This window comes from Natronocella acetinitrilica (assembly GCF_024170285.1).
Taxonomy (GTDB): Bacteria; Pseudomonadota; Gammaproteobacteria; order Nitrococcales; family Aquisalimonadaceae; genus Natronocella; species Natronocella acetinitrilica.
On record NZ_JALJXV010000013.1, the window covers coordinates 1 to 54,457 of the forward strand.

A 54,457-nucleotide genomic window follows, 5' to 3' on the forward strand; every position below is an offset into this window, starting at 1 on the left:
TCCTTGAATTCGGGGGTGTAACGTTGGGTGCTCATGGGCTTCCTCCTATGCTCGAATCATAGCGTCGGAGTGTCCACGACACCCGGGGAAGTCCATCATAGCGTCGGAGTGTCCACGACACCCGGGGAAGTGCACATCGCATGTGTCCGTGTGCGGGCGTGGAGTGCCTTGCACGAGAGTGTACTGCCTTGGTTGATTACGGCGTGTTGAAGTCTTCTCCCGCCAGGAGGTGCTCCCGTGTGGTCTGCCTTATCGATTCACGGGTCGCTTCAAACGTCGACTTGACGCTCCCATTCTCCTCATTGCAGTACAGCCCGCGTCGCACCTCGATCATGATCGACTGCACGTGCCCGTCCTTTCGGTAGTAGTCCGTCGGGATCAGCGTTCCGCTGAATGGCCTGTCAATCTCCACTGAATAGCCCTGCCGCAGAAAGGCAGCCGCGAGGTCTTCGCTCAATGCATCCGGCGTATGGTAAGGATCAGTCCCGATGCAGATGTCCGGCCGGTTCCGTGACTGGTCGGGTTCGCTCGGAAGCGGATCGGTCGCAAAGGAGTGGCAGTCGATGATCAGCGCCTCACCGAATCTTTTCAGAAACCCGGCCACCGTTCGGTTCAGAGCGTGGTGATAGGGTACGTAGAGATCCCTGATACGTTGCTCTCGCTCCGCGTCGGATATGCACGCAAGCGGCTGTCCCTCCGTGGTGTGCGTGTATACCACCCCTTGGCCGACCCTGGACATCGGCTCCCGCGAATCATCCGCGAAGCGCTCCGGGTCCATGACTATCCGCGAGAGGCGATTGACGAACCGGATGGCCCCAAGTTCGGAAAGCGAGGAGAAGAGGGTATCCGTGTGCCAGTCCGTCAGGCGGATGATCTCCCGATCGAGCGTTGCTCCATCAACCAGCAGGTGCCTGCGGTAACGCTCCGGCACATGCGTACTCGAATGGGGAATGTGGGCGAGGACGGGAATCGCGGGATTCCCTGCGCCGATGATCTCGAAAGACTTGTCGCTCATGACTGGTGGCTCCGCATCTCGCGCCGGCCGGTCGCAACGGGCTGGTCGAGGAAGCCCTCAAGACGACTGATCGCCGCATCCAGCAGTGCCAGGTGTTGACTGGCGGCCACTGCGGTTGTCGCCATTGCGTACTGGGCAACCTCTATCTCGATCGTAGTGAGAAGTGCTGCCTCGCTGTCGTCAGCGGTGGGCCAGATGGAGATCGTCCTGCCCGAGGGTGTGAAAAGTGTGGTCGATGCACCATCGCAGAGGGGGAAGCCAAAGGTGTCGCGAAGAAATGCCATGCGTTCCCAGGCGCGGGCAACACGCTGCGCGAACGAGGGCGGAAGTGGGCAGGACCGGTGGGTTGGGCGAAACGCCTTCGTATCGTCGCTCTCCTGCCATGTGCCCTGTTCCCCAAACGCGCCCGACTCGCAGTAGCTGATGCGAAAGAAGGGGCTTCGCTTTTCGCCGTCCACAACAATCTCGTGCGCCGTGTACGAATCGCCACATCGAGTGATCGCGGTTGCGGTCTCGTAGTTTGTCGGTGGGGTGATATGCAAAGCCAGTAGGTAGATCTCTTGCCCCACCGTGCGCTCTATCAGTCTGTACACGCTTGCATGGTACTCATCCATGGAGTTGTCCTCCCGCCGCGGCGATCAGGGCATCGGTGTGCGGATTCGTCTCCCACGGGTGTTCGGCGGGGTCCGTATGCCTGCCGAAATGGCCGAGGGTCGCCGTCTTGCGGTAGTTGGGGCGGTTCAGTCGCAGCTCCTCGATGATGCCGCGGGGGCTGAGGTCGAAGACTCGGGGGATCGCTGCCTCCAATGCCGATTCGGCAACGCGTCCGGTGCCGTGCAGGTCCACCGACACCGAGACCGGCTCCGGGTGCCCGATGGCATAGGCAAGCTGCACGGTGCACCGCTCGGCGAGGCCGGCGGCCACTACATGCCGTGCGATGTAGCGCGCGGCGTAGGCCGCCGAGCGATCAACCTTCGACGGGTCCTTGCCGGAGAACGCTCCGCCACCATGGGGGCAGGCGCCACCGTAGGTATCGACGATGATCTTGCGCCCCGTCAGACCCGTGTCTCCCTTTGGCCCGCCAATGCTCCAGGTGCCGGCGGGATTGAGCCATAGCCGGAAATCTGCCGTTCGCATGTCACGGGGGATGACCTCATCGATGACCTGTTCAAGAAGCAGATCCTGAACCTGGGGCAGCGTAACGTCAGGTTCATGCTGCCAGGACAGCACTACCGACTGTACGCCGGCGGGTTTGCCGTCCCGGTAACGGACGGTGACCTGGCTCTTTGCGTCGGGGCGCAGTCCGCTGTTGCCCCGACGCCGCAAGTCGCCGCCCCTGGCGAGCAGGTCGTGGGCGAGCGAGACGGGCAGGGGCATCAGCGCGTCGGTTTCGTTGGTGGCGTAGCCGAACATCATGCCCTGATCGCCAGCGCCGAGCTGCTGGTCGGCCCGATCGACGCCACGTGCGATCTGCGGGCTCTGGTGATTGAAGTGCACGGCGATCCGGCACGTGTCGGGGTCGATATCAAGCTCGCTGCTGCCATAACCGGCGTCGCGAAGTACGGTGCGGACAATGTCCGGCGCGGCTGCCTCGATTTCTCGGAACAGCTCTTCGCCTGCCGTGCGGAATTCGCCCGTGACGATGATGGTGGAATCGGCGGCCAGCGTCTCGCAGGCCACTCTGGCATCGGGGTCGCCGTTAAGAAACGCATCCAGAATGGCGTCGGAAATCTGGTCGCAGAGCTTGTCAGGATGACCGGCCGAGACTGACTCCGACGTGAATAGACCGTTGCGGAAAAGCATTCGTCTTCTCCTCTTTAGCCACTTTGGCGTTCTGCCGGGGGTGGCAATCCGGAACAAATCCCCCCAGCCCGTGAGGCGGGCCAGTCCATGCATTCCTGTCGACATGTAGAGCGTATGTGGGCTAGTCCTTGTACTGCAGGCGGTCGTAGGGCCGCATGAAGGTTCCCGCCTTCCTAAGGAACAGATATTCGTGCAGCACGCCACCGCGCTTGAACCAGACATAGAGGCGGCCGCCTTCCTCCACCTCGATCTGGAAGATGTCGCCCTTGTTCGTCATGCGGCCGAGGTCCTCTTCCGCTTCCTCGAGGCGAGCCTTCATCTCTAGAAAGGCCTCCTGGTATTCTCTTGGCAGGTAGTGCTGGATGGCGTCACCCAGAGTCCTGCGGGCATAGTCGCGACGGCCGTAATACTCGCGCATCTTATTGGGTGCAGGCATGGGCCTTCCTCCTGGATCCGATTCCTATCTGAGCAGCGCAAGGCGGGCGGGCTTGTAGATCTCAAACTCGACGACGGCGTTCTGGCAGAACTCCGCGCCGAGGCGCCGCCCATCTGCCGGAGCAAGCCCGACGGCAAGTAAGCTCGGCTCCGCCGGCCAGTCGCCGTCCGGGACTTCACCATTAGCGGTGACGACCTTCCGCGAGAGGATGGTGAGGATGTGCGCCAGCCGGCCGTTCTGGAATTCGTTCTGCCCTGGGGAAGCCTGATGGCTGTAGGGGTTGTAGGCAGTAATCAGCGTCGCCCAGCGGGTGCCCGTGGCATCGAATAGCTGATCCATCTCCGGAGAGCGCTCTCCTATACGGATCGTGAATGGGTCGGGGGAGCCGTCCACACGGAAGAGCGTGTTGCGATAGGCGAGTTGCAGGTCGCTGGCAATCTGGCTTTCGGACATAAAAAAACCCTCCAGACAATGGAGGGCCGACACATCCCGCACGTTGCTCCTGAGAGCCACATCCGCTTTCGCGATCCACCTTACCCGGGAGAGGCAGGTTGGCTTGGGTGTCGACCCAACTCTTGATGACAAGTTGAAAGGTATACGCTTGCCGGGATGAAAGCAACCGGTGCCTGTGCGCCTACTGTCAGCCGGCTCGCCTCCTGGGTCTGTGTGCTTCTTGTGCGTTTAATGAGGTGCCATGGCGAGTGGCAACTACGTGACGTAGCACTGATGCGGACGGAGAGGGTATAAATCACGGCGAAAATTATCGGGAAACGGTCTTATGGCCAAGAATTTAGGTGTGCCACAGCTTAGAGAAGACCATTTGCTCAAGTGGTGGTCGAAAAAAAGTTAAGAATAACAGAGTTTTGTGTATTTTTCGCGCTACGCGAGATCTGCGCGCCCATCCCCAACATCCCGCCCCAGATTTCGCGTACAGCGCCAGTCCAGAATTATGCGTCAATAATCCAGCCCTTCTGTCAATAATCCAGTGTTATGCGTCCATGGCCACCAAGCCCCGATGAATCGGACACCTCGTCTGCAAAAATCTTTGACATAGTGTTCGTCATACACTAAGTTCATGCGACTGACATGAACCAACGGTAGCTCCCTTGGCCTTTTCGGCGCACTCCCAAACCGTCTCAACTGACGTGGTGTTGTTCACCATCCGCGATGACCGGCTGATGGTGTTGCTGGTGCGTCGGCCGCGGGAGCCGTTCGGCGGCTACTGGGCCTTGCCTGGCGGTCTCGTGCACGAGCAGGAAGACCTGGACGACTGCGCCGCCCGGGTATTGCAGGCCAAGGCCGCCGTTTCAGGCATCTATCTGGAGCAGTTGTACTCGTTCGGACGGCCTGGTCGTGACCCGCGTGGTCGGGTGATCACGGTTACCTACTACGCGCTGGCGCCGACCAATCGTCTGGGCGAGACGGTGATGAAGGATTCGGACGACCGCTGCTGGGCGCCGGTGGATCAGCTGCCCGCGTTGGCGTTCGACCACAATGAAATCGTTCCTCTGGCGCATCAGCGGCTGGCGGCCAAGCTTGAGTATTCGACCATCGCCCTGCAGTTCATGGGCGAGCGTTTCACGCTGAGCGAGTTGCAGACGGTGTATGAGGTGATTCTGGGCGAGAGCCTGGACAAGCGTAATTTCCGTAGGCGTTTGCAGGGTCTGCGTTGTATCGAGGAAACCGGTGAATGGTTCCGTGGTGGCAGCCATCGACCGGCACGGCTTTACCGGGTGCGTCAGCCCGGTCGAGTCGACATCATCAAGTGACGAGGGCCCATAGGCCAGAGGTTGACCATGAATGAGCGGCAGTCAGTTGGCATGAACAGGCCCGAAGTGGCCCGCAGGGAGGCGTTCGGCACGGACGAAACGCTGCAAGCCGGCGAGCGCGACCTGCTGATGCACCGCATTCGCAAGAACTTGCGAGAGCATGACGCCGTGCTGGTTGCGCATTATTACACCGCATCCGACATTCAGCGTCTGGCTGACGAAACCGGGGGCATCGTGTCCGACTCCCTTGAGATGGCCCGATTCGGTTATGAGCACCCGGCCAGTACCGTGGTGGTGGCCGGTGTGCGCTTCATGGGTGAGACGGCCAAGATACTGAGCCCCGAAAAGCGCGTGATCATGCCGACCCAGGAGGCCACTTGCTCCCTGGATATCGGTTGCCCGGCGGATGAGTTCGCGGCGTTCTGTGATGAGCATCCGGATCGCACCGTGGTGGTCTACGCCAATACCAGTGCGGCGGTGAAGGCACGGGCGGACTGGGTGGTGACGTCCAGTATCGCCCTGGACGTGATTCGTCATTTGCACGCCCAGGGCGAGAAAATCCTCTGGGCGCCGGACAAGCACCTGGGTGATTACGTCCAGCGGCAGACCGGGGCCGACATGCTGATGTGGGACGGCGCCTGCATCGTTCACGAAGAGTTCAAGGCGGTGGAGCTTGAGGCGCTGCGCGGTCAGCTCCCCGATGCCAAGGTGCTCGCCCACCCCGAATCTCCTGCTGGTGTGCTTGATCAGGCTGATGTCATCGGTTCCACCACACAATTGCTGCGGGCAGTCACCGAACTGGACGCCACGACATTCATCGTCGCCACCGACAACGGTTTGTTCCACAAGATGCGCGAGGCGGCACCTGGCAAGCAGCTGATCGAGGCCCCAACCGCGGGGCGCAGTGCAACTTGCAACTCCTGCGCGCACTGTCCCTGGATGGCCATGAATGGCTTGCGCAATCTCGATGCCGCCCTGCGGACCGGGGCCGACGAGATTCATGTGGATCCAGCGGTCGCAAAGCGGGCAATGGTGTCCCTGGGGCGTATGCTCGATTTCGGTCGTGAGCAGAAAAAGCAGATCGCCGGAGCCGGCGACGCCTGAGCATTTAATTGACCCACAGAGAAAAAGCCGCCGACCAGGGGGGGTGGCCGGCGGCTTCCTTTGCTGACGAACTCTGACTAAGTGTCAGATAACGACGGTCTTACCAACCGTCATCATCGTCGTCGTCGTCATCATCGTCGTCATCCCACTGGACGGTATCGACCGAATCAATGGCTGCGCCGTCGCCCGCTTCGCCCTGGTCGACCTGACCGGCTTGGGCAATACCCGCAGCACTCATCAGAAATGCGACGATCATGGCGAGAAGGGCGAAACGAAGCTTGCTGATTGCAGTCATGAAACCTCCTTCAGGTTTGCTTGCAAAGGTGAGTCCGAAGACTCGCTTGAGAGGTTTGCATGCTGCGTGCCAGTCAGTGAATTTCATTGAAAACAGTCACTTGAATTTTCGGCTTCTCCAGGCCAGCCATTGAGCAGGTGTGTCAGGCTGGCGCATGTGCCGCCGCCGCATGACGCCTGATCACGACGCCGGTACCGCCCCTGGCAACAGGCTCCGCCCGCAGTCCCGTAGGTAGGCCGCATAATTCTCCGGATAACGACGGTAATAGTCCTGGTGATAGGGCTCGGCGGGGTAGAACGGCCCGGCGGGTCGCACGCGGGTGACGATGACCTGGTCCGGGTACTTGTCCTTGACCTCATCCAGCATCTCCCGGGCGATTCGGTGCTGGTCTTCGTCGTGGTAGAAAATGCTTGGGCAGAATTGCGGCCCGACGTCGCAGAACTGACGGTTGGAGGTGGTCGGGTCGATGTGTTGCCAGTACAGTGCCAGCAGCGTGCCATAGGTGACTCGCTCGGGCTCGAACAGCACCTGGACCGCCTCGACATGGTCAGTCGTGCCACTTGAGACCAACTCGTAGTTAGGGTTCTCCACATGGCCCCCCGTGTAGCCGACCCGGGTGGCCAGTACACCTGGTACGGGATCGAAAAGGGGTTGCATGCACCAGAAACAGCCGCCTGCCAGCGTGGCCATTGCGTGGATTGCACTCATCAAGACAGATTCCCCGCCTTGCTGTTCTGCGCTCCTGCAGGGTGACTATGGAACCAATTCATTGATAATGACCTCTGCGACTTGGTGTCGCCGCAATCAGCAGTATAGAAAACCCACAGGGGAGGGCGAATGCGACAGCTCATCGGGCTCGTGGAAAAAGGCAAGGTGCCGGACAGCCTGGTGCGTCTGGGTATCCGCCAGTTACTGCAGGAGCGGCTGAAGGAAGAGGGCGGCGATTGCGAGCAGCGCAATGAACGACTCCATGAACTGATCGCGTCGATGAACGCCAGCCCGGTGGCTATGTCCACCGATGCCGCCAATGAGCAGCACTACGAGTTGCCGGCCGGCTTCTTCGAACGCGTGCTGGGTGCACACCTGAAATACTCCTGCTGCCTGTATCCCAAAGGGGACGAGACCCTCGAGCAGGCGGAGGCGGCCATGCTCGCGGTCACGTGCGAGCGGGCGGGCCTGGAGGACGGCCAGGATGTGCTCGAGCTCGGGTGCGGTTGGGGTGCCCTGTCGCTGTGGATGGCGCGGCATTACCCGGCGAGCCGCATCACCGTCGTGTCGAACTCGGCTTCGCAGCGGGAATTCATCGAGCACCAGCGCGATCAGGCCGGTTTGACGAACCTCACTGTCATCACCGCGGACATGAACGAGTTCACCACCGAGCAACGCTTTGATCGCGTTGTCTCGCTGGAGATGTTCGAGCACATGCGTAACTGGCAGGAGTTGATGCGGCGTGTCAGTACCTGGCTGCATCCGGGTGGCCGGTTATTCATACACATCTTCTGTCATCGCGATCTGGCCTATGTGTTCGAGACCGAGGGCGAGAACGACTGGATGGGCCGTCACTTCTTCACCGACGGCCTGATGCCCTCGGATGCCCTGCCGCTGCATTTCCAGGATCACTTGCGTTTGCGCCGGCGCTGGCGGGTCAACGGCCGCCATTACGAGCGCACCTGCAATCAGTGGCTTGAGCGCATGGATGCCGCCGAGGCGGAGATCGAACCCATCTTCTCTCGCGTCTATGGCGCCGATGAGATCAGTCGTTGGGTGAACCGCTGGCGGGTCTTTTTCATGGCCTGCGCCGAGTTGTTCGGCTATCGCAATGGCGACGAATGGTACGTGTCCCACTACCTGTTCGAGCGGCCTGAATGATCGCCGGTCTGCGGCTCTTTTTTGCTGCGGTTCTGGTGGCGATGGTCGCCATTATCCTGTTTGCCAGTGCTGATCGCGGCATTGGTGAAGCGCTGGCTGACCTGGGCCGCGACCCCTGGGTGCAGGCCGCACTCATGGATGCGTACTTCGGCTTTCTAACCATCTGGTTGTGGATGGCCTATAAGGAACCCACCTGGCTGCGCCGGATCGGCTGGCTGATCGCGGTACTCCTGACGGGCAACGTGGCCATCGCGATCTATCTCCTGATTCAGCTGTTTTCCCTGCGTCCGGGCGACGGCATCGAGGCCTTGCTGCTTCGCCGGGACCGGGCCGACGCCGCTTAGGGGGCGACAGCTGTAACACGGCTGTCATGGATGCATGTTGCACTGTGCGCCTCGAGGCGAAAACGAGGTGCAAGCGCAATGTGGTTACGCTGTCTTCCGTTGGCGCTCCTGTTGATCTGCGGGCTGGCCACTGCCACCCCGCCCCAATGGACGGACGCGGCCGACGAGACCTACGCCACGGATGAACGTGCGCGGATCGGTGTGGACCATCTTGAGGCCAATGGTGATTACGAAGCCGCCTATCCGTGGTTTCTATCCGCCGCCGAAGACGGGTCGCCCCTGGCCAGCGCCAACCTGGGCTGGTTCTACGAGGAGGGCCTGGGCGTCGAGCAGGACGGCGACCGCGCTGTTCACTGGTACGGGCGGGCGGCTGAGACCGGAGCCGTCCGCTACAGCCTCCATGTGGCCTGGATCTACCTGGAAGGGCGACTGGTCGGGCGTGACCGGGCGCAGGCCGAGCAGTGGTTTCGTTTCGGCATAGAGCGGGATTTACCACAGGCCAAACTGGCCCTGGGATCGGTGTACTACGCTGATATTCTTGGCGGCCGGGAAGGCCTGGGCCCTGAAGCCGAGGCCTTGCTGCTGGATGCCCTGGAAGACGGAATGGTTTACGCCACGCGATTCCTCGGTCGCATGTATCTGGACGGCATCGGTGTGGAGCGTGACGTTGCCCGGGGCCTGAGCGCGGTGCGGCTGGGTGCGGAGTCGCGGGACCCGGATATGCAATCACTGCTCGCCCTGCTGCTGGCCCGGGGTGACGTCATTGAGGCCGATCCGGTGGAGGCGAACAAGTGGGCCGCCCTGGCAGCGGCAGCGGGTGATGAGCAGGCTGCAGAACTGCAACACACCCTGGAGCAGACCATGCTTTCTGACGACGAGAAGGCGGAATCCCTTGAGCGGGCGCGGGTCTGGGCTGAGGAGCAGTCAGTGCCGGCACCCTGACGGCGGGGTGTTCGGTATGCAGTTTCGATATTTGTTTAGAGATATCGATTCCTTTTTCATCTAAGTGGTCGGCGCTAAGGTGTTGGACCTGTATCCTTCACCGGAGCGAGACCGACACCATGGCGTCCACAGCCCAACAGGCAGTCCGCCCAGCGCCGAACCATGATGACTACCAGTCTCTGCAGGGGGTGAGTCAGGAACTGGAACGACTCTCAGCTGAAGACCGGGTCAGCTGGGGGCTTGAGCGTTTCTGCGGTCGTATCGTGCTGAGTTCCAGCTTCGGTGCCCAGTCGGCTGTGTCGCTGCACTTGGTGACGTCGCAGCGGCCGGATATCCCAGTGGTACTCGTTGATACCGGTTATCTGTTTCCGGAAACCTACCGTTTTATCGATACCCTGACGGAGCGCCTGCGGTTGAATCTGCAGGTATTCCGCCCGGAACTGTCCCCAGCCTGGCAGGAGGCGCGCTATGGCAGACTGTGGGAGGCGGGCACACAGGGAATTGATCGATACAACCGCATCAACAAGGTCGAGCCCATGCGTCGGGCCCTCAGCGACCTGGGTGCCGACGCCTGGTTTGCCGGCTTGCGCCGGCAGCAGGCGGGCAGCCGTGCCACTCGCAGTGTGGTCGAGCAGCAGAACGGCCGCATCAAGATTCATCCCATCATCGACTGGACGGACCGCGACGTTTACCAGTACCTGAAAGGGCACGGGCTTCCCTATCATCCGCTGTGGCACGAGGGTTACGTCTCGATCGGCGACGTTCACACTACCCGTCGCATCACTGCGGACATGAGCGAAGAGGAAACCCGCTTCTTCGGCCTGAAGCGTGAGTGCGGATTGCATGAGTTGGTGTGATCGGGGAGTGATCGGGCGTCGGCTCGGTGCGTTACGCGCTTCGCGCTAACGCACCCTACATTACGCCGTGCCTGTCGTAGGGTGCGTTAGGCCGAAGGCCGTAACGCACCGTCAACAAACAACCATGTTCCCTATAAATCCAGCGTCAGCCGTCCCCGGCGCTCGAATGGCCGTGTCCCGCGGATCAGCGTACCGTAATCGACCTCGCCGCGCAGTTCATAGGCGAGCTGCCGGGTACTTCCGTCCATCTTCTGCATCAACTCGGGCAGGGATTGCAGCAGTCTCGTGCGCACCTCAAGGTGAACGGGCAGCTCGGTATTGGCCGGCAGGGTAAAGCGCTCTTCCGACTTGCCGTCAGCCAGCGGAATGCCCTCCAGATCCACCGAGTAGCGCAGCTCCCGCACCGGCAGCGCGCGGTTGTTGGGGTTGTCCACCAGCAAGGTCAGCCGAAAGCGCTGTTCCGTGAGCCCGAGTTGCAGCAATTCCACGCTGTCCAGCTTGTAGGTCGGTTCCTTGATCTCCGGTTGCAGGGCTGCGCAACCGCCGAGTAGAACAGCGGCAAAGGTGAGAATTGCGAGTGCGCCGCGTAGGATCATGGACGGGAGTCTCCGGTGTCGGGTCTGAGGGCGTGTCCAGTGTAACCCAAGCTAGGGAGAACCACTGCCGGCCATCGTGGTCGTAACCCGCTCCTGCCACTGTTACAGGCAAGCGCATGAATAGCTCAATCAATCTGGTAGACGCCCCCGCTGCGACTGTGTCGGCTGCCGATGCGGCCATTGTCACGGCCCGTGGCCTCACCAAGCGCTATGGCGAGACTGAGGTGGTGAGAGGCATCGATCTGGATGTGCGTCCGGGAGAGTGCTTCGGGCTGCTCGGTCCCAACGGCGCGGGCAAGACCACAACCCTGCGCATGCTGCTCGGGCTCACCCCGCCCACTGACGGCACCCTTGAGGTGCTGGGCGAGCCCGTCCCATCCCGTGCCCGGGAGGCCCGCGTGCGCATCGGCATCGTTCCCCAGGCGGATAACCTGGATCCGGATTTCACCGTTCGCGAGAACCTGGTCACCTATGCCAGCTACTTCGGCTACAAGCCCGCTGAGGTGGCGGACCGTATCGACGATCTGCTGCGTTTCGCCAACCTGGAGGGGCGGGCGGATTCGCCGATTCAGGCACTGTCCGGCGGCATGAAGCGTCGACTGTCCCTGGCGCGGGCGCTGATCAACGATCCGGCCCTGGTGGTGCTCGATGAGCCGAGCACAGGGCTCGATCCCCAGGCGCGTCAGCATATCTGGCAGCGCTTGCTGGCCCTGCTCTCCCGGGGCTGCACGCTCATTCTGACCACGCACTACATGGAAGAGGCCGAGCGGCTTTGTGATCGCCTGGCCATCGTGGACGACGGCCGCATCGTCGCGAGCGGCAGTCCACGCGAACTGGTGGCAGAACACATCGAGCCCCATGTGTTCGAGTTGCGCGGTGCCGATGCAGAGCGCTGGCACCGGGAGGGGGAGCAGCTGGCCGACCGGGCCGAGCGGGTCGGGGATACGCTGCTGTTGTATGCGGTGGATCCCGAGCCGGTGCATGCCGCGCTGAACGCCGATGCCAGCCTGCGCTACTGGCACCGCCCGGCCAATCTGGAAGATGTCTTCCTGCGGCTGACCGGCCGTGATCTGCGGGACTGAAAGAAGAGTCTAATTCATGCTGCCCGAGCTTTCGCTGCGCTTTATCCCTATCTGGAAACGCAACCTGCGCGTCTGGCGCAAGTTGATGGTGCCGTCCATTCTCGGCAACTTCGGGGAACCGCTGCTCTACCTGATCGTGTTGGGATACGGTTTCGGGCGGCTCGTCGGTGATGTGAATGATCTTCCCTACATGGTCTTCCTGGCGTCGGGCATCATCTGCTCCAGCGCCATGTTCACGGCAAGCTTCGAGGCGCTGTATTCCGCCTACACCCGCATGACCATCCAGCAGACCTGGGGCGCCATGCTGGACGCCCCGCTGCGGGTCGATGACGTCGTGCTTGGCGAAATCGTCTGGGCGGCCACCAAGGCGCTCATGGGTGCCACGGCCATGCTGGTGGTAGCCTCTTTGCTCGGCCTGGTCGCCGGGCCCATTGCGGTGCTCGTGCTGCCACTGATCTTTCTCGCCGGTTTATGCTTCGGCGGCTGCGCCATGGTGATTACGGCGATCTCACGGAGCTACGACTTCTTTCTCTACTACTTCACCCTGGTGATGACTCCCATGCTGTTGCTGAGCGGGGTGTTCTTTCCCCTGCAAGAGCTGCCCGCGCTGGTGGCCGCAGCGGCCTACGGTCTGCCGCTGGTGCATGTGGTCTCGGTCGCCAGACCGCTAATGGTGGGAGAGGCGCTTCCCTTACTCTGGCCGCTACACGTTCTTGTAGTTGCAGTTTTCGCTTCTGGGGCGATCGTGCTGTCCACCTGGTTGTTGCGCCGCCGTCTTGCCAGTTGACCGCCGGCGGCGATCACCCCTGCGGCTGTGGCGCCGAACGTCTCGACGTCTACCCTTACCCTAGGCGCGATCTGTCTATCAGCATCCCGCGCTGCGAAGTGGCGGCGGCCTTGCCGCCCGCCACGACATCCAGGCCGCCACAGGCTGCGGATCGAGGCGGGCCAATGGATCACTTGAGCATGACTCCGGGAGAGGCCTGCTGGCTGGCGTGGCTCAACCTGCACTGCCCGGTTTCTGTTCGCTACAACACCAGCCCGGCCAGTCGGGCATCCGTCAAGGAATTGCGGGTTGCCTGGCACACAACGCCGCTGGGCTGCCTGTTCGTGGCAGGAACCTCGCGCGGCATCTCCCAGTTGCTGTTCCGGCGGCCCGGGGTGTCCGATGCGCTGTTGCGCCGGCAACTGTTGCGGCAGTGGCCGGGCCTGAGCATGGTGACTGATCCCGACGGTACGGCGAGAATGCTTGCCCCCTTGCTTGGGGCAGGTCTGTCTGCCGGGGTCGAGCTGGATGTTATCGCCACGCCATTTCAGGCGCGGGTCTGGCAAGCGCTGCTGGAAGTCGGGCCCGGGGCAACGGTGAGCTACGGTGAACTGGCCACGCGTATCGGCCGGCCCACCGCGTTCCGCGCCGTGGGCCGCGCCGTTGGTGCCAATCCGGTGGCCCTGTTGATCCCCTGCCACCGTGTCGTCCCGGCCACCGGCGGCGTCGGCAATTATCGCTGGGGTGTTTCCCGCAAGCGTCGGCTGTTGTCGGTAGAGTCCCGTCTGTCGGCGCTGGCCAGCTAGAACCGGAGCTGCAGCCCCGTTGCCAGAATGTTCAGCCGGCTGTCCGGGTAGCCCCGGTTTCGATCCTGATACTGGTAGCCAACGTACCAGCGCAGGCCGGCGTCGAACTCCCTGATCCAGGCAATGGTGTAGCTCTGCAGAGAGAAATCGTCATCGCGGGCGTTCATGTAGGCACCGGCCAGCCACAGCACGCCCGCGGTGTAGCGCTGATGCAGGGTCAGCATGTGATGGCGGATGTCGGTGTCGATGACTTCGGTGAGCAAGTCGACGCCGTCGTCGGTATCGGCAACTGCGAAGGGGTAGACGGCGCCATCCTCATCGCGGATACGGACGTCCTCGTACTGGTAGCCGATGCCCGCTTCCCCGGCATCGTAGCGAATGCCAAGCTTCAGGTTTCGGTTCTCGCCGGAGCGCGCTGCGTCATTCCAGGCGTAGCCGCCTGCAACCTCCCAGGCGCCGTCGAAGTAGACCAGGCCGACGTTGTAGTCTCCCTCGTCTTCGCTGCGTTCATCCAGGCTGAACTGGCCGATGGCCTGGAAACCGCCGAGCATGGGCGTGCGGTATTCCAGATGCCGGCTACGGAAGCTGTTGTGTCCATACTGCCCGCCGGACATGCCACCATTGCGTCGCTGCTCGAGGAATGTGCCGGTCAGCTCGTCCCAGTTCGGGCCGCCGGCGCGCTGATAGGCGCTTTCCATGCGACCGGCGAGAATGGTGCCGAAGGCAGTCTGCACCCCGGCCCAGCCCTGGCGGATGAACACCGGGTCATCGTCGCGGTCCCAGTCGGTCAGGTCGAAGCCCAGTTCCAGCCGACCGACGCCGGTGAGACCGTCGACAATCTCCCGCTGTGCGGCGGCGCCGAGAAAGCTGCCGTCCCGTTCGTCGCTCAGAGCGCGCAGGCTCTCGTCGGAGCCGTCGATGCTGGCCACGCCGGCGTGAAACTGGCCGTACAGGCTGACCTCGGCAGCGGCGGGCATGGCAGCCAGTGTGGTGAGAAGCAGGCAACCGCATACGGTGGCGATGGGCGAAGTGGGGAGACGAGGCGGGCAGGTCCGGTCTGCAGTCACTGGCTACTCCTGGCTGATCGATGATTGCCGCATTCTTGCCCACCGATTGGCGGGCATCAAGCGATCGATGCCCGGGACGGTCCCGTCAATGCATCAAATCAAGGAGTGTTACCGGCCCCATGCAACAGCGTTCAGGGTTCATCGCAGTGGTCGTGTTGTTGGCGGGTTTGGGTTTTGGCGGTGCCACTGCGCAGGCCAATCCGCCGGAGCGGGGAGGGTGGTCTGCCGGCATGGGTGTGGTGGCCAGCAGCCGCCCCTATCCCGGCAGCAGCAGCGACGTGACCGGGATACCGTTCATCGGCTATGAGGGGCGTCGCGCCTATTTGCGCGGTCTTGTTGCCGGCGTGCGTCAACCGGGGCCGGGCTCAGCGGAGTTCGACCTGTTCCTGCGGGCGCGAATGCAGCGCTACAACCAGTCTGATGCGCCGGTTGTGGAGGGGATGGACAGCCGGCGGCGCACCGCCGAGGCCGGGGTCGGAGTCTCCGTCGGGCCGCCCTGGCTGCGTGGTGATGCACGATTGGCGACGGATATTCTGGGGCGGCATGACGGCCAGGAACTGACCTTGTCGTTGTCGAACCCCCAGCGGGTCGGACAGACCCTGGTGCGGGTATTCGCTGGCGGCAGCTGGCAGTCGGCGGACCTGACTGGTTACTACTATGGAGTGCGGCGCAGCGAGGAGCGGGAGGGCCGTCCGGCCTATCGTCCGGGGGCCGCCTGGAACTGGCGCGCAGGGGTCTTTCTTCAACGCCGTTTTGCCGGCCGCTGGTCAGGTGTCGCGGTGGTTCAGCATGAATGGCTCGACGATAATCTACGGCGTAGCCCGATCGTGGATGGCAACCGGCGTTGGTTCGTGCTGGCCGCAGCGACGTACAGCTTCTAAAAAAAAGCCGGCAGCGGAGCTGCCGGCAGTAGCGCTTGGACCCTGTGAGACCTGTTTCCAGGTCTCGATTCGCGCCTAGGAGGAGAGCTTGATGGTGTAAGCATGCGCCAGCAAAATGAAAATATCTGCGCAGTCCATCACAGTTTGACGAATTATCAAGGAAATATTTTTCTCCAGACCTGTCAGGTGTTTGCGGGTTTGCGCGGATCGATTTTTTCGGGGGGGTGGGCTTCTCCGAAGAGGCGTTGTGCAAGCCTTGCACGGTCAACCGGCGATTGGGGAATCTCGTCCAGAGCATCCACGGCCTGCAGGCGCGGCGACAGGCTTGCACGATTGGCAAGCTGGATGCTCAGGCCGGGCCGGGCATTCAACTCCAGCACCATGGGGCCATGATCCCGGTCCAGAACCACATCGACACCGAGATAGCCCAGATCCGCCAGTGAGTAACAGCGCGCTGCGAGTTCTAGCAGATAGTCCCACCCGGGTATTTCCACGCCTGCGATGGGGTCGCCGGTATCCGGGTGAAGGTCCGTGAAACGATCCAGCCACACGGCAGTGGTGGTGCGGCCACTGTTCATGTCCAGACCTGCACCCACGGCTCCCTGGTGCAGGTTCGCCTTGCCGTCCGAGATGCGGGTTGGCAGCCGGACCATGGCCATGACCGGCACACCCTTGAAGACGATGGTACGTATGTCTGGCACACCGCCGTAGCTGATGCGTTCGAACAGGGGATCGAAAATCACCCGTTGCTCGATCACCGCCTGGTCCGGCTGTCCGCCAAGGCTGTGCATACCGCTCAGGATGTTCGATATGTGGTGGCCGACGTGGTCAACGCTGACCAGGCGCCCGCTGCTCAGGCGATAGTTGCCGTGCTGGGTGCCCATGACCACCATGATCCCATTGCCGCCGCTGCCATGGGCGGGCTTTACCACGAAGTCCTGATAGTCGCCGAGCATTGCCGGCAGACGCCGGATCTGCCGCTCGATCTCCACTGTGGCATAGAGCTTGGGAACCTGAATGCCGGCCTCCTCGGCCCGCCGCTTGGTGATGAGCTTGTCGTCCACCAGCGGATAGTTGCGGCGATCGTTGTGCCCCATGATGTATTCGGCGTTACGCTCGTTCATGCCGAGCACGCCGGAGCGCCGCAGGCCGTGCAAGAGGCGGATCATTTGCCCGATTGCTCCCGAATCAGGTGGCGAAAACGCCAGATCTCGGTGAGGCGATACCCGGTGTACCGACCCATGAGCAACACCACGGCAAGAATGATGAGCAGAATCTCCGGGAACATGAACACCAGGTGGGCCAGCTCGTCATTGAACATCACCAGATAGCCCAGTATTGCTACCCCCAGGCTGCCAACGCCTTGCTGGATTGCCTCGCCGGGGCCGAACTCTTCCCAGACCAGTGACATGCGCTCGATGGTCATGGCGAGAATGACCATTGGGAACAGGGCGACGGACAGCCCACGGTCCAGGCCGAGCTTGTGGGACAGGATACTGATAGCGGCCAGCAGAACCACGACCACGATCAGCACTGCGGCGAGCCTCGGCACCAACAGAAGCTTGAGGTTCTCCAGGTAAAAGCGGATCAGCAACCCGATGGCCACGATGGCGGTGAACAGGAAGATGCCCCACAGCAACTCGGTCTCGCGAAAGGCGAGCGCGATCAGAATGGGCATGAAGGTGCCGAAGGTCTTTACGCCGATGAAGTTGCGCATGAACACCATGACCAGCGCACCGATGGGGACCAGCAATAGAATTCGATAGGTATTCTGGGTGTGGATCGGCAGCGACAGCAAAGAGAAATCCATGAGCAACGAGCCGCCCAGCATGGCCTGCTGCTGTGCAACGGCGACCGTCTCCCTCGGCGTGCGGGCCGCCGAGAACTGAACCTGACCTTGCCGCCCGCCGGAGATTTCCATCAGTGGGGCGTCGCCCCAGTGCCAGACCAGGGTGTCGTCGCCGTAGCCAGGGGATCCGGTCCTCGGATTGAAGGCGATCCACTCCGTGCCGTTATGCACCTCGAGATAGCTTTCCAGCGCACCGCGGCGCATCTGGTCCCGCAACGAAAGCACCTGCACTGGCCGCGCTGGAATGCGCGCACCGGCGAGTATGTGAATGATGTTGCGGGTATGCTCAGCGTCACCCTCGGCGAAGCTCCGCAGGACGCCCACATGCTCGTCGGGCGACTCGGCGTTGTATCGAATGAGAAGGCGCTGCGCGAATGAGGCAATGTCCGCAGACTCCTGACGGACGTTGTCCAGTAAGGTCATGGCGGCGAAGCCATAGGGCTCCTCGTACTCGGGGACTTCCGGGAACGTCGGTTGCGGCCCGGCGATGACAGTCTCCCCGCTCTGATCTTCGGAAATCTGTATCCGGTAGTAGAGGGTCTGCGAGCCACTGGCCCGACGTGAAGTCCATTCGGCGCGCCGATTGGTGCCGTCACCGGTGCGGGTGAGCCCGAAGCCACCGGAGATGTAATCCTCGCTCAGGACATTGAAGCCCGGCGGGTTCGACGGGATGAACAACTGAACCCGAGTGGGGCCGGCGTCGGCCTGCAGCGACGCTGTGGCCTCCACTGTCCAGACCATGGTCTGGGCGTCGGCGGTGAGGGGCAGGCCGAGTACATCCACCTTGTACCAGATCCCCGCAACGCCTAGACCACACAGCCCGAGAGCCAGGAGCTTGAGGTGTAGGTTTCGCAAGGGGCATATCCTTCAGGTGATGTCAGGGACCCCATGAACGCAAGCTTGCAGGCGGGGTGGTAAGCGGCGGCGGGGCCACAATATCGCTATTCTCGTGAAGCTTGACCGATCGGTCAATTGATGTCGCGAAACCGTCACCGGACGGAGACAAAAAAAGGCGCCCCGTTGGGACGCCTCAGGAAACGATCAGTGAGAGACCAACCTTACCAGTCGTCGTCGCCGCCTTCTTCCTCGAAGTCCTCGAAGTCGCCGTCATCGACCTCTTCGCACCCGGACAGGGTGATCAGGCCGGTAAGCAACATGGCGATCAGAGCGGCGGCCAGTGTGCGCTTCTTGCCATTCATAGCAACCTCCTGTGTTGGACAGTGTAAAACGACACAGGGGAGGCTGCAGATCCCGTGCCACACTAGAAATAACTTATAAAACAATTATTTGTTTATTTCCTGGTGCCTGCGAGGACTGTGCCATTTTGACACATGTGGCGATCCGTGCCACAAGAGACGTGATTCGTTGCGACGCAGGGGTTAGCCTGTCGGATTGGTTTGCCGGTCAGAAGCCAAGCACTTTCGTGTTCGGGTCAGCCAGTCGCTCCGCCATCTGGGCATCGCTGTCCTCCGTGACGCCGTCAACGAAGTCGTCTGTGCTGTAGCGGCCGAACGCCGTATTGGGCAGGAAAAGTGGACAGACGCTGACGGAGGCGCCGGCCGACATGGCCTCTTCCATGAGTTCGCGCGGGGTGATGGTGCGCGGCTCGAGGGTTTCGGGCATGCGATCAGCGATGGCCAGTTCGCCGGCCGGGCCGCACAACAGGATGTGCACCTCGTGCCCTTCGCCAGCAAGCGTCCGGGCGAGCGTCATGGCTGTGCCCTGGATCTGCCCGGCATTGGTAAACAATGTAAGGACGAAGCGATCGCCATTGTCTTCGGCCATGGCTTGCAGGCTGGTGCCGAGAAAGAGGCTGATCGCGAAAATGAAACGTGTGAGTGTTGTCATGAATGTGGGCCCGTTCGAGGTGTTGGTTGACGAGACAGTTCACCCTGAGAAGAGCGAGCAGTCCCTACCTGGAGTCAATTCAACGCGTAAGTGTACCAGACTGACCGTTTTCCCCGGCAGACTCGCACCGCGAACGAGTGCCCGGAAACGCGGTCCTAAACGCATTGTCCATGGCGCGCCCCGTCTGCGGATTGAGCGCCGGGAAACGGAGTGATGCAGCGATGAGATTAGTCTACCAGTTGCTGGGTGTCGCCATGGTGGCCGGAATTGGCGTGGGTGCCTGGTTCGCCATTGATCACGCGGGGCAGGGTGACGCCAGCGCGGCGGGCCCCCGAGGTGGGGGTGGTGGCGGTGCGGTGCCGGTGGAAGTTGTCGCTGCCCGCACGTCTACCGTCGAGCGCACCGTGACCGCCGTCGGCACCACGCTTGCGCGTGAGTCCATCGACGTCGTGGCCGAAGTCCCCGGGCGTATCCGGTCCATCAATTTCGAGGAAGGCCAACGCGTTAGCAGCGGCGACATCCTGTTCGAACTTGATCGGCGCCGCGAGGAAGCCGATTTGCGGGAGCTGCAGGCCCAGGTCAGGGATGCCGAACGCAGGCTACGTCGCAGTCGCGCGCTCTTTGAAGACAACAGCGTTCCGGAAGCGCAGGTAGATGAGGACGGCGCAGCGCTTGAAACCCTGCAGGCCCGGTTGTCAGCCGCTGAAACCCGGCTCGACGAGCGTTACATTCGCGCGCCCTTTGATGGCGTGACCGGCTTGCGTGAAGTGAGCACCGGCGCCTTTGTCAGCGCCGGCACGCCGTTGACCACCCTGGACGACATTGGTCGGCTGCGCCTCGAGTTCTCGGTGCCGGAGCGTTTTCTTGGCCTATTGCGGTCAGGTTTGGCGGTCTCAGCGGAAAGCGTGGGCTTCGAGGGGCGCGACTTCAGCGGCGAAGTGCGTCGGGTCGGTGCCCGGGTGGACCCAGTTTCCCGCAGCGTTCGGGTGCAATCCGAGTTGCAGAACGACGACCGACTGTTGCGCCCTGGCATGTTCATGACGGTTCGCATGGTGCTGGATCGTAACGATGATGCCGTACTGGTGCCCGAGGAGGCGCTATTGCCAGAGGGCGAACGGGTCTTTCTGTTCCGCATCAATGACGAAAAGGCGGAGCGGGTGCAGGTCCGGACTGGCGTTCGCCGGGACGGCCTCGTGGAGATCACCGACGGCATCTCCGCTGGCGATCTGGTGGTGATTGCCGGTCTACAACGGTTGCGGGATGGCGTGACGGTGCGCATCACCCGCGAGCACGAAGAAGACGAAGTTGCCCGCCGCTGGGCCCCTGCCGGAGAGTCGTGACATGATCGTCTCGGAGATTTCCGTCAAGCGCCCCGTTCTGGCGACGGTGGTGAGTCTCCTCATCGTCGTGCTGGGTATTGCCTCGCTGACCCAGTTACCGGTGCGCGAATATCCGGATATCGACCCGCCCGTGGTCTCCGTGACCACTGAGTACATCGGTGCCGGCCCCGAGGTGATGAACAACGAGATCACCGAGGTGCTGGAAAGTGCCATTAGTGGCGTCGACGGCATCCGTAACATCACCTCGGAGAGTCGGGAAGGCCGCGCCGAGACCACCATCGAATTCAACCTCAGCCGGGATATCGACAACGCGGCCAATGATGTGCGCGATGCCATCAATCGGGTGGGGGCGAACTTGCCGACCGATGCCGACCCGCCGGTGGTTACCAAGACCGAGGCTGACGCCCGCCCCATGATGTGGCTGGCGATGACCTCCGACAGGCTGACTGCGGCTGAAATGACCGATCTCGCCGAGCGACAGCTGGTGGATCGACTCTCGGTGCTCGAAGGCGTCTCCCAGATCCGTATCGGCGGTGAGCGCCGTTATGCCATGCGCTTGTGGCTGAACCGGGAGGCCATGGCTGCCCGCGGCGTCACGGTTGAAGACATCGAAAATACCCTGCGGCGCAACAACCTCGAGTTGCCGGCCGGTCAGGTGGAGTCGGTAACGCGCACGCTGAACGTGCGTGCCGACAGCCGTCTCAATACGCCCGACGAGTTCGAGCGGCTGGTCATTCGGCGGGAAGGTGATGTTCCGATCCGCATTGGCGACATTGCTAGCGTGATGCGCGGCGTTGAGGACGATCGCGCCATACTCCGCAATAATGGCCGCAACGCGATCGGCCTTGGCATCATTCGCCAGTCCCAGGCCAACATCATTGAAGTGTCCGACCTGGTGCGGACGGAACTCGACGCCATCCGGCCATCCCTCCCCGAGGGGGTCGAGATCGCGGAGGCCTACAACCAGTCGGTGTTCATTTCCGAATCCATCAAGGAAGTGCTGATCACGCTCAGTATCGCGGTGGGCCTGGTGGTGCTGGTGATTTTCATCTTCCTGCGCTCGGTTCGCGCCACACTGGTCCCGGCGGTGACCATACCCGTTGCGGTGATTGGTGCATTCTCGGTGATGGCACCACTCGGATTCTCCGTCAACGTGCTCACGCTACTGGCGCTGGTGCTCGCCATCGGTCTTGTAGTGGATGACGCCATCGTGATGCTGGAGAACATCCAGCGGCGCGTTGATGAGGGCGAGCCCCGGCTGCTCGCGGCGTATCGCGGTTCCAAGCAGGTCGGGTTTGCCATTGTCGCTACCACGGTGACGCTGATCGCCGTGTTCGTGCCCATCGCGTTCATGGAGGGCAACGTTGGTCGGCTGTTCACGGAGTTCGGCTTCGTGCTTGCGGCGGCGGTGGCCTTCTCCAGCATCGTGGCGCTGACACTGGCACCCATGCTGTGTTCCAAATGGTTGCGGCCGGTGTCCAGCTCCCGCGGGCTGGTGGGAGCCACCGAAGTCTTCTTTGTCAAGCTGACGGCGGGCTACCGCTGGCTACTGGTGCGCGCCCTGGGAATGCCGGTCGTGATCATTGCCGGGGCCGTGGTGGTTGCCCTGGTGGCGGTCAAGCTCGGCCAGATGCTGCCGGAGGAACTGTCACCAACGGAAGACCGCGGCGTTTTCATCATCCCGAGCAGCGCACCTCAGGGCTCCACGGCGGAGTATACCGATCGCAACGTGCGCCTGATCGAGGAAATCGTGAATCCCCTGCTCGAGAGCGGTGATGCGACCCGGGTGTTCTCCATCGTTGGGTTCCGCGATCGCTTCGACAGCGCGTTCACCATCGTCGGCCTTGCCCCCTGGAGCGAGCGGGACCGCCGCCAGCAGGACATGGTTGCCGAAGTGTTCCCGCAGATTGCCTCGATTCCCGGCATTCGTGCGTTTGCGGTCAACCCGCCCGGGCTTGGCCAGAGCGGTTTCCAGCAGCCGGTACAGTTCGTGATCGGTGGGCCGGATTATGAAACCGTCGAGGAGTGGGGCGAGCGGGTTCTGGCGCGCGCCCAGGAGAATTCCCAGCTGCTGAACGCCGATCTGGACTACGAGGAAACCCGCCCCCAGCTCAATGTGCGCATCGATCGTGAGCTTGCCGCTGACCTGGATATTCCGGTGGAGGCCATCGGCCGTACCTTGCAGACCATGCTTGCGTCGCGCACCGTGACCACCTATCTGGATCGCGGGCGGGAATATGACGTGCGCCTGCAGGCATCGAGGCAGGAGCGCTCGTCGCCCTCGGACCTCGAGGAGATCTTCGTGCGTAGCGGCAACAACGGCCAGTTGGTGCCACTTTCCAGCCTGATTACGCTGGAGGAGTCAGGTGCCGCACCTGTGTTGAGCCGTGTTGACCGCCTGCCGTCAGTCACGCTGACCGCCTCGCTGGCGCCAGGCTATGACCTGGGCAGTGCACTGCGATTCCTGGAAAGTGCCGCCAGTGACGAGCTGCCCGACGAAGCCCGGATCAGCTATCTCGGGCAGTCGCAGGAGTTCATGAGCACGTCTGGCGCCATCTATTTCACCTTCGCCCTGGCGCTGCTGGTAGTGTTCCTGGTGCTCTCGGCGCAGTTCGAAAGCTTCGTCCATCCCGCGATCATTCTGCTGTCGGTGCCGCTGGCCATCACCGGGGCCTTGCTCGCGCTGTTCCTCACCGGCATCACGTTGAATGTCTATAGTCAGATCGGCATGATTCTCCTGATCGGGCTGATGGCGAAAAACGGTATTCTCATCGTCGAGTTTGCCAACCAGTTGCGGGACGAGGGCTACAACGTTCTCGATGCCATTACCGAAGGCGCAGTGCTGCGCTTCCGCCCGATCCTGATGACCGCCGTCTCAACGGTGTTCGGTGCGCTGCCGCTGGTGCTGGCGAGTGGAGCTGGGGCCGAAAGCCGCGCTTCCATTGGCGTGGTAGTGATTGGTGGGCTCGCTCTTGCGACCGTGCTGACCCTCTTCCTGACGCCGGTGCTTTACAATCTGCTGGCACGCTTCACCCGATCGGCCGGTGCCGTGGCTGCGGATCTCGAACAGCTCGCGTCCGAGGAGCGGGCCAGCGGCCGCCGGGATCGTGGGCCGCAGACCGAGAGCCCTCAGGCCGGTTGATTCCATATAAGAACGCGTAAGGGGTAGGCAATGAGAGTTGCAGTTATCACGGGTGCCACCGCCGGCTTCGGCGCGGCGACGGCGAGGCGCTTTGCCTCAAATGGCTGGAGACTGGTGGTGACCGGACGCCGGCAGGAACGGCTGGACGCACTGGTTGAAGAGTTCGGCGGCCCGGAGATGGTGCACGCCCTCCCCATGGACATGCGCGATCGCGAGGCTGTGGAAAAGGGATTGGGCAAGTTGCCGGCGCCCTTCGATGCGGTGGAGGTACTGGTGAACAACGCCGGTGTGGGGTACGGGCTTGAGCCGATTCAGGAGGGTAACGTCGATGAGTGGGAGGCGACCATCGACACCAACCTCAAGGGCGTGCTCTATGCCACCCGTACGCTATTGCCCGGCATGATCGAGCGCAAGCGTGGTCACGTGATCAATCTTGGCTCCACTGCCGGTAGCTGGCCTTACACCGGCGGCACCATCTATGGTGCCAGCAAGTCCTTCATTCAGCACTTCAGCCGTGGCCTGCGCGCCGACCTGGCAGGCCATGCCGTGCGCGTCACCAATATGGACCCGGGCTTATGTGAAACCGAGTTTTCCGTCAATCGCTTTCGTGGTGATGTGGAGCGGGCCAATAGCCTGTATGAGGGCAATGACCCTATCATCAGTGAAGACATCGCGGAGGCCATCTGGTGGGTGGTGAATATGCCATACCGGGTGAACGTGAACACCATGGAACTGATGCCGCTCAGCCAGAGCTGGTCGCCGTTGCAGGTAAAACCGGTGGACTGGCCCGAGGGCTGTGATCCCGATTCGTCGCCGGAGCGCGATGATCGGTGAGTAAAGCGCGCCCCGGTTGATCCGGGGCGCGGTCTTTCCGGACTAGCCGTTCAACGTTCCCGTGAGCGGTGACGAAGCCACACCGCGAATCCGGGCAGGCATGCGGCCAGCGAGATAAGCATGGCGCCCGGCAATTACCGCATGCTTCATTGCAGCGGCCATGCGTTCCGGGTCATTTGCCTCGGCCACGGCGGTATTCAACAGCACTGCATCACAGCCCAATTCCATGGCAATGGCTGCGTCGGAGGCCGTCCCCACCCCGGCATCCACCAGCACGGGGGCGGCGCAGGTTTCGACGATGCGGCGGATGTTGAGGCGATTCTGAATGCCGAGACCCGATCCGATGGGCGCCCCAAGCGGCATCACCGCGGTGCAACCCATGTCGCCCAGCTCCTTGGCGATAAGCGGATCGTCGGTGGTGTAGGCCATCACGTGAAAGCCATCGCGAATCAACTGTTCCGCCGCCTTGAGGGTCCCGATGGTGTCTGGCTGAAGCGTTTCCTTGCAGCCGATGACTTCGAGTTTGCACAGGGTTTCGCCGTCCAGCAGCTCACGGGCGAGCTGGCAGGTATAGACGGCATCCTCGACTGTGTAGCAGCCCGCGGTGTTGGGCAGGATGGTGCAGCCCAGTTCCCGCAGCGCCGGCAGCAGGGCGTCGCCGCCAGCGGTGTCCGGCAGCCGGCGAATCGCCACCGTCACAATCTCGCTACCGCTGGCGCTGACCGCGCGGCGGGTTTCGTCCAGATCCTTGTAGCGCCCGGTGCCGAGCAGCAGGCGGGATTGGTATTCCCGCCCGGCCAGCTTCAGGGGCTTGTCGCTGTCGATCATTGTCGTCTCCGTGGTTCGTTCAGCCGCCGCCCACCGCCTGCACGACATCGACGGCGTCACCGTTCTGCAGTACATGATCCGGATGGCGTGAGCGGGGTATGACTTCGCGGTTAACCGCGATGGCGATGCCATGCTCGGGGAAACCGCGTTGCTCGATCAGTTCACGCACGCTCGTGCCCATGGGCAGGCACAGGGCCTGCCCATTGACGGTGACGTTGATCTGCGTGGTCGTCGTGCTATCGGTCATTCAGTATCCCGAACGTAGATGTCGGATCCGCGGCGGCGGAATTCAATGGCCTTTTCCTCCATGCCCTTTTCGATGGCTTCCTGCTCCGAACCCAGGCCATGCTCCTTGGCGTAACGCCGCACGTCCTGGGTGATCTTCATGGAGCAGAAGTTTGGCCCGCACATGGAGCAGAAGTGCGCCACCTTGTGACCTTCCTTGGGCAGGGTCTGGTCATGGAATTCCCGGGCCTTCTCCGGGTCCAGCCCGAGGTTGAACTGGTCCTCCCAGCGGAACTCGAATCGGGCCTTCGACAGTGCGTTGTCCCGCACCTGGGCTGTCGGGTGCCCCTTGGCGAGGTCGGCCGCGTGGGCTGCCAGCTTGTAGGTGATGATGCCATCGCGGACGTCCTGCTTGTCGGGCAGGCCCAGGTGCTCCTTGGGCGTCACATAGCAGAGCATGGCAGTTCCGTACCAGCCGATCTGTGCGGCACCGATGGCGGAGGTGATGTGGTCGTAACCCGGCGCGATATCCGTGGTCAGCGGTCCCAGGGTATAGAAGGGCGCCTCGTGGCAGGCCACCAGCTCCTTTTCCATGTTCTCCTTGATCTTCTGCATGGGCACATGGCCGGGGCCTTCGATCATCACCTGTACATCGTGACGCCAGGCGATCTCGGTGAGTTCGCCCAGGGTTTCCAGTTCGGCGAACTGGGCGGCGTCGTTGGCGTCTGCGATGCAGCCCGGGCGCAGGCCGTCCCCCAGGGAGAACGCCACATCATAGGCCTTGAGGATTTCGCAGATGTCCTCGAAGTGGGTGTAGAGGAAGCTCTCCTGGTGATGCGCCAGGCACCACTTGGCCATGATGGAGCCACCACGGGAGACGATGCCGGTGACGCGATCGGCGGTCAGTGGCACGTAGGGTAGCCGCACCCCGGCGTGGATGGTGAAGTAGTCCACCCCCTGTTCTGCCTGCTCGATCAGGGTGTCGCGGAAGATTTCCCAGGTCAGGTCCTCGGCCTTGCCATTGACCTTCTCCAGCGCCTGATAGATCGGCACCGTGCCGATGGGCACGGGGCTGTTGCGCAGTATCCACTCCCGGGTTTCGTGAATATGCTTGCCGGTGGAGAGGTCCATGACCGTGTCCGCACCCCAGCGAATACCCCGGACCATCTTCTCCACCTCTTCCTCGATGGAGGAGGTCACCGCCGAGTTGCCCAGGTTGCAGTTGATCTTCACCAGGAAGTTGCGGCCGATGATCATCGGCTCGGATTCCGGGTGGTTGATGTTGTTGGGGATGATGGCGCGGCCCCGGGCCACCTCGTCGCGCACGAACTCCGGCGTGATCACGTCGGGGATGTTGGCACCGAAGCCCTCGCCCTTGTGGCGGCGCAGCAGGCGCTTGTCCTGCAACTCCTGGATGCGCTGGTTCTCGCGGATGGCGATGAACTCCATCTCCGGCGTGATGATGCCTTGGCGGGCATAGTGCATCTGGGTGACGTTGGCACCGGGTTTGGCCCGACGGGGGGCGCGGATATGCTCGAAACGCAGGTGCGCGGTGGCCGGGTCGGTGGCGCGCTCCTGGCCGAAATCGGAAGTCGGACCGGTCAGGCTTTCCGTATCACCGCGCTCGTTGATCCAGGCATCCCGCAGGCGGGGTAGGCCGGCCATCAGGTCGGGTTTGAAAGTCGGGTCGGTGTAGGGGCCGGAGGTGTCATAGACGGTGATAGGCGGATTTTTCTCGCGGCCGTCTGAACCCACCGTGTCGGATTGATGGATCTCCCGCATGGGCACGCGGATGTCCGGCCGCGAGCCGGTGACATGGATTCGCTCGGATCCTGGGAACTGGCGAGTGATCTCCTCGCTCAGGCCGGCGGTCTTCTGGGTAAAGATTTCGGGTTGGCTACTCATCGCATCACCTCTGTTTCTGCTGGCGAGTGACGCGACGCAAAGATGCAACGATGGTGTGTCATCGAAGCTCCCTACGCCGGTACTAACCGGGTCAGGTTCGAAGGGTCTGTCTCAGCCCCGAAGGGCACCCCCGCTTCCTACGGTGGCGACGCCACCGTGCATTGAGTCTAGCGCGTCTGGCGGCGCAAGTCAGGAGTGCCCGCGACAGCACCCCGTACCAGCGCCCACATGGTGCGTTACGCGCTGCGCGCTAACACACCCTACGGGTCGGATCGGCGCACCGGACCGCGGTTTGTGCATTGGGTGTGGGGCCGGCAAAAAAAACGACCGCGGTCGCGGTGCATTACGGCCTTCGGCCTAACACACCCTACGTTTGGCCGTGCCCGCTGTAGGGTGTGTTAGCGCGCAGCGCGTAACGCACCGCAACGGCGCTAGGCCAAAACCCATTGCCCCCGCCTACGCCAACACCGCCAACAACACCACCAAAGCCGGTATCGCCAGAATATGCGACAGCAGAATGATGCCCGACGCGAGCCCGTCATCCCCCTTCAACTGGCGGGTAAGCACGTAGCTCGCCGCCGCCGTGGGGCTGGCCAGCATGAGCGCGGTGATCAGCGTCTGCTCCGCCGACAGCCCCAGCCACCAGGCCAGCATCAGGCCGAACACCGGCAGCAGGAATACCTTCATCGCAGCGCCGGCAGTCGCCACCCGCAGATTGCCCTGGATCGGCGTGAGGTACAGCGCGCCGCCAATGCAGATCAGCGCCAGGGGGAAGGCCATCGAGCCAAGCGTGTTCAGGGTTCGATCCGCCAGCAGCGGGAACTGGATCTGCAGCAGCGACACCACGAGCCCCGCCGCACAGGCGATCAACAGCGGGTTCGTCACCAGGCCACGGCCGGCGGCCCGCATGGCGCTGCGGCTGATGCCGCCCGCGGAGAACAGCAGGATGACCACCGCCATGATGTTGTACACCACCACCAGCGGGCCGATGATGAGCAGCACGCTGGCCTCGGCCTGCGCCGTGGCCAGGCCCGCTGCATCGAAGGCGTAGAGCACCACCGGCAAGCCCACGAACACCGCGTTGCCGCGAAATGCACCCTGGATGAAGGCCCCGCGGGAGAAACGTTCCAGACGCCCGAGCCACGCCACCAACATGGCCGCGAGAATGCCAAGGAAAGTTGCTCCGATAATCGCGATGAGTAGATCCGCAGCGGCGACGAAGTCGGGGCTGGCGCCACCGATCCGGTGGAAGAGCAGCGCCGGCAGCGCCACCCAGTAACACAGCCGATTGACGTCATGCAGCACGCCGGCGGAGAAAAAGCGCCCGCGCATCAGCGCCCAGCCGAGGCCGATCAGCAGAAATACCGGCGCGATGACGTTGAGGATCGTAAGCAGGATCGGCTCCGGAAGTCGTGGCCCGGCGGGCACCTTAGCGCGATTCTGGCAGATTCGCCTCGCTGATGCCGCTGATCGGCCGTAGCACCGATTACTTGAATTTGTCGAGGTTTGCCCCACAGTCAGGCGTATAAGAGGCGATACACGCCTCCACATTCAGGCTGCCGCCGGAGGTTTGGCATGACGTCGTTCAACCCTGGAACCACCGCACTGCTGCTGGTGGATATCCAGCCTGATTTCATGCCGGGTGGGCCGCTGGCTTGCGATAGGGGCGACAGCATCGTCGGGCCGGTTCGGGAACTGATGCAGTCCCGTGACTACGGCCACGTGGTGGCCACGCAGGACTGGCACCCGGCTGGCCATATCTCCTTCGCCAGTTCCCACCCCGGCACCAAGCCGTTCCAGACAATCCCGCTGTATGGGGAGGACCAGGTGCTCTGGCCCGACCACTGCGTTCAGGGCAGTCGCGGTGCTGGCCTGCATGACGGCCTGCCGCTGGAACTGGTGGACGTGATCATCCGCAAGGGGTCGGACCCGAAGGTGGATTCCTACAGCGCCTTTCGCAATAACATCGGGCCGGATGGCGAGCGCCCCACAACCGGCCTTGCCGGCTGGCTGCGGGAACGGGGCGTGACCACCGTGCATGTCTGTGGGCTGGCCCGGGATGTGTGCGCACTGTGGACCGCGGAGGACGCTGCCGAAGCTGGCTTCGAGACCCATTTTCTGTGGGATCTCACCCGTCCGGTTGAAGACACCGAGGCCTCAAACCAGGCGACCCGTGCGGCATTGGGCCGTGCCGGCGTACATGTTATTTAGCGCGCATACAGCCTGAGGCAAACGCGGTAATCTGATGGTGAACATGCCTGCCAGTCGGGGCAGGTCGGGCAGTCGGGGGATTCCGGGTGCGTGAACACGGTGCATGAATTGCGCGGCCAGGCAGGCCTTATTCTCTCCGGTGGCGGCGCGCGGGCCGCTTACCAAGTCGGGGTGCTGAAAGCCATTGCCGAGATGCTGCCTGCGTCGGCCAGCAATCCGTTTCCCATCATCTGCGGTACTTCCGCCGGCGCGATCAATGCCGCACTCATTGCCACCCATGCAAGCCGCTTTCGTACCGGTGTTAAGGGGCTGGAGACGGCCTGGGCGAACTTCACCTCCGACCAGATCTACCGCACCAACATCACCGCGCTGGCCGGGCGCTCAATGCGCTGGCTGTCGGCGCTGTTTCTCGGCGGCGTTGGCGCCCATCGGCCCGTATCACTGCTGGACAACACGCCATTGGCCCGGCTGCTCAGCCGGGTCGTTCGCTTCGAACGCATTGACGAAGCCATCGAAGCCGGTGACCTGCAGGCGCTGAGTATCACCTGCTCCGGCTACACCACCGGCGAGTCGGTGAGCTTCTACCAGGGTGCCGCCCAGATTGCCGATTGGGGGCGTGCCCGGCGCAAGGGCCGACGCACCCAGCTCGGCCTGCACCATCTGCTGGCTTCCAGCGCCATTCCGGTGGTGTTTCCCGCCGTGCGGATCGGTGGTGCCTATTTCGGCGATGGCTCAGTGCGGCAACTCGCGCCCATCAGCCCCGCTTTGCATCTGGGCGCGGACCGGGTCCTGGTTATTGGTGTGAGCGGCAGTGTGAACCGGACCTCGCCCAGTGGTACCGCCGAGCGCTACCCCAGCGTGGCGGATGTGCTGGGTCACATGATGGATTCCGCCTTCATCGACAGCCTGGAAGGCGACGTGGAGCGGCTGCAACGCATCAACCGTACCTTGCAGCATATCCCCGAGAAGGTACGCAGAAAGGTGGACGTCGGTCTGCGTAGCGTGGAGACGCTGATCATTTCCCCCAGCGAGAACATCGACAGAATCGCTGCCCGTCGCGCCGGTGAGATGCCACGCACCATGCGCTTCTTCCTGCGGGGCAGCGGCGCCACCAGGGGGGAGGGCGCCACCGTGCTCTCGTATCTGCTGTTTGAAGCCGGTTTCTGCTGCGAGCTGATCGCCCTTGGCTACAAGGACGCGGTTCAGCGGGAAACCGAGATCCTCCGTTTCCTCGGCCATGACCCGGTCGCGCTCCACGGCGCGGCGGGTGCCGTGCCCGGCGACGTCTGGTAGCGATACCTATTACATCGGCACATCCGAGGCTGGGCCTGCTGACAAGACATGTTCCAGGCGGATCAGTATGTTGTGTTTTCCCTGTTTGAAAACCCCAATCTGTAGCCCCCTGTCAAGCGTTGACTTGCCCCCGTCTTGGTCTAATATGGCGAAGCCAACCCCAACATATAGGGGTTGCCCGTTAACAAGATGTTGACATGTAGTGGAACATCCTGTGGATAACCACCCCAAGTCATTGAAACAGAAATCATCATCCCGGGGAGACAACAACATGAGCCACCCTGCGCCCACGCGCGTCGTCAAAAAGGACGTTACCGAGATACCGATCCAGAGCGCTTCCGTCGATATCTGGGACAAGAAATACCGGCTGAAGGCGAAGGACGGCCGCGTGATCGACGACACGGTGGATGACACCTACAAGCGGGTGGCGCGTGCGCTGGCCGACGTGGAGATCGGCAAGAAAAAGCAGGAGGAATGGTACGAGAAATTCGTCTGGGCGCTGCGTCAGGGTGCCATTCCCGCAGGCCGCATCACCTCCAATGCCGGCGCTCAGGAGCACAAGCCCGCCACCAGCACCATCAACTGCACCGTCTCCGGCACCATTGGCGACTCGATGAACGACATCCTGCACAAGGTGCACGAGGCCGGGCTGACGCTGAAAGCCGGTTGCGGTATCGGCTATGAATTCTCCACGCTGCGACACAAGGGCGCCTACGTCTCCGGCGCCGGGGCCTACACCTCGGGCTCGCTGTCGTTCATGGATATCTACGACCGCATGTGCTTCACGGTGTCCTCCGCCGGCGGGCGGCGCGGCGCGCAGATGGCCACCTTCGACGTGGGCCACCCCGACGTGCTCGACTTCATCCGCGCCAAGCGCGAGGACGGCCGGCTGCGCCAGTTCAACCTGAGCCTGCTCATCACCGACGAGTTCATGGAAGCGGTGCAGAAGAACGCCGACTGGCCGCTGGCCTTCCCGCTGACCATCCGCGAGGCAGAAGTCGACGGCGTCGACGTCAACGACCCCAGCGTGGTCATCTGGCGTGAATGGCCGAGCCGTGAAGGCTACGTCACCAACGAAGCAGGCCTGGTGGCCTGCCGCATCGAGCGCACGATCAAGGCCCAGCGGCTGTGGGACCTGATCATGACCTCCACCTACGACTTCGCCGAGCCCGGCTTCATCCTCATTGACCGCGTCAACGAGATGAACAACAACTGGTTCTGCGAGGAAATCCGTGCGACCAACCCGTGCGTGACGGCAGATACCCGGCTGCACACACAGCATGGGCTGGTTCGGATTGGTGACCTGTACGAATCCGGCGCATCGCTGGAGGCCAGCGTTGACGCCCGCACACTCTCGGATGGACGTCGTACCGATCGCCGCGTGGTGAGCCGGCCGGCGAAGCCCGCTTTCATGACGGCACGCAATGCGGACGTCTACCGGGTAACCACCGAAGATGGTTACGAAATCAAGGCCACGGCCTGGCACGATTTCTATACCGCCCGGGGCAAAGTCAAGCTAAAGGATCTGAAAGTAGGCGACGAGTTGCTCGTTCAGGCTGGCAAGGGCCAGTTCGGTACCGAGGGCAACGAGGACCTGGGCATTCTGCTCGGCCTGATTACAGGTGACGGCCATTTCACCAATCGTGGTGGTGACAAGGAAGCGGTCATCGTCAACTTCTGGAACCAGGAATGTGAGCTCGCCGAGCGAATCAGTGCGCATGTGAACACCCTGATCCGCGATGTTGCACAAACTGCGCGGACTTACGAAGTGACGCCTGTTGCCGTGCCGGAGCGCAATCACCTGTTTATTCGCTCCGTCCTGCTGGCCCGGGTGCTAGAGCGTTTCGGTTTCAGTCGTGACACTAAGTTCCAGGTACCGGAAGTGGTCTGGCGGGGTAGCGAATCCTGTGTGAAGGGCTATTTGCGAGGGCTTTTCCAGGCGGACGGAACGGTGAACATCTCCAGTAATTCGCAAAGCTGCTCCATCAGGCTGGCGTCCAGTTACCCGGAACTGCTCAAGGATGTGCAGGTGCTGCTTGCGAACCTGGGTGTGTTCTGCCGTATCCGTCAGCGTCGTGCGGCCAGCCAGCGGATGCTGCCGGATGGCAATGGCGGGAACAAGGCATATGACTGCAAGGCCGACTATGAGCTGATCATCGACGGCGAGTCCAGGGAACAGTTCATGGCCGAGGTTGGTTTCCTGCTGGACTACAAGAACACCCGCTATCAGGAATGGGTATCCGATAAACTCCTTCGGAAGACGCAGCGGTTTACCTCGCGCATCCACGAGATCGTCCACTTCGGTCGCGAGGCTGTCTACGACACCACGCAGCCTGATCAGAATTCGGTGATCTTCAACGGACTGGTCACGGGGCAATGCGGCGAACAGCCATTACCCCCCTACGGCGCCTGCCTGCTTGGTTCCATCAACCTCACCAAGTTCGTGCGTGAGCCCTTCACCGCCGATGCCTGGTTCGACTGGGACACCTACCGCGAGGTGGTGGCCACCTTCACCCGCATGCTCGACAACGTGGTCGAGATCAACGGCCTGCCGCTGCCCAAGCAGCAGGAAGAGATCATGCGCAAGCGCCGCCACGGCATGGGCTTTCTCGGGCTCGGCTCCACGGTGACCATGCTGCGCATGCAGTACGGCGACAGCGCGTCGGTGGCCTTTACCGAGCAGGTGGCGAAGGAAATGGCCCTGGTGGGCTGGCGCACCGCCGTCACCCTGGCGGAGGAAAAGGGCCCCGCCCCGATCATGGACGAAGACTTCACCGTGACCGAGGAAATGCTCGCCAAGCGCCCGGCAATGGCGCAGGACGGCTACAAGCTGGGCGACACCGTGAAGGGCCGGGTGCTGCTGGCGAAGTACAGCCACTACATGCAGCGGGTGGGCGAGGCCGATGCCGACGTCATCCAGGCCATCGCCGAGAAGGGCGCACGCTTCACCCACCACAGCTCCATCGCGCCCACAGGCACCATCTCGCTGTCCCTGGCCAACAACGCCAGCAACGGCATCGAGCCGAGCTTCGCCCATCACTACTTCCGCAACGTGATCCGCGAAGGGCGCAAGACCAAGGAAAAGGTCGACGTCTTCTCCTTCGAGCTGCTGGCCTACCGTCACTTCATCGACGAAGAGGCCATGCCCAACGCCGGTGACGGCGAGCATGAACTGCCGGACTACTTCATTACCGCCGACGACATCACGCCCAAGCAGCACGTGGATATCCAGGCGGCGGCGCAGAAGTGGGTGGATTCCTCCATCTCCAAGACGGCCAACGTCCCCACCGACTACCCGTACGAGGACTTCAAGGACATCTACCGCTACGCCTACAAGAGCGGGCTCAAGGGCTGCACCACCTTCCGCTTCAACCCCGAAGCCTTCCAGGGCGTGCTGGTGAAGGAGAAAGACCTCAACAGCACCACCTACCGCTTCGAGCTGGAAGACGGCAGCACCGTCGAACTCAAGGGTGGCGACGAAATCGAGTACGACGGCGAGGTGCACACCGCCGCCAACCTGTTCGACGCCCTCAAGGAAGGCTACTACGGCAAGTTCTGAGCCGGAGGATCAATGACCATGGCTATCAAGATTGCAAAGAAAATCGTCGGTTACGAGGTGGTGAAAGAGGCGGCGGAACCCAAGCCCGCCGCCCCGCAGGAGGCCGCCAACGCGCCGGACATCGAGCACATGCACGAGCTGCTGGCACGCCCCGAGCAGCTTGAGGGCAGCACCTACAAGATCAAGACGCCGCTCTCCGAGCACGCGCTGTACGTCACCATCAACGACATCGTGCTGAACCCCGGCACGGAACACGAAGTGCGCCGCCCCTTCGAGATCTTCATCAACTCGAAGAACATGGACCACTTCCAGTGGATCGTCGCGCTCACGCGCATCGTCTCCGCCGTGTTCCGCAAGGGTGGGGATTGCACCTTCCTGGCCGAGGAGCTGCACTCGGTGTTCGACCCACGGGGCGGCTACTTCAAGCGGGGCGGGCGCTTCATGCCCAGCCTCGTGGCCGAGATCGGCGACGTCATCGACCAGCACCTGCGCAAGATCGGCATGATCGAGGCAGACGATCTGGACGAGCACCAGAAAGCCTTCATCGAAAAGAAAAAGGCCGAACTGCGGGGCGAAACCGAGTACGCCGAAGAAGCGGAAAACATGGAAGGCGACTACCCCGCCAACGCCCAGCTCTGCACCAAGTGCAACACCAAGGCCGTGGTGATGATGGACGGCTGCATGACCTGCCTGAGCTGCGGCGACAGCAAGTGCGGATGAGGTAGGGCACCGCATGGTAGTGAACAAAAACCCCGGTTCTCGCAAGGTGCCGGGGTTTTGTTTTTCAAGTCATATCCAGCGGGCGGCGCAAGGTCGCGCCCATGGTGGTGGGGTGGCGCTTGCCATGAAACAGAATGAACCGGCGAATCCACTGAAGATACGCCCGCTCGGTGCGGATGCTGTAGTGCTTGAAACGAACGCGGTCCAGGAGTCTCGGCGCCTGATCCATGGCGTACTTTCTCCCTGCGGTTCCCGATGTCTATCGTCCACAAAATCTACAGATGGTCGCTCTGAAGGACAAGCCGCACCGCATTACACACCAGAATCGGCGTGTTTCAACAAGCCATTATTGGTGTCTACGTTTAGTTAGCGGGACCAGATGGATCTACTGCAGCACGCAAAAGAGTCTTACACGCACGAGTTCGAGCGTCGGAACGAGCTGCGTCGGGCGCTAGGCTTACCCGTGAGCATTGCGGTGGTATTCGCCGGCGCCCAATTCTCCCTGTTTCGGGCGTTCCCGTGGGGATTCACCGAATCAGCGATAGAGATCGTCTTCGGCGTCACTTGGTCTGCGGCAGTGTTGTCATGGATTGCACTAGTCGTTTTCCTCATTTGGGGACATGTGGGGCATCCCTATGCTTATATTGCGACGCCGAGGGAGCTCCGTGATTACCGAAAAAAGCTTGCGGAGCACAATGATACTTCGATCTCCGACGAAAAAAGCAATGCCGAGTTGGAGCAGTTTCTAGAAGCCGAGTACGCGGATAATGCGCATCATACCTCGATCAAGAACGACAAGAAATCTGTATTCTTGCATAGAGCCAATCAAGCGCTAGTTGTCTCCTTGCTGTTTACACCATTATCAGGATCCATTGTCCTTGTAACAGACCTTTGCGAGTGACCGATGAGCGAAAAAGATAAAGACAAAAACAACACAAATCAATCACCCAACAAGAAACCGCGACCGGCGCCGCCACCGAGTCGTCTTATTAAGGACAACGAGCGGAAAAAAAAGAAGAAGAACCGCTAACAAGGCGGTGAACCGGACGCCGGTAAGCTCAGCGGCGCTTCGCGAGAAGCGTGGTGCCGGCGCCGGTTACCGCTGACGTTATGAGCACTGTTCGTGCATTGGAGGTACTAGGCGTTGTTAGGCCAAATTGACCGGTTCGAAGTGACTCGTGTCCATGGAATGAATGCGTTATGGAGCCTGTCGGACGCCTATCAGGCGTGGATAGAATACGACAAATGGAAAGCGAAATCTGACGCCGAGTCATGGGACGAGAAATGTAAAACAGCCGACTCAACTGGAACGCGAGTTTGGGCACTAGAATCGGCAATTTTCTCCAAGCTGACGCAGACGATTGTTCTTTACCAAGCGTCCATGGAAGCAATTCTGTCAAATGCGTTCGCGTCAAGTGGGACAGTCGCTGATGCTGTGGATGGGAACGGTTTTAAGAGAGACTGGGAGGCCGCGCTTCATGCGGTTGGGGAGAGCACTCAGGAGTTCATGAAGTACGAAAGCGATTTCTACAAAGAAATGCGGATCCCTTTAACTCATCTTCATCCGAATTCAGATGATAAATTGAACAAGATCCGCACAATTGATTTTCGGCGAGTGTACACAGGGGTGCGCTATGGCTGGTGGGCCCACATACGCCTTCTAAGGGGCTCAGGCTTAGGAACCGGGGAACTGTGCGCCAACTGGGAATATATTTGCAGCGGCGTACGCCTGCCGCCCGACCTTTATCCGGAATCATACCCGTAGTTGGCCGTATATATCATGGGAACTTCAGAGCGGGACCTTAATTTGGGAGCCGCTCATAACAAGTCGCTTAAGTTCGTTCCCGGCCTTGCGGCCACGCACCGGACGGCCCTGTCGGGCCGCCGCTTAGCTATTCGTTAGCGTTTCATCCGGGTTCGCCAGTATCCAGGCCGCCGGGAATGATGGGCGAAGGCGAGCACACTGATGAGATTGGGGGTAGGTAGAAGAATAATGTCATATGGAAACCGGCGCAGAATCAGGCGCCTGACTCCTTTCTCGCCCAGGGAACCGGGCATCGTGGAACCAGTCACCAGTCCGTCTTCGAGCAGGTCTATGGAAGCGCTGAAGTATTCACGCCGCTGCGTTACACACGGATTTTTCGTGATGCTAGGCGCGGCGCGCAGCGTCGTGGTGGTTCCACGACCAAGCGTCGCAACAACGCAGCGCGGGAAATCCGTGCGTAACCCCATGGGGCTCGGCCGGTTTTCGCCCATGGCGTTGTCGCAAGCCACCACAGGTAGAGCCACTACCTGCGGCACCTTATTCGTAGCCACGAACGAAAACCGGACTCGAGCGCAGCGGCGTCAATACTTCAGCGCTTCCCTAGAGGGGCGAAGTGTTTGATCTAAATGGAGCATGGAATGTTGTTGCTCAACCATGTGTCATTAACGGTGAAAAATCTCGATGTAAGTAATGAATTCGGAGGGCACTTATGCAAAGTGACAAGTCGAGTCTCAAGCGAGAACGACAACCCATGCCCGAGTTCGTAAAGCGTGCGTTGCTTGACAAGGGGCTCATGGGTGCCTACGACGAAAGGCCGCCGTATCAGAGGGATGACTACCTGCTCTGGATTAATGATGCAAAGAGGCAAGCGACCAAGCAAAGACGGTTGCGTCAGATGCTCGACGAGCTTGAAACCGGTGGTGTCTACATGAACATGAAGCATCCGACCTCAAGGAAAAGATAGCTGTACGGCCCTCACCGGGAACGCTTGCACGATAGTGCCATCAGCCGACGCTCGTCCGTCGTGCGGCTATGGCGGGCGTTGAGAGGCAAGCCTATGGAAATCGGTCAAAGGATGAGGTTGACCAGATCATCCGCTGGCTAACGGGCTATAGCCAGGCGGGCCTGGAGCAGCAAGTCGAAAGGCAGGTCGATTTTGGTTGGTGCCGGCATTGTCAACCCTGTTCCCGGCGGCGCTTCTGGTCTGGCTGGCTCGCTGCTTTGCGATTCGTTTCTGACGCGACTGCAGTGGAACTCATAACATCAAACTGAAGCCGACGGGCTTACGCCCGCGGTTCAGCTTTGCGTTGGGCTCGACAGCGTCTGTCCCTCCTCTCTCAATCGGTGCCGGTATGGATAGCCTACGGCTAGAGGTTACGCCGACTAATCACGCTTGCCGTTAATAACGCCTGGCGTTAATATTTCCTACATGATTTTATCGTTCAGGTGTGCGGACACGGAGGCCCTTGCAGACGGCCGGCGCGTCAAGCGCTTCGTGAGCATCGAGTCAGTCGCGCGTCGCAAGCTTCGCCAGTTGCAGATTGCCGGTCGGCTCGAAGACCTCCGCGTTCCGCCTGGCAACCGGCTCGAAGCGCTCAAGGGCGATCGGGCCGGGCAACACAGTATCCGCGTGAACGGACAATTCCGCGTTTGTTTTCGCTGGACGACGGCGGGCGCCGAGGATGTGGAGATCGTGGATTACCACTGAGGGAGTGGAAGCAATGCGTAAACTGGACCCTGTAACTCCTGGGGAGATGCTGCGCGAGGAGTTCCTGACGCCGATGGGCCTGTCGCAGTACCGCCTCGCCAAGGAGATCGATGTGCCAGCCCAGCGCATCGGCGAAATCGTGGCGGGCAAGCGCACCATCACTGCCGATACCGATCTGCGTCTTTGCCGATTTTTCGGGCTATCCAATGGATACTGGCTGCGGGCTCAAGCTGCTTACGACACGGAGGTGGCCGAGGAAGCCCTCTCCGAAACCCTTGCCAAGATCAGGCCTTGGCGGGAGTTGCAGTCTCGTCCCAATCACGGAGGCTAACCAGGCGGTCGCACGGACGCGGGAACACGTCGTGATTTTTCTCTAATGTCGGCAGCGGCGCCGTTCATCGCTGATGTTGGGCTGGCCGTCTTTGCGTGGAGCTCTAGCTTTTGGCCACTTTATCGGCTGCGCTGGACGCCCTTCGCAATGGCATCAATCAGCGTTTCTTGATGGTGCTGTAACGCTTGTCCGCCGACGCGGGCATACCAGGCGGCCAGGGGGTCATCCACCGCCGTGCGATGCGCTACCAGTTCTTCCAGCACGGCCAGCCCGCAGAAGGGTACATAGGTGGGCGAGTAGCCGCCTTCATGGCAGATCAACACGCGGCCATCGCAGTGCTTCGAGGCCAGTGCGGTGATCTGGCGCGTCATTTCGCGGTAGGTCTCGCTGTAGCAGAGCATGCGGCCAAGCGGGTCGCTCATCCCGGCGTCGAAGCCGCAGGCGATGATGATCAGCTCCGGCGCGAACTGATCGATGGCTGGAATGACGATGCGCTCGAAGGCGGCGACATAGGCCCCGTGTCCGCTGCCGGGCGGCAGTGGCACATTGATGTTGAAACCATGTCCGGAGCCTTCCCCCTTTTCTTCGCTTCCGCCACTGTCGACGGGGTAATAGCGGTCCTGATGCACGGAGATGGTCAGCACGTCCGGTGAATCATAGAAGGCGTCCTGCGTGCCGTTGCCGTGATGAACATCCCAGTCGATGACGGCGATCCGCTTGACCCCGTGCACGGCCTGGGCATGGTGGATGGCAATGACGGTATTACCGAACAGGCAGAACCCACGCCCACGGCCCGGCTCCGCATGATGGCCGCAGGGGCGCACCAGGGCGTAGGCCTTGTCCAAGCGGCCACTGAGCACGGCACTGGTCGCCTCCAGACAGCCGCCCACCGCCAGGCGGGCGATATCGAAGCCATTGGGGCCGAACACCGCGGCCTCTCCGGCGTCTCCGCCCCCGGCTTCGCTCAGGGCTCGAATCCGCTCGATGTAGTCCGGGGTATGGAAGTAGCCCAGTTCCGCTTCACTGGCCGCTCGGGCCGGTATGCGAACCAGGTGGTCCATCAGGCCACTGGCCTCGACCAGCGCGAACAGTCGCCGCTTGCTTTCCGGGCGATCGAAGGCGGGATAGGGTTCGGCCCACGGTGAGTTGGAGGCCCGGCCTGCGTCGTGCCAGGCATAGCGTTCATCCCAGACGATTCCGACACTCATGGATTCACCTTCGGGGCAGTCCTCATCAGGTGTTCCAGCCGGTTTTTCAGGCCGGTGGCCTGGGGCACACACTCCTGCAGCAGGAAGTTCTCGAACCATGTAGCGGTGAAGCGTTCCATGCCGGGCTCCTGTTGACGGGCGCACCTCCAAGTTTCCGGGTGGGGGCCAGGGGGCGTAAGATGGGAACGGGCCAATTCCTGTTCATTTATGCCGCTTTCCGCCATGAACGCTGAATCGCATCCGCGTAAGCATGTCAGTCTGGTGGTGACGCCTGAAGTCATGCTCGGCACGCTTGCCGGCCTTTATGATGTGTTCAATTGCTTCGGGGCGCTCGACTGGTTCGATCCTTCCCTGAGTCGGCACCCGCCATTCTGTGTGGAACTGGTGTCCGCGCGCGCCGCGCAGCTGCCCATAGCGGGTGGATTGGCGCTGTCGAGCACTCGGCCGGTGGATGAAGTGCCCAAGACCGACATGATCATCATTCCATCGTTCATGGTGCCGGGCGGTGAGTGGCAAACGGGCCGACATCCTGAGCTGGTCAACTGGCTGGAGCGGATGCACGACCAAGGTGCCGAGATGTGCTCGGCCTGCTCAGGGACCCTGCTGCTGGCCGAGACGGGCTTGCTGGATGGCCGCACCGCCACCATGCACTGGGCCTATGCGGAGACGTTCCGACGGAACTTCCCCGCCGTCGCCCTCAAGCTGGACAAGGTGCTGGTCACGGAAGGCGAGCGCGATCAGTTCGTTATGTCCGGCGCCGCGTCGTCCTGGCACGATCTGAGCCTATACCTGATCAGCCGTCATCTGGGCTCGTCGGTGGCCCAGGCCGTGGCCAAGTTTTTCGCCTTCGATTGCCACACCGATGGCATGGCGCCCTACAGCGTCTTTGTTCCGCCACTGAATCATGGCGATGCGGAGATTCGACAGGTTCAGGCATGGATTGCCGAGTACATGGCCTGCCAGCACCCCGTTGAGGAAATGATCCGGCAATCCAGACTTCCCGAGCGAAGCTTCAAGCGGCGGTTTCGCAACGCAACCGGTTACGCGCCGATCCGTTACGTGCAGGAACTGCGCATCAACGAGGCCAAACGGCTACTCGAGCAGAGCCATCGAGGAATCGACGACATCGCCCACGCGGTGGGCTACGAAGACTCCGCCTTCTTCTGGCGTTTGTTCAAGCGACAGGTTGGCGTAACGCCTGCGACGCATCGGCGCAAGTTCCAACTGCCGCACAGTCGATGAGAATGATGTGGAATAGTGGGAATGGCCCTGCAAGGCCATGCAGCCGATGCTCGCACCTCGCAGGGCTGATGGACCGCGTTCGGCACGCTTGGTGATGTGCTGCAAAATTCTTGCTTTATTGTCGATTCTTGAGCCCCCCATTCGACTCTCAGGTAGCACCACGAACGACCTGATAGGGGAATGGAGAGATGCTACTCAGCAACAAGAACGCCGTGATTTACGGGGCCGGCGGCGCGATTGGCCGCGTGGTTGCTCATGCGTTTGCCCGGGAAGGGGCAGTAATCTTTCTTGCCGGCCGTACCCTCTCGAAACTCGATGGCGTCGCGGAGGAGATTTCAGCTGCGGGCGGCATGGCCGAGACTGCGGTTGTCGATGCACTGGAGAAACAGGTCATAGAAGCCCACGCCGCCGCCATTGTCGGCAAGGTGGGACGCATTGATATCTCTTTCAACGCCATCAGCATGGACGACGTCCAGGGCATCCCGCTCGCCGAGATGTCGCAGGAAGATTTCGTCCGCCCGATCGATATTGCCGTGCGGTCGCAGTTCCTGACAGCCACCGCCGCGGCCCGGCATATGGCCAGGCAGGGGCGCGGCGTGATACTGATACTCACAGCGACACCTGCGCGCCTGGCCATTCCACATTGCGGCGGTTTCGGCGTGGCATGCGCGGCGTTGGAAGCATTGAGCCGACAACTTGCCGCCGAGGTCGGCCCCAACGGCGTGCGGGTGGTATGCCTGCGTTCGGCCGGCTCACCGGAATCGATCTCCGAGACGATGGATGTTCACGCTGCCGCTGGCAACATAGCGCGTGATGACTTCATCGCCTCGCTCGCGGAGATGACCGTGCTGAAGCGCTTACCCGCCCTGGCCGAGGTCGGCGACGTCGCAGCTCTCGTCGCATCAGACTATGCAAGCCCGATGACCGGGACAGTCGCAAACATGACCTGCGGCGCGATCGTAGACTAGAAACAGCGCCGCCCACCAATGGCATCAAGGAGAGCGTTCCATGCCTCCTATCATTACTGCCTATGAGGATCCGCCCGATCGGGGCCAAGGCCTGGCACGTGACATGCCCGTGCGTTGGGCGCTTGAAGAAGTCGGCCAGCCGTATGACGTTCGCCTTTTGTCGTTCAGTTCAATGAAAGAGGCGGCACATCCTGCGCTGAACCCTTTCGGGCAAATCCCAGTTTCGATGCAGCATATAGGGCGCGGACTAACGTTAAGGGGGTAGCTCATGCAGCACATTACCTCACCAGACGGTACGCGCGTTTCGTACGACGTATATGGCGCCGGGCCGCCCTTGGTGCTTGTGCATGGCAGCTTCAATGATCACAGAACGAACTGGGAGTTCGTAAAGCCATTCTTCGAGAAGCAGTTCACCGTGTACGCTCTCGCCCGCCGTGGCGGGACGGACGCGACCAAAGGCCATACTGTGGAAGACGAAAGCCGCGATGTCAGTGCGCTGATCGATTCGATCGAAGAACCTGTCTTCCTCCTTGGCCACTCCTATGGCGCGCAGGTCGCGCTCGGCGCGGCGGCCAACATTCTGGACCGCGTTCGCAAGTTGGTCCTTTACGAGCCTCCATGGCCAAGCACTATCCGCAGCGACACGCTTGCGCGGCTTGAGGAGCTGGCACAGGTAGGAAACTGGAATGAACTGCCAGCGACACTCTTCCAAGAAACATTCTCTATCCCAATGCAGGAACTGGAAGAGCTACGCGCCACTGAGCACTGGCCGCTTATCGTGGCTGATGCGGAGGCCTCTCTGGAACAGCTGCGCGCACTGAGCCGCTACATTTTCAGCGCCGAGCGATTTCACGGGCTTCACGTTCCGGTGTTGCTCCAGGTGGGTACCGAAAGTCCCCGCGATAAATTTGTCACCGATACCCTGGCAGCAGTCCTTCCTGATGCCAGAGTCGAAGCGTCACCCGGTCAAGCGCACGAGGGAATAACAATGGCACCAGAACAGTATGCCGCGTCGGTGTTTCGCTTCTTGGCCCCGTTGAAAGCATAATCGGTGGCTACGCCCAACAATAGCTTGAACCCGGTTGGCCTTTCCGCTGACGCTCCGAAGCCGGCGGGTTAAGCTAGTCGCCAAGCGGCACGGTGTCAGCGATCAAACGCTGTACCCGTGCCGCAATCGCAGCCGGCGATGCTGCACACCGGGCTCGTGGGCAGGCACCCGGACCGGTACGTATTTGCGAGCGGGCCCGCGCAGGGCGTTACGAGCTATTTTAATCGTGGCCGCGATGGCGCCGTAAGGGGGCTCCCTGTTCGGGCGTTGGCTACTGCTTGTTCGCAGGTAATGAGATGAAAGAAATCAGTGTCAATCGCGACCCCGTCGAACTGCGCAAGATGCTGGATTATCTTGGGGTTGCGGCTTTCGTGATTGATGTCGTGTCCGCCGACGAATTCCGTCTTGCCGCGAACAATGCCCGCCACGAAAAGCTGACCGGAATGAAGCTTGACGAGGTTGCCGGGCGCAGTTTGACGGAACTCCTCTCGCCCGAGATGGAAGCCAGGGTCAAAGCGAATTACCGTCGCTGCGTCACCAGCAAGGCTGCCACTGACTACCAGGAAGCACTGGATCTGCCAATTGGCCGAACATTCTGGCAAACCAGTCTCGTGCCCTTTATTGATGAGACTGGCCGGGTCACCCGCCTGCTGGGTACGGCCTACGAGATCAGCCACCAAGTGCATCTTGAACTGGAGTCCCGCTACCAATCGACCGTTATGAGCGCCTATCTGGACGAATCAACAGACGGCATTCTGGTCGTGGATGCCGATTGGCGGATCAAGACGTGGAATCGCCGTTTCCTGGAGATATGGAATATTCCCGAGGCAATCATGGATGCGCGGGACGGCGAGGCCGCGCTGCAGGCAGTGGCTGAGCAACTGGAGCATCCCGCCAGTTTTGTGCAGAGGATCAGAGAGCTTTGTGCCTCTCTGGGCGAAAAGGAAGATGGGGTCCATATCAGGATGACGGATGGCCGCGTGCTGGAGCGTTATTCACGGGGTCTGAATGGGCTGGAGGGAGACTACTGGGGGCGCATCTGGTTCTACCGTGATGTCACCGAGATGCAGCGCATGACCGATAAACTCCTGAACATGTCCCAGACGGATCCGCTCACGGGCATAGCCAACCGGCGGACGCTGATGGACGCCCTGGAGGAGGAGTACCGACGCGCGCGGCGCTATGGTCATGACCTCAGCGTGTTGATGCTTGATCTGGACCACTTCAAAAAGATCAACGATTCTTATGGTCACGCTGCCGGGGATGCCGTTCTCAAGGAATTCGCCAGCATCGTGATGCCGGAAATTCGAGCCAGTGACTGCTTTGCGCGGATGGGGGGCGAGGAGTTCGCCATACTGCTTCCCGAAAGCAGCCTGCACTCGGCCCGCCTTCTCGCCGACCGGCTTCGCAGCATCGTAGAGACCTTGGCCTGTGACAGCCCGCAAGGCCTGATCGGTGTTACCGTGAGTATCGGCGTATCGGTGCTACGCAATACTGACACGAGCCCGGAACATCTGGTCGGTCGCGCGGACCGGTGCCTTTACGCCGCCAAGGCCGAGGGCCGTAATCGTGTGCGTCCGAGGGGTGACATAGAAGACTGCGAAAACGTAGCGCCGGTTCCTGTCGGCGGTTCCAACTCCTTGGAAGCATGAGCCTCCGAAGCCTGGCTGGCTAGGGTTGACATGACGTCGATCAAGGTGCGCAAGGCGAGGGCGGCGTAATGTCCCCGGTACATCCTCCCGGGAGAGCTTTCAGATGAGCATAGGCGAGCACTGCACCCGCGACGTTGTGATTGTTGTCGGTGAAGAGTCACTGCGGACGGCCGCCCAATTGATGCGCCAGCATCATGTCGGTGCCCTGGTGGTTATCGACGAGCGGGACGGGGAGCGCTTCCCGGTTGGCGTCGTCACCGATCGCGATCTCGTGGTCGAGGTGATCGCGGCCGAGGTCGATGCCGACACGGTGGCCGTGCGAGACCTCGTGACCGGGCCACCAACGCTGGCTTACGATACCGACAGCCTTGCCGATGTCCTCCAAGTGATGCGGCAGCGAGCCGTTCGTCGGCTACCGGTGGTCAACGACGCTGGAATGCTCGTCGGGATCATCACCGTCGACGACGCGATCGGAATTGCCGCCGAGATGCTTGCCGACCTCAGCGCCGTGGTCGATCGCCAGCGCATTAGGGAGGCTCACCAACGCCCTTAGCCACAAAGGTTCGCGAGGCGGCAGGACATTCACGCGACAGCCCCGACAATGAAGCTGATTCTCAGCCGGAAGGGTTTCGATTCGACGGCAGGCGGCACCGCCAGCCCCATCTTCCCGGATGGCAGGATGGTCTCCCTTCCCATTCCGGACAATAGATCCACCATCCGCTATGGCGACATCCATTGCCAGGGAGAACCGTTAGGATCCCTCGTCACCCAACTCACGCGGGGGAAGATACACGCCGACCACCGGGCCCACCTCGACCCTGACCTCATGGAAACCTCCCTTGCCCGCCTTCCGGGCTGGCGGCCGTTGTTCGGCCAGGCTGGCGCGGCGCAAAGTCACCTGCGGAACCAGGGTGTTGGCGCGGGCGACGTCTTCCTGTTCTTCGGGCTGTTCAGGCCGGTCCGGCGTCGAGAAGATGGCTGGGCGTGGGTGCCTAACGCCCCATCGCGGCATGTCATCTGGGGCTGGATGCAGATCGCCGAGGTACTGCCTCTGGATGGCGGCGCGCCCAAAGGCTATGCATGGGCGCAATATCATCCACACTTCCAGTGGGAGAGCGGCGCCAACAATGTCGTTTACGTGGCATCGCCGACTCTGACACTCCATGGCGAAGACGCGGGCTTGCCGGGGGCCGGCACGTTCAAGCGATTTTGCCCCAGGCTCCAGCTCACGTCCCCCGCCGCCAGGGGAACCACGCCGTGGCTGTTGCCGGACTGGTTCTACCCGGTCCCGGGCCGGACGCCGCTGTCCTACCACGGCAAGGCGGAACGGTGGGAACGCCAGGGCGGCACTACGCGATTGGACGTCGTGAAGCGCGGCCAGGAGTTCGTGCTGCACATTGACGACTACCCGGAGGCAATCCCGTGGCTGCGGAACTTGGGTCAATGGGACTACAAAAACCTCGTGAAGCGTAAGGGGCGCTTGGAGAGATTGAAGTAGGCCAGAGTAGCCCTGAAATGTTCAGGAGATGCTGCCCGCATGGTGCTGTCTCGCGGAATACACGAGACAGCGCCCACGCGGCCCTCCCTCAGGCTGCCTGCTCGGCGGCCTCTCTGGTGTCGACCTTCTCCTCGGCCGGGTCGGGCGTCCGGATCAGGTGATCGAAGGCGCTGAGCGCGGCGGTGGAACCGGCACCCATGGCGATGACGATCTGCTTGTACGGCTCGGTGGTCACGTCACCGGCGGCGAACACACCCGGGATTGACGTGGCGCCGCGCTCGTCGATTTCGATCTCACCGAAGCGGCTCAGCTTGATGTCGCTGTCACGCAGCCATTCCGAGTTGGGGATCAGGCCGATCTGCACGAAAATACCGGCCACTTCCAGCAGGTGTGACTCGCCGGTGGCCCGGTGCGTGTAATGCAGCCCGGTGACCCGTTTGCCGTCGCCCACCACTTCCGTCGTCTGGGCGTTGCAGATGATGTCGATGTTGGACAGTGACTCAGCCTTGCGCTGCAGGACGTCATCCGCCTTGAGAGAGTCGGCAAACTCCAGCACGGTGACGTGCTCGACAATACCTGCGAGGTCGATGGCGGCCTCGATGCCGGAGTTGCCGCCGCCGATCACCGCCACCCGCTTGCCCTTGTAGAACGGGCCATCACAGTGTGGACAGTAGGCCACGCCCTTGTTGCGATACTCCTGTTCGCCGGGCACCGACAGCTCACGCCAGCGGGCACCGGTGGCCAGAATGACAGAGCGGCTGCGCAGCGTGGCCTCGCTGGCCAGATCCAGCTCGACATAGCCGCCTTCGCGGATGCCGACCGCCCGCTGATCGGTGATGATCTCCACGTCGTATTCCTTGACGTGCTGCTCCATCTGCGCGACCAGCTTTGGCCCTTCCGTGTAGGGCATCGAGATCATGTTCTCGATGCCCATGGTGTCGGACACCTGGCCGCCGAAGTTCTCGGATATCAGGCCCGTGCGAATGCCCTTGCGTGCCGCATAGATGGCTGCGGCCGCACCGGCCGGGCCGCCACCGACGATGAGCACGTCGTAGGGAGCCTTCTCCTTCAGCTTCTCGGCCTGACGCGCGGCGGCGCCATCGTCCAGCTTGCTGACGATCTCAGCCAGGCTCATGCGCCCGTTGCCAAAGGGCTTTCCGTTCAGAAAGACCGCCGGAACGCCCATGACCTCGCGGGCTTCCACTTCGTCCTGAAACAGGCCGCCGTCGATCATGGTGTGGCGGATGCGCGGGTTCAGCGTGGCCATCAGGTTCAGCGCCTGCACCACATCCGGGCAGTTCTGGCAGGACAGCGAGATAAAGGTCTCGAACTCGTAGTCGCCGTCAAGCTCGCGGATCTGGTCCAGCAGCGCCGGATCGGCCTTGGAGGGGTGGCCTCCCGTCTGCAGCAGGGCGAGCACCAGCGAGGTGAACTCGTGGCCCATGGGGATGCCGGCAAAGTGGACCCGCGGCGTTTCGCCGCGCTGCGCAACGCCCATGTTCGGCGAACGATCGCCGCTCACCTGCTTCACGCCGATGTGATCCGACAGGCTCGTGATTTCCTCGGCCAGGCCCAACAACTCCCGGCCCTTGTCAGTCTCACCTGGCGACACACTCAGTTCGATGGGGTGTGCGATGTGCGTGAGATAGCCGTCCAACTGCTTTTTGATGTTTGCATCAAGCATGACGTGTCCTCGGATTGCTGTGACCCGCAAACGATGAATCGGGCTGCCCGTGGGCAGCCCGATGGCACGGCAGGGGAAGAACCTAGATCTTGCCGACCAGGTCCAGCGACGGCGCCAGGGTTTCCTCGCCTTCTTCCCACTTGGCGGGGCAGACTTCGTTGGGGTTCGCACGGATGTACTGGGCTGCCTTGATCTTGCGCAGCAGTTCCGCAGCGTCACGGCCGATGCCGCCGGAGTTGATCTCGACGATCTGGATCTTGCCGTCCGGATCGATAACAAAAGTGCCGCGATCGGCGAGGCCGGCTTCTTCGATCATCACGTCGAAGTCGCGGGTGATGTTGCCGGAGGGGTCGGCGATCATCGGGTACTGGATCTTGTTGATCGTCTCCGAGGAGTCGTGCCACGCCTTGTGGGTGAAGTGGGTGTCGGTGGACACGGAGTAGATCTCCACGCCCCGCTTCTGAAATTCGTCGTAGTGATCCGCCAGATCACCCAATTCCGTCGGGCAGACAAAGGTGAAATCCGCCGGGTAGAAGAACATGACCGACCACTTGCCCTTCAGGTCGTCGCTGGAAACCTGAATGAACTCACCATTATGGTAGGCGGTGGCAGTGAACGGCTTGACCTCGGTATTGATGTAGCTGGCCATGGACGATGCTCCAATAGATATGAATTTTAAGACCCAAAATTTTTTGCACCGCACAATACTAGCCGGAGGGACGAATATCCCGAAATTGGATTTATCTTGCTTGTCGATAGCTTTTATCGATCAATGTCTGCTGGGGTGCTTGATGAAAACCAATCATTGATTCCTGGCACGAGAACGCAGCCCCCCGGACTGCGGCCGTGCGGGAGATCAGTGAGCCAGTCAACGCAAAGACGGGCCAGCCAGCGTCCGCGACGTATGATGAAGCTTGGGCAACCCCGGCTTGTGCGCCGCGCCATCCCGAGATGGGCAGATCCGTGTCGATTGAGGCCCGCCTCGCCCGACTCTTTGGTGTTGGCCGTGCACGTGCATGGCCCGAAGCCAAGCGGAGGAGCCCCATGACAACGACTGCAAGGAATACCGTCTGCCTGTGGTACGACGGCGCCGCCGAGGAGGCAGCTCACTTCTACGCCGAGACCTTTCCGGAATCGTCAGTTGGCGCAATCTACCGCGCGCCCGGAGACTACCCCGCCGGCACCAAGGGGGATGTGCTCACCGTGGAGTTCGTGGTCCTGGGCATCCCGTGCCTTGGGCTCAATGGTGGGTCCGCGTTCACCCACAGCGAGGCTTTCTCGTTCCAGGTGGCCACGGCCAGCCAGGAAGAGACGGATCGCTACTGGAACGCGATTGTCGGCAACGGCGGCGAGGAGAGTGTGTGCGGCTGGTGCAAGGACAAGTGGGGGTTGTCCTGGCAGATCACGCCGATTGCCCTAACGAAAGCCATCTCCGACCCTGACCCGGCTGCAGCAAAGCGCGCATTTGATGCCATGATGCAGATGAGAAAGATCGACATTGCCGCAATCGAGGCGGCCGTCCGCGGATGAGCGGGGGAGTGCCTTGGCAACAGTGTGCCGTGGGAGTTCGTGATGCCTGTGGACATTCGCCACCTGACGCCAGACGATATTGGTTTGATGCACGCGCTGCTGACGATGTTTGGCGAGGTGTTCAACGAGCCGCACACCTACATCGAGCAGCGGCCGGGCGATGACTACCTGCGGCAGTTGCTCGGCAGCGGCACCTTCATTGCACTGGTGGCGATGGACGGCAGCGCGGTTGTTGGCGGGCTTGCGGCCTACGAACTCAGGAAGTTTGAGCAGGCGCGCAGCGAAATCTATATTTATGATCTCGCAGTATCAGCCCGCTATCGCCGACGGGGAATCGCCACTGCGCTGATTGAAGCGCTGAAGGCAGTTGCCGCCAAGCGTGGGGCCTACGTGATCTTCGTTCAGGCCGACACCGGCGTTGAGGACGAGCCCTCCATCGCCCTCTACAGCAAGCTTGGAAGACGCGAAGAGGTTCTGCACTTCGACATCCCGATCAACCCTGGTGAAGCTGACAAGCAAGGAGGTCACACATGAAGGGTTCCTGTCTTTGCGGGGCAATTGAAGTTTCGGCGGGGGAGCATGCCAGGATCGATGTCTGCCACTGCAACATGTGCAGGCGGTGGGGAGGCGGCCCCATGCTCGCGGTGCACTGCGGCCCGGAGGTCACGTTCACCGGCACGCAGCAGCCAGCCAGCTATCGGTCGTCGGATTGGGCGGAGCGGGGGTTCTGCCCAACCTGCGGAACCCACCTCTTCTATCACTTGCTACCGGCCAACGAGTACATACTACCCGCCGGCCTTTTCGAGCCCGGTTCCGGTTTCGTCATGAACAGCCAGATCTTTATCGACCAGAAGCCGGGCTATTACGATTTCGCGAATCAGACGCCAACCATGACCGGCGAGCAGGTCTTCGCGCAGTTCACCAAAGGCGATGACCAGTAGAAAGGCGTGGGATATCTCCCGTCATTAGAATGGCAAGCCGTTCTGGCAATGGGTCGTGTTCGCCCGGGATGGCGGTGATGCAATGGTGCTGGCCTCCAGAAAAGCCGTGATAGTGAATGTACGCACGGATTTCGGGCGGTTAAAGCCCAAGTGGTACATTACGACAAATAATTGAGGTTGTGCGATCAGGCTGATGTTTCAGCATATAGGGGGGCACCTTAAGTAAGCGCTCCCTGGCGGGTGCGACGCTCCCCCTTGAATAACACATCCATGAGAAGAGATGGCATGAACGCGAGACCCCCAATCGTTATTTCGTCGCTGGACGCCGAGCGGCTGAAGGTGCTGCTTGATTCGGTGCCCGCGGAATCCGTTCCTGGGAAGGAGGAGCTTGAAGCCGAACTGGACCGCGCGGAGATCGTGGATCCCAAGGACGTCCCGCCAACGGTGATTACGATGAACTCCACGGTGAAGTTTCGCGTGGAATCTTCCTCGCGGGAGTTCACCCTGACCCTGGTTTATCGCAAGGGCCTGGACGCGGGCGATGACAAGATCTCGATTCTTACGCCCATCGGCAGCGCCCTGCTTGGGTTGTCCGTTGGCGACTCGATTGAGTGGCCGAAGCCAGGTGGTGGAATGCTTCGCGTGTCTGTGGTGGATGTGCTCTACCAGCCGGAAAGGGCAGGCGAGCTGCACCGCTGAGGCTGGCACTTCCCCAGGCCGGGTCCTTCGCTGCTGCGATTGCCCGTAGTGCAAGTAGCATGATGCGCTCGATCCCCATTCATGGAGGATGTTGCCGTGCCCCACGCCGAGCGTCGCCGCCTGTCCATGGTCGAGGTGCGGTCTCACTATACCTTCGATGGCCCGACTGGCCGGGTGAGCCTGCTTGATCTCTTCGAAGGGCGCCGACAGTAAAGTTCGTTCTTTACACTTTCTCGGCTTCTATTTCGATTACATCGACTTCGATCGGATCGACGAACTCTAGTGGCTGACCCTCTTCGTCGACGAGCTGCTGGTCGTAAGCCGCCTGCAGGCCGGTCTGTTCGGCCGGCTCCGCCAGTTCGGCCTGTGCTTCGGGCTCAGGGTCAATGTAGCGCGGATACAGTGGCGACAGGAGCGCGACCAGGATGCCGACAGCGGAAAACATGGCAAACGCATCGGCATAGCCGAATTCACCTACCAGCAAGCCGACAATGGGCGAGCCTGCCGCCTGCCCCAGGGCGACGGCCATGAACGGCAGCACAGGGCCCACGGACAACCGTCCTGGCAACAGTCGGATTGCGGTCAGAAGGTACAGCCCCGTCAGGCTCATGTAGGCAAGGCCGAATACCAGCGCGGAGTAGGCTGCCAGCAGCAGCTGACCGGGGCTCGCGGCGAGCAATGCCAGACTTGCTGCCAGCATGATCAGCATCAAGGCGTGGGTGATGGGCGGGTTATTGCGATCGGCCAGGTCGCTCACCACGGCGCCCCCGAGGCCGGCGATGCCCACCGCGAGCCACAGCAATGCGGTCTGGCTGGACGGCAGGGCGCCGAGGGTTACCGCTAGATCGGGCGCGAAAATCCAGTACGGCGCAGAGATGAAGCCCATCGCGAAGGCAAACAACGAGAGCCGGGAGAGACGCCACCATTGCAATGCCGTGATTCGCGGCGGGGGCGCTGCGTTCGACGGGATGATCCGCGACACCGAGGGGATGAAGAACCACGCAGCGATGATCCCGACGCCTGCCAAAACGGCAAAGGACAAGTAAGCGAGACGCCACGCGTCGGCCAGAAACAGGACTGTCGGCACGGCCACGATCACGCCGATGCTGGTGCCCGCGTTCATGACGGAGCTCACGCGTCCGTGCACTGCCCGGTCTACAAGCACCTGCATTGCGGCTGTCAGTGCCGGCATCATCAAGCCGGTGCAGATGCCGCATGCGAACACGCCGAAGCCAAGCGCTAGCGGGCCTGGGGCCTGGCTGATCAGCGTCAGGCCGACGGCACCGAAGCCGCCAGCAAGCATCGCCGTGTTGCGTGCACCGAGGCGGTCGGCCAGGAATGGGGCAACCAGCACAGCCAGTACGAAACTGATCAGCGGAAGCGCGCCGATGATGCCGATTTCGTAAGACGTCAGTTCCAACTCGGCGCGAATGGGCGGGACGAACAGCCCGAATGCGAAGCGCGCTAGTCCGTAGCTGATCGCGATCAGCGCTGCGCCGAATAGCGCAAATCCGATGCTGGAAAGCGTCTTCATGCAGGCCTCCCGGGTCGCGTGCGGATTGCGCGTAGCGGCTGCTATCCGCAGTGCCGGCATGATGGAGGTCACCTTCGGAGTCTGTCAATTTCGTGATCCGTTCCAGCGTTCGGATGGCCGCGCGGGGTATTCTGTCCTCTGCGCGCGAATCGAAGCAGGAGGCTTCATGATTGATCGCAGAATTTCCAGGGACGTCCGCCCTCGCGCTAATCGGTTCGGTTACCTGGCCTTCATGCTGGTCATGGCGCTCGCGATGAGCGCCTGCGGCGCCTTCAGCGACGCCGACGACAAGGTCTTTTCGTCAAACTGGCGCCAGCCGGAACCGGTCGAACAGCTCTTTCTCGCCCTGGCGACCGATATCTGGTCTGAAAAGCCGTGCTATCTCATTCACCCGGACAGCATGCGAGTGGCTGGCTTCAACAGTCGCGGCACGCAGGTTTCGTATCTGCGCAGCACCTGTTTCCGTGATGTGGCCGAGGCAACAAACAATCCTGCGCTGTGTGACAAGGTCCGAAGCGTCAGCACGTTTTTCCTGTCCGGTGCCAGTCTTGGCACGCAGGGATGTCTCAGCTCCATCTCCGGCCATTCGGCGGTGTCCCGCAATCTCGATATGACGGCCATACTCGAGCTCGCGGATTATGACGCTGCACGTGTCAACACGCTGCTGGTCGAGGTCGGACGTCTTTCGAGTACCGAGCGTGCCGCCTATTTTCGTGACAACCACCCCGGGATCTTCTGGAACGAGGTCAGGCAGTACGTGATCGCGTCTCCGGTGTTCTTCGATGCAATCGACACACTGCCGGGCTTTGCCAGCCAACAGGACTTGCAAGCGATGCAGAACGTCGCCTGGCGACCCCGCTGAGGAGGAGAAACGTCAGTTAGTGGAGGGGGCGTCGAATCTGTCGGCAAGCCAGGCGTTGATGGCATCTGATTCGTACATCCACTCCTGCTGGCCGTCTTCATGGTGGATCAGCAGACAGGGCACCTTGACCTTGCCGCCACCGGCCTCAAGCGCCGCTCGGTGAGCGCTGTCGTTGCGCGCATCGCGCATTTCCACGGTAGTCAGGCCCAGGCGGGCCATCTCCTTGCGCACCTTCATGCAGAAGGGACACGCCTGAAACTGATAGAGAACGAGCTGTTTGCCCGCCTTGTCAAGCTCTGCCTGTTCTGTCGGAGCGCGGTCTATGGGCTTGGGCGTGGTGAGTTTCTCATAGCCCAGTATGACCGGCGTGAGCACTGCTCGGACGCCGCGGAAGAAATAAC

59 protein-coding genes and 2 riboswitches (1 of these 61 cut by a window edge) are annotated in these 54,457 nt (G+C 61.7%); of the genes, 35 read left to right on the plus strand and 24 right to left on the minus strand.

Features of this window, described 5'->3' with window-relative positions:
• Window positions 1–196: 196 nt before the first annotated feature.
• The 5 genes from J2T57_RS20610 to J2T57_RS20630 form a co-directional block, all read right to left on the minus strand.
• On the minus strand, window positions 197–1,015 hold the full coding sequence (locus J2T57_RS20610) for an N-formylglutamate amidohydrolase (RefSeq protein WP_253484761.1): 819 nt from the start codon (window positions 1,013–1,015) through the stop codon (window positions 197–199).
• On the minus strand, window positions 1,012–1,629 hold the full coding sequence (locus tag J2T57_RS20615) for a hypothetical protein (RefSeq protein WP_253484774.1): 618 nt from the start codon (window positions 1,627–1,629) through the stop codon (window positions 1,012–1,014). Before J2T57_RS20615 ends, J2T57_RS20610 begins: the two co-directional genes overlap by 4 nt.
• Complete coding sequence (gene metK, locus J2T57_RS20620; RefSeq protein ID WP_253484791.1) at window positions 1,622–2,818, minus strand: methionine adenosyltransferase; 1,197 nt, start codon at window positions 2,816–2,818, stop codon at window positions 1,622–1,624. The genes J2T57_RS20615 and metK overlap by 8 nt, the downstream gene beginning before the upstream one ends.
• A gap of 121 nt (window positions 2,819–2,939) precedes the next feature.
• A complete protein-coding gene (locus tag J2T57_RS20625; protein WP_253484795.1) occupies window positions 2,940–3,254 on the minus strand; it encodes a hypothetical protein in 315 nt (104 codons plus the stop codon).
• A gap of 24 nt (window positions 3,255–3,278) precedes the next feature.
• Window positions 3,279–3,707, minus strand: a complete 429-nt coding sequence (locus J2T57_RS20630) for a DUF3293 domain-containing protein (protein WP_253484798.1) — start codon at window positions 3,705–3,707, stop codon at window positions 3,279–3,281.
• A gap of 29 nt (window positions 3,708–3,736) precedes the next feature.
• Window positions 3,737–3,841: riboswitch (SAM-I-IV-variant riboswitch) on the minus strand.
• A 558-nt stretch (window positions 3,842–4,399) separates the two neighbouring features.
• Here J2T57_RS20630 and J2T57_RS20635 point away from each other — a divergent pair.
• Both J2T57_RS20635 and nadA read left to right on the plus strand, forming a co-directional pair.
• The gene (locus J2T57_RS20635; protein ID WP_253484800.1) at window positions 4,400–5,023 is read left to right on the plus strand and encodes an NUDIX hydrolase; all 624 of its coding nucleotides are present in this window, start codon (window positions 4,400–4,402) and stop codon (window positions 5,021–5,023) included.
• A 51-nt stretch (window positions 5,024–5,074) separates the two neighbouring features.
• Window positions 5,075–6,127 (plus strand): quinolinate synthase NadA, encoded by a 1,053-nt coding sequence (gene nadA / locus J2T57_RS20640; RefSeq protein WP_253484803.1) that lies wholly within the window; start codon window positions 5,075–5,077, stop codon window positions 6,125–6,127.
• 100 nt (window positions 6,128–6,227) lie between these two features.
• Here nadA and J2T57_RS20645 read toward each other — a convergent pair whose 3' ends face one another.
• Together J2T57_RS20645 and msrA are read right to left on the minus strand one after the other, a co-directional pair.
• Window positions 6,228–6,422, minus strand: a complete 195-nt coding sequence (locus tag J2T57_RS20645) for a hypothetical protein (protein WP_253484806.1) — start codon at window positions 6,420–6,422, stop codon at window positions 6,228–6,230.
• Between the two features lie 180 nt (window positions 6,423–6,602).
• On the minus strand, window positions 6,603–7,130 hold the full coding sequence (gene msrA / locus J2T57_RS20650; protein ID WP_253484825.1) for a peptide-methionine (S)-S-oxide reductase MsrA: 528 nt from the start codon (window positions 7,128–7,130) through the stop codon (window positions 6,603–6,605).
• A gap of 129 nt (window positions 7,131–7,259) precedes the next feature.
• Here msrA and J2T57_RS20655 point away from each other — a divergent pair, with 129 nt between their 5' ends.
• The 4 genes from J2T57_RS20655 to J2T57_RS20670 all read left to right on the plus strand — a co-directional run bounded on the left by J2T57_RS20655 (window position 7,260) and on the right by J2T57_RS20670 (window position 10,434).
• The gene (locus J2T57_RS20655; protein WP_253484828.1) at window positions 7,260–8,291 is read left to right on the plus strand and encodes an SAM-dependent methyltransferase; all 1,032 of its coding nucleotides are present in this window, start codon (window positions 7,260–7,262) and stop codon (window positions 8,289–8,291) included.
• Window positions 8,288–8,635 carry a DUF1475 family protein gene (locus tag J2T57_RS20660; protein ID WP_253484831.1) on the plus strand — a complete coding sequence of 116 codons (348 nt, stop codon included), beginning with the start codon at window positions 8,288–8,290 and terminating at the stop codon, window positions 8,633–8,635. Before J2T57_RS20655 ends, J2T57_RS20660 begins: the two co-directional genes overlap by 4 nt.
• Window positions 8,636–8,713: 78 nt before the next feature.
• Window positions 8,714–9,577, plus strand: coding sequence for a tetratricopeptide repeat protein (locus J2T57_RS20665; protein ID WP_253484834.1), 864 nt, complete (start codon window positions 8,714–8,716; stop codon window positions 9,575–9,577).
• 119 nt (window positions 9,578–9,696) lie between these two features.
• A complete protein-coding gene (locus J2T57_RS20670) occupies window positions 9,697–10,434 on the plus strand; it encodes a phosphoadenylyl-sulfate reductase (protein WP_253484837.1) in 738 nt (245 codons plus the stop codon).
• A 131-nt stretch (window positions 10,435–10,565) separates the two neighbouring features.
• Here the strand turns inward: J2T57_RS20670 and J2T57_RS20675 are convergent, their stop codons facing one another.
• Window positions 10,566–11,030 carry an LEA/WHy family protein gene (locus J2T57_RS20675; protein WP_253484840.1) on the minus strand — a complete coding sequence of 155 codons (465 nt, stop codon included), beginning with the start codon at window positions 11,028–11,030 and terminating at the stop codon, window positions 10,566–10,568.
• 116 nt (window positions 11,031–11,146) lie between these two features.
• Between J2T57_RS20675 and J2T57_RS20680 the strand changes: the two genes are divergently transcribed.
• From J2T57_RS20680 to J2T57_RS20690, 3 genes are all read left to right on the plus strand, one after another.
• Window positions 11,147–12,112, plus strand: a complete 966-nt coding sequence (locus J2T57_RS20680) for an ATP-binding cassette domain-containing protein (protein WP_253484855.1) — start codon at window positions 11,147–11,149, stop codon at window positions 12,110–12,112.
• A gap of 16 nt (window positions 12,113–12,128) precedes the next feature.
• Window positions 12,129–12,899 (plus strand): ABC transporter permease, encoded by a 771-nt coding sequence (locus J2T57_RS20685; protein WP_253484871.1) that lies wholly within the window; start codon window positions 12,129–12,131, stop codon window positions 12,897–12,899.
• Window positions 12,900–13,078: 179 nt separating this feature from the next.
• Entirely contained in the window at window positions 13,079–13,684 is a 606-nt protein-coding gene (locus tag J2T57_RS20690) for a methylated-DNA--[protein]-cysteine S-methyltransferase (RefSeq protein WP_253484874.1), read from the plus strand.
• Here the strand turns inward: J2T57_RS20690 and J2T57_RS20695 are convergent.
• Window positions 13,681–14,751, minus strand: a complete 1,071-nt coding sequence (locus J2T57_RS20695) for a porin (protein ID WP_253484877.1) — start codon at window positions 14,749–14,751, stop codon at window positions 13,681–13,683. The two genes, J2T57_RS20690 and J2T57_RS20695, sit on opposite strands and share 4 nt — an antisense overlap.
• Before the next feature lie 119 nt (window positions 14,752–14,870).
• On the opposite strand from J2T57_RS20695, the gene J2T57_RS20700 reads away from it, so the two are divergent.
• Window positions 14,871–15,632 carry a MipA/OmpV family protein gene (locus tag J2T57_RS20700; RefSeq protein ID WP_253484880.1) on the plus strand — a complete coding sequence of 254 codons (762 nt, stop codon included), beginning with the start codon at window positions 14,871–14,873 and terminating at the stop codon, window positions 15,630–15,632.
• 182 nt (window positions 15,633–15,814) lie between these two features.
• On the opposite strand, the gene J2T57_RS20705 is transcribed toward J2T57_RS20700, so the two are convergent.
• The 4 genes from J2T57_RS20705 to J2T57_RS20720 all read right to left on the minus strand — a co-directional run bounded on the left by J2T57_RS20705 (window position 15,815) and on the right by J2T57_RS20720 (window position 19,329).
• The gene (locus J2T57_RS20705; RefSeq protein WP_253484883.1) at window positions 15,815–16,801 is read right to left on the minus strand and encodes an alpha-L-glutamate ligase-like protein; all 987 of its coding nucleotides are present in this window, start codon (window positions 16,799–16,801) and stop codon (window positions 15,815–15,817) included.
• Window positions 16,798–18,336: an inactive transglutaminase family protein gene (locus tag J2T57_RS20710; protein WP_253484887.1), complete on the minus strand. Its 1,539-nt coding sequence runs from the start codon at window positions 18,334–18,336 to the stop codon at window positions 16,798–16,800. Before J2T57_RS20710 ends, J2T57_RS20705 begins: the two co-directional genes overlap by 4 nt.
• A gap of 203 nt (window positions 18,337–18,539) precedes the next feature.
• A complete protein-coding gene (locus tag J2T57_RS20715; protein WP_253484890.1) occupies window positions 18,540–18,680 on the minus strand; it encodes a hypothetical protein in 141 nt (46 codons plus the stop codon).
• A gap of 205 nt (window positions 18,681–18,885) precedes the next feature.
• Window positions 18,886–19,329 carry a DsrE family protein gene (locus tag J2T57_RS20720; RefSeq protein WP_253484893.1) on the minus strand — a complete coding sequence of 148 codons (444 nt, stop codon included), beginning with the start codon at window positions 19,327–19,329 and terminating at the stop codon, window positions 18,886–18,888.
• 221 nt (window positions 19,330–19,550) lie between these two features.
• Between J2T57_RS20720 and J2T57_RS20725 the strand changes: the two genes are divergently transcribed.
• From J2T57_RS20725 to J2T57_RS20735, 3 genes are read left to right on the plus strand one after another with little or no spacing between them, the layout of a single operon-like run.
• Entirely contained in the window at window positions 19,551–20,669 is a 1,119-nt protein-coding gene (locus J2T57_RS20725) for an efflux RND transporter periplasmic adaptor subunit (protein ID WP_253484895.1), read from the plus strand.
• A gap of 1 nt (window position 20,670) precedes the next feature.
• The gene (locus J2T57_RS20730) at window positions 20,671–23,811 is read left to right on the plus strand and encodes an efflux RND transporter permease subunit (protein WP_253484899.1); all 3,141 of its coding nucleotides are present in this window, start codon (window positions 20,671–20,673) and stop codon (window positions 23,809–23,811) included.
• Between the two features lie 30 nt (window positions 23,812–23,841).
• Complete coding sequence (locus J2T57_RS20735; RefSeq protein ID WP_253484902.1) at window positions 23,842–24,645, plus strand: SDR family NAD(P)-dependent oxidoreductase; 804 nt, start codon at window positions 23,842–23,844, stop codon at window positions 24,643–24,645.
• Between the two features lie 42 nt (window positions 24,646–24,687).
• Here the strand turns inward: J2T57_RS20735 and J2T57_RS20740 are convergent, their stop codons facing one another.
• From J2T57_RS20740 to J2T57_RS20755, 4 genes are all read right to left on the minus strand, one after another.
• Window positions 24,688–25,473, minus strand: coding sequence for a thiazole synthase (locus J2T57_RS20740; protein ID WP_253484904.1), 786 nt, complete (start codon window positions 25,471–25,473; stop codon window positions 24,688–24,690).
• A 19-nt stretch (window positions 25,474–25,492) separates the two neighbouring features.
• Entirely contained in the window at window positions 25,493–25,720 is a 228-nt protein-coding gene (gene thiS, locus J2T57_RS20745) for a sulfur carrier protein ThiS (protein ID WP_253484908.1), read from the minus strand.
• Window positions 25,717–27,603: a phosphomethylpyrimidine synthase ThiC gene (gene thiC, locus J2T57_RS20750; RefSeq protein ID WP_253484911.1), complete on the minus strand. Its 1,887-nt coding sequence runs from the start codon at window positions 27,601–27,603 to the stop codon at window positions 25,717–25,719. Before thiC ends, thiS begins: the two co-directional genes overlap by 4 nt.
• 51 nt (window positions 27,604–27,654) lie before the next feature.
• Window positions 27,655–27,745, minus strand: a riboswitch (TPP riboswitch).
• 314 nt (window positions 27,746–28,059) lie between these two features.
• Complete coding sequence (locus J2T57_RS20755; RefSeq protein ID WP_253484914.1) at window positions 28,060–29,031, minus strand: AEC family transporter; 972 nt, start codon at window positions 29,029–29,031, stop codon at window positions 28,060–28,062.
• A gap of 147 nt (window positions 29,032–29,178) precedes the next feature.
• On the opposite strand from J2T57_RS20755, the gene J2T57_RS20760 reads away from it, so the two are divergent.
• From J2T57_RS20760 to J2T57_RS20775, 4 genes are all read left to right on the plus strand, one after another.
• Complete coding sequence (locus J2T57_RS20760) at window positions 29,179–29,814, plus strand: nicotinamidase (protein ID WP_253484926.1); 636 nt, start codon at window positions 29,179–29,181, stop codon at window positions 29,812–29,814.
• A gap of 90 nt (window positions 29,815–29,904) precedes the next feature.
• Entirely contained in the window at window positions 29,905–31,107 is a 1,203-nt protein-coding gene (locus J2T57_RS20765; RefSeq protein WP_253484929.1) for a patatin-like phospholipase family protein, read from the plus strand.
• A gap of 271 nt (window positions 31,108–31,378) precedes the next feature.
• Window positions 31,379–34,666: a ribonucleotide reductase barrel domain-containing protein gene (locus J2T57_RS20770; RefSeq protein WP_253484956.1), complete on the plus strand. Its 3,288-nt coding sequence runs from the start codon at window positions 31,379–31,381 to the stop codon at window positions 34,664–34,666.
• Between the two features lie 18 nt (window positions 34,667–34,684).
• Window positions 34,685–35,386: a TSCPD domain-containing protein gene (locus J2T57_RS20775; RefSeq protein WP_253484959.1), complete on the plus strand. Its 702-nt coding sequence runs from the start codon at window positions 34,685–34,687 to the stop codon at window positions 35,384–35,386.
• Between the two features lie 64 nt (window positions 35,387–35,450).
• Here J2T57_RS20775 and J2T57_RS20780 read toward each other — a convergent pair whose 3' ends face one another.
• Window positions 35,451–35,615: a phage integrase N-terminal SAM-like domain-containing protein gene (locus J2T57_RS20780; protein WP_301289604.1), complete on the minus strand. Its 165-nt coding sequence runs from the start codon at window positions 35,613–35,615 to the stop codon at window positions 35,451–35,453.
• Window positions 35,616–35,765: 150 nt separating this feature from the next.
• On the opposite strand from J2T57_RS20780, the gene J2T57_RS20785 reads away from it, so the two are divergent.
• The 6 genes from J2T57_RS20785 (at window position 35,766) to J2T57_RS20810 (ending at window position 39,190) form a co-directional block, all read left to right on the plus strand.
• Window positions 35,766–36,287, plus strand: a complete 522-nt coding sequence (locus J2T57_RS20785) for a hypothetical protein (protein WP_253484962.1) — start codon at window positions 35,766–35,768, stop codon at window positions 36,285–36,287.
• Between the two features lie 243 nt (window positions 36,288–36,530).
• On the plus strand, window positions 36,531–37,151 hold the full coding sequence (locus J2T57_RS20790; RefSeq protein ID WP_253484965.1) for a hypothetical protein: 621 nt from the start codon (window positions 36,531–36,533) through the stop codon (window positions 37,149–37,151).
• Window positions 37,152–37,902: 751 nt separating this feature from the next.
• Window positions 37,903–38,115, plus strand: coding sequence for a YdeI/OmpD-associated family protein (locus tag J2T57_RS20795; protein ID WP_253484968.1), 213 nt, complete (start codon window positions 37,903–37,905; stop codon window positions 38,113–38,115).
• A gap of 68 nt (window positions 38,116–38,183) precedes the next feature.
• Window positions 38,184–38,423, plus strand: a complete 240-nt coding sequence (locus J2T57_RS20800; RefSeq protein ID WP_253484970.1) for a DUF2200 family protein — start codon at window positions 38,184–38,186, stop codon at window positions 38,421–38,423.
• A gap of 157 nt (window positions 38,424–38,580) precedes the next feature.
• On the plus strand, window positions 38,581–38,859 hold the full coding sequence (locus J2T57_RS20805) for a type II toxin-antitoxin system RelE/ParE family toxin (protein ID WP_253484986.1): 279 nt from the start codon (window positions 38,581–38,583) through the stop codon (window positions 38,857–38,859).
• 13 nt (window positions 38,860–38,872) lie between these two features.
• Window positions 38,873–39,190 (plus strand): HigA family addiction module antitoxin, encoded by a 318-nt coding sequence (locus tag J2T57_RS20810; protein ID WP_253484989.1) that lies wholly within the window; start codon window positions 38,873–38,875, stop codon window positions 39,188–39,190.
• A gap of 119 nt (window positions 39,191–39,309) precedes the next feature.
• Here J2T57_RS20810 and J2T57_RS20815 read toward each other — a convergent pair whose 3' ends face one another.
• Window positions 39,310–40,398, minus strand: coding sequence for a class II histone deacetylase (locus J2T57_RS20815; protein ID WP_253484992.1), 1,089 nt, complete (start codon window positions 40,396–40,398; stop codon window positions 39,310–39,312).
• The gene (locus tag J2T57_RS22305; protein WP_301289605.1) at window positions 40,395–40,517 is read right to left on the minus strand and encodes a hypothetical protein; all 123 of its coding nucleotides are present in this window, start codon (window positions 40,515–40,517) and stop codon (window positions 40,395–40,397) included. Before J2T57_RS22305 ends, J2T57_RS20815 begins: the two co-directional genes overlap by 4 nt.
• 103 nt (window positions 40,518–40,620) lie before the next feature.
• Between J2T57_RS22305 and J2T57_RS20820 the strand changes: the two genes are divergently transcribed.
• The 6 genes from J2T57_RS20820 (at window position 40,621) to J2T57_RS20845 (ending at window position 46,806) form a co-directional block, all read left to right on the plus strand.
• Window positions 40,621–41,640: a GlxA family transcriptional regulator gene (locus J2T57_RS20820; protein ID WP_253484995.1), complete on the plus strand. Its 1,020-nt coding sequence runs from the start codon at window positions 40,621–40,623 to the stop codon at window positions 41,638–41,640.
• 188 nt (window positions 41,641–41,828) lie between these two features.
• On the plus strand, window positions 41,829–42,608 hold the full coding sequence (locus J2T57_RS20825; RefSeq protein WP_253484998.1) for an SDR family NAD(P)-dependent oxidoreductase: 780 nt from the start codon (window positions 41,829–41,831) through the stop codon (window positions 42,606–42,608).
• A 268-nt stretch (window positions 42,609–42,876) separates the two neighbouring features.
• Entirely contained in the window at window positions 42,877–43,656 is a 780-nt protein-coding gene (locus tag J2T57_RS20830) for an alpha/beta fold hydrolase (RefSeq protein WP_253485001.1), read from the plus strand.
• A 296-nt stretch (window positions 43,657–43,952) separates the two neighbouring features.
• The gene (locus J2T57_RS20835) at window positions 43,953–45,308 is read left to right on the plus strand and encodes a sensor domain-containing diguanylate cyclase (RefSeq protein WP_253485004.1); all 1,356 of its coding nucleotides are present in this window, start codon (window positions 43,953–43,955) and stop codon (window positions 45,306–45,308) included.
• Window positions 45,309–45,411: 103 nt separating this feature from the next.
• Window positions 45,412–45,861 (plus strand): CBS domain-containing protein, encoded by a 450-nt coding sequence (locus J2T57_RS20840; RefSeq protein ID WP_253485006.1) that lies wholly within the window; start codon window positions 45,412–45,414, stop codon window positions 45,859–45,861.
• Window positions 45,862–45,909: 48 nt separating this feature from the next.
• The gene (locus J2T57_RS20845; protein ID WP_253485009.1) at window positions 45,910–46,806 is read left to right on the plus strand and encodes an Nmad3 family putative nucleotide modification protein; all 897 of its coding nucleotides are present in this window, start codon (window positions 45,910–45,912) and stop codon (window positions 46,804–46,806) included.
• Between the two features lie 88 nt (window positions 46,807–46,894).
• Here the strand turns inward: J2T57_RS20845 and ahpF are convergent, their stop codons facing one another.
• On the minus strand, window positions 46,895–48,490 hold the full coding sequence (gene ahpF, locus J2T57_RS20850; RefSeq protein WP_253485012.1) for an alkyl hydroperoxide reductase subunit F: 1,596 nt from the start codon (window positions 48,488–48,490) through the stop codon (window positions 46,895–46,897).
• An 82-nt stretch (window positions 48,491–48,572) separates the two neighbouring features.
• Entirely contained in the window at window positions 48,573–49,139 is a 567-nt protein-coding gene (gene ahpC / locus J2T57_RS20855) for an alkyl hydroperoxide reductase subunit C (protein ID WP_253485015.1), read from the minus strand.
• Between the two features lie 395 nt (window positions 49,140–49,534).
• Between ahpC and J2T57_RS20860 the strand changes: the two genes are divergently transcribed.
• The 5 genes from J2T57_RS20860 to J2T57_RS20880 all read left to right on the plus strand — a co-directional run bounded on the left by J2T57_RS20860 (window position 49,535) and on the right by J2T57_RS20880 (window position 51,873).
• Window positions 49,535–50,020, plus strand: coding sequence for a VOC family protein (locus tag J2T57_RS20860; protein WP_253485017.1), 486 nt, complete (start codon window positions 49,535–49,537; stop codon window positions 50,018–50,020).
• Between the two features lie 42 nt (window positions 50,021–50,062).
• A complete protein-coding gene (locus J2T57_RS20865; protein WP_253485020.1) occupies window positions 50,063–50,554 on the plus strand; it encodes an AAC(3)-I family aminoglycoside N-acetyltransferase in 492 nt (163 codons plus the stop codon).
• Window positions 50,551–50,961 carry a GFA family protein gene (locus J2T57_RS20870; protein ID WP_301289606.1) on the plus strand — a complete coding sequence of 137 codons (411 nt, stop codon included), beginning with the start codon at window positions 50,551–50,553 and terminating at the stop codon, window positions 50,959–50,961. Before J2T57_RS20865 ends, J2T57_RS20870 begins: the two co-directional genes overlap by 4 nt.
• A 285-nt stretch (window positions 50,962–51,246) precedes the next feature.
• The gene (gene rnk, locus J2T57_RS20875; protein ID WP_253485035.1) at window positions 51,247–51,660 is read left to right on the plus strand and encodes a nucleoside diphosphate kinase regulator; all 414 of its coding nucleotides are present in this window, start codon (window positions 51,247–51,249) and stop codon (window positions 51,658–51,660) included.
• Between the two features lie 81 nt (window positions 51,661–51,741).
• Window positions 51,742–51,873: a DUF899 family protein gene (locus J2T57_RS20880; RefSeq protein ID WP_253485037.1), complete on the plus strand. Its 132-nt coding sequence runs from the start codon at window positions 51,742–51,744 to the stop codon at window positions 51,871–51,873.
• A gap of 10 nt (window positions 51,874–51,883) precedes the next feature.
• Here the strand turns inward: J2T57_RS20880 and J2T57_RS20885 are convergent, their stop codons facing one another.
• Entirely contained in the window at window positions 51,884–53,194 is a 1,311-nt protein-coding gene (locus J2T57_RS20885; RefSeq protein ID WP_253485040.1) for an MFS transporter, read from the minus strand.
• Here J2T57_RS20885 and J2T57_RS20890 point away from each other — a divergent pair.
• Window positions 53,175–54,056, plus strand: a complete 882-nt coding sequence (locus J2T57_RS20890; RefSeq protein ID WP_253485043.1) for a hypothetical protein — start codon at window positions 53,175–53,177, stop codon at window positions 54,054–54,056. The genes J2T57_RS20885 and J2T57_RS20890 overlap by 20 nt on opposite strands.
• Before the next feature lie 12 nt (window positions 54,057–54,068).
• On the opposite strand, the gene J2T57_RS20895 is transcribed toward J2T57_RS20890, so the two are convergent.
• Window positions 54,069–54,457: the 3' portion of a glutaredoxin family protein gene (locus J2T57_RS20895; RefSeq protein WP_253485046.1), read on the minus strand. The gene runs 16 nt beyond the window's last position; the window shows 389 of its 405 coding nt (coding positions 17–405); its start codon lies off the right edge, out of view; its stop codon occupies window positions 54,069–54,071.

Bases quoted from the DNA above. Each gene is read 5' to 3' on its own strand.
- J2T57_RS20610 (WP_253484761.1), bottom strand. From the start codon at position 1,015: ATGAGCGACAAGTCTTTCGAGATCATCGGCGCAGGGAATCCCGCGATT.
- J2T57_RS20615 (WP_253484774.1), bottom strand. From the start codon at position 1,629: ATGGATGAGTACCATGCAAGCGTGTACAGACTGATAGAGCGCACGGTG.
- metK (WP_253484791.1), bottom strand. From the start codon at position 2,818: ATGCTTTTCCGCAACGGTCTATTCACGTCGGAGTCAGTCTCGGCCGGT.
- J2T57_RS20625 (WP_253484795.1), bottom strand. From the start codon at position 3,254: ATGCCTGCACCCAATAAGATGCGCGAGTATTACGGCCGTCGCGACTAT.
- J2T57_RS20630 (WP_253484798.1), bottom strand. From the start codon at position 3,707: ATGTCCGAAAGCCAGATTGCCAGCGACCTGCAACTCGCCTATCGCAAC.
- nadA (WP_253484803.1), top strand. From the start codon at position 5,075: ATGAACAGGCCCGAAGTGGCCCGCAGGGAGGCGTTCGGCACGGACGAA.
- J2T57_RS20645 (WP_253484806.1), bottom strand. From the start codon at position 6,422: ATGACTGCAATCAGCAAGCTTCGTTTCGCCCTTCTCGCCATGATCGTC.
- msrA (WP_253484825.1), bottom strand. From the start codon at position 7,130: ATGAGTGCAATCCACGCAATGGCCACGCTGGCAGGCGGCTGTTTCTGG.
- J2T57_RS20655 (WP_253484828.1), top strand. From the start codon at position 7,260: ATGCGACAGCTCATCGGGCTCGTGGAAAAAGGCAAGGTGCCGGACAGC.
- J2T57_RS20660 (WP_253484831.1), top strand. From the start codon at position 8,288: ATGATCGCCGGTCTGCGGCTCTTTTTTGCTGCGGTTCTGGTGGCGATG.
- J2T57_RS20665 (WP_253484834.1), top strand. From the start codon at position 8,714: ATGTGGTTACGCTGTCTTCCGTTGGCGCTCCTGTTGATCTGCGGGCTG.
- J2T57_RS20670 (WP_253484837.1), top strand. From the start codon at position 9,697: ATGGCGTCCACAGCCCAACAGGCAGTCCGCCCAGCGCCGAACCATGAT.
- J2T57_RS20675 (WP_253484840.1), bottom strand. From the start codon at position 11,030: ATGATCCTACGCGGCGCACTCGCAATTCTCACCTTTGCCGCTGTTCTA.
- J2T57_RS20680 (WP_253484855.1), top strand. From the start codon at position 11,147: ATGAATAGCTCAATCAATCTGGTAGACGCCCCCGCTGCGACTGTGTCG.
- J2T57_RS20685 (WP_253484871.1), top strand. From the start codon at position 12,129: ATGCTGCCCGAGCTTTCGCTGCGCTTTATCCCTATCTGGAAACGCAAC.
- J2T57_RS20690 (WP_253484874.1), top strand. From the start codon at position 13,079: ATGACTCCGGGAGAGGCCTGCTGGCTGGCGTGGCTCAACCTGCACTGC.
- J2T57_RS20700 (WP_253484880.1), top strand. From the start codon at position 14,871: ATGCAACAGCGTTCAGGGTTCATCGCAGTGGTCGTGTTGTTGGCGGGT.
- J2T57_RS20705 (WP_253484883.1), bottom strand. From the start codon at position 16,801: ATGATCCGCCTCTTGCACGGCCTGCGGCGCTCCGGCGTGCTCGGCATG.
- J2T57_RS20715 (WP_253484890.1), bottom strand. From the start codon at position 18,680: ATGAATGGCAAGAAGCGCACACTGGCCGCCGCTCTGATCGCCATGTTG.
- J2T57_RS20720 (WP_253484893.1), bottom strand. From the start codon at position 19,329: ATGACAACACTCACACGTTTCATTTTCGCGATCAGCCTCTTTCTCGGC.
- J2T57_RS20725 (WP_253484895.1), top strand. From the start codon at position 19,551: ATGAGATTAGTCTACCAGTTGCTGGGTGTCGCCATGGTGGCCGGAATT.
- J2T57_RS20730 (WP_253484899.1), top strand. From the start codon at position 20,671: ATGATCGTCTCGGAGATTTCCGTCAAGCGCCCCGTTCTGGCGACGGTG.
- J2T57_RS20735 (WP_253484902.1), top strand. From the start codon at position 23,842: ATGAGAGTTGCAGTTATCACGGGTGCCACCGCCGGCTTCGGCGCGGCG.
- J2T57_RS20740 (WP_253484904.1), bottom strand. From the start codon at position 25,473: ATGATCGACAGCGACAAGCCCCTGAAGCTGGCCGGGCGGGAATACCAA.
- thiS (WP_253484908.1), bottom strand. From the start codon at position 25,720: ATGACCGATAGCACGACGACCACGCAGATCAACGTCACCGTCAATGGG.
- thiC (WP_253484911.1), bottom strand. From the start codon at position 27,603: ATGAGTAGCCAACCCGAAATCTTTACCCAGAAGACCGCCGGCCTGAGC.
- J2T57_RS20760 (WP_253484926.1), top strand. From the start codon at position 29,179: ATGACGTCGTTCAACCCTGGAACCACCGCACTGCTGCTGGTGGATATC.
- J2T57_RS20770 (WP_253484956.1), top strand. From the start codon at position 31,379: ATGAGCCACCCTGCGCCCACGCGCGTCGTCAAAAAGGACGTTACCGAG.
- J2T57_RS20775 (WP_253484959.1), top strand. From the start codon at position 34,685: ATGGCTATCAAGATTGCAAAGAAAATCGTCGGTTACGAGGTGGTGAAA.
- J2T57_RS20780 (WP_301289604.1), bottom strand. From the start codon at position 35,615: ATGGATCAGGCGCCGAGACTCCTGGACCGCGTTCGTTTCAAGCACTAC.
- J2T57_RS20785 (WP_253484962.1), top strand. From the start codon at position 35,766: ATGGATCTACTGCAGCACGCAAAAGAGTCTTACACGCACGAGTTCGAG.
- J2T57_RS20795 (WP_253484968.1), top strand. From the start codon at position 37,903: ATGCCCGAGTTCGTAAAGCGTGCGTTGCTTGACAAGGGGCTCATGGGT.
- J2T57_RS20800 (WP_253484970.1), top strand. From the start codon at position 38,184: ATGGCGGGCGTTGAGAGGCAAGCCTATGGAAATCGGTCAAAGGATGAG.
- J2T57_RS20805 (WP_253484986.1), top strand. From the start codon at position 38,581: ATGATTTTATCGTTCAGGTGTGCGGACACGGAGGCCCTTGCAGACGGC.
- J2T57_RS20810 (WP_253484989.1), top strand. From the start codon at position 38,873: ATGCGTAAACTGGACCCTGTAACTCCTGGGGAGATGCTGCGCGAGGAG.
- J2T57_RS20815 (WP_253484992.1), bottom strand. From the start codon at position 40,398: ATGAGTGTCGGAATCGTCTGGGATGAACGCTATGCCTGGCACGACGCA.
- J2T57_RS22305 (WP_301289605.1), bottom strand. From the start codon at position 40,517: ATGGAACGCTTCACCGCTACATGGTTCGAGAACTTCCTGCTGCAGGAG.
- J2T57_RS20820 (WP_253484995.1), top strand. From the start codon at position 40,621: ATGAACGCTGAATCGCATCCGCGTAAGCATGTCAGTCTGGTGGTGACG.
- J2T57_RS20825 (WP_253484998.1), top strand. From the start codon at position 41,829: ATGCTACTCAGCAACAAGAACGCCGTGATTTACGGGGCCGGCGGCGCG.
- J2T57_RS20830 (WP_253485001.1), top strand. From the start codon at position 42,877: ATGCAGCACATTACCTCACCAGACGGTACGCGCGTTTCGTACGACGTA.
- J2T57_RS20835 (WP_253485004.1), top strand. From the start codon at position 43,953: ATGAAAGAAATCAGTGTCAATCGCGACCCCGTCGAACTGCGCAAGATG.
- J2T57_RS20840 (WP_253485006.1), top strand. From the start codon at position 45,412: ATGAGCATAGGCGAGCACTGCACCCGCGACGTTGTGATTGTTGTCGGT.
- J2T57_RS20845 (WP_253485009.1), top strand. From the start codon at position 45,910: ATGAAGCTGATTCTCAGCCGGAAGGGTTTCGATTCGACGGCAGGCGGC.
- ahpF (WP_253485012.1), bottom strand. From the start codon at position 48,490: ATGCTTGATGCAAACATCAAAAAGCAGTTGGACGGCTATCTCACGCAC.
- ahpC (WP_253485015.1), bottom strand. From the start codon at position 49,139: ATGGCCAGCTACATCAATACCGAGGTCAAGCCGTTCACTGCCACCGCC.
- J2T57_RS20860 (WP_253485017.1), top strand. From the start codon at position 49,535: ATGACAACGACTGCAAGGAATACCGTCTGCCTGTGGTACGACGGCGCC.
- J2T57_RS20865 (WP_253485020.1), top strand. From the start codon at position 50,063: ATGCCTGTGGACATTCGCCACCTGACGCCAGACGATATTGGTTTGATG.
- J2T57_RS20870 (WP_301289606.1), top strand. From the start codon at position 50,551: ATGAAGGGTTCCTGTCTTTGCGGGGCAATTGAAGTTTCGGCGGGGGAG.
- rnk (WP_253485035.1), top strand. From the start codon at position 51,247: ATGAACGCGAGACCCCCAATCGTTATTTCGTCGCTGGACGCCGAGCGG.
- J2T57_RS20880 (WP_253485037.1), top strand. From the start codon at position 51,742: ATGGAGGATGTTGCCGTGCCCCACGCCGAGCGTCGCCGCCTGTCCATG.
- J2T57_RS20890 (WP_253485043.1), top strand. From the start codon at position 53,175: ATGCTGGAAAGCGTCTTCATGCAGGCCTCCCGGGTCGCGTGCGGATTG.
- J2T57_RS20885 (WP_253485040.1), bottom strand. From the start codon at position 53,194: ATGAAGACGCTTTCCAGCATCGGATTTGCGCTATTCGGCGCAGCGCTG.